Annotated in this window: 44 protein-coding genes, 1 tRNA gene, 1 other RNA gene and 1 pseudogene (1 of these 47 only partly in view); 22 read left to right on the forward strand and 25 right to left on the reverse strand. The window is 63.3% G+C overall.

The annotated features are described in order from the left end of the window. Positions 1 to 114: 114 nt before the first annotated feature. A complete protein-coding gene (locus tag ACQREB_RS00005) occupies positions 115 to 1,584 on the forward strand; it encodes a rhamnulokinase (protein WP_427763763.1) in 1,470 nt (489 codons plus the stop codon). A 58-nt stretch (positions 1,585 to 1,642) separates the two neighbouring features. Further along, positions 1,643 to 2,683, forward strand: a complete 1,041-nt coding sequence (gene lpxD, locus ACQREB_RS00010; protein ID WP_427763766.1) for a UDP-3-O-(3-hydroxymyristoyl)glucosamine N-acyltransferase — start codon at positions 1,643 to 1,645, stop codon at positions 2,681 to 2,683. A 29-nt stretch (positions 2,684 to 2,712) separates the two neighbouring features. Here the strand turns inward: lpxD and ACQREB_RS00015 are convergent, their stop codons facing one another. From ACQREB_RS00015 to rho (ACQREB_RS00025), 3 genes are read right to left on the reverse strand one after another with little or no spacing between them, the layout of a single operon-like run. Further along, positions 2,713 to 3,117 carry a hypothetical protein gene (locus tag ACQREB_RS00015; RefSeq protein WP_427763767.1) on the reverse strand — a complete coding sequence of 135 codons (405 nt, stop codon included), beginning with the start codon at positions 3,115 to 3,117 and terminating at the stop codon, positions 2,713 to 2,715. Between the two features lie 56 nt (positions 3,118 to 3,173). Next, on the reverse strand, positions 3,174 to 4,952 hold the full coding sequence (locus tag ACQREB_RS00020; protein ID WP_427763768.1) for a hypothetical protein: 1,779 nt from the start codon (positions 4,950 to 4,952) through the stop codon (positions 3,174 to 3,176). A 42-nt stretch (positions 4,953 to 4,994) separates the two neighbouring features. Next, positions 4,995 to 6,176: a transcription termination factor Rho gene (rho, locus tag ACQREB_RS00025; RefSeq protein ID WP_427763771.1), complete on the reverse strand. Its 1,182-nt coding sequence runs from the start codon at positions 6,174 to 6,176 to the stop codon at positions 4,995 to 4,997. A 335-nt stretch (positions 6,177 to 6,511) separates the two neighbouring features. Here rho (ACQREB_RS00025) and mnmA point away from each other — a divergent pair, with 335 nt between their 5' ends. Together mnmA and smc are read left to right on the forward strand one after the other, a co-directional pair. Further along, complete coding sequence (mnmA, locus tag ACQREB_RS00030) at positions 6,512 to 7,591, forward strand: tRNA 2-thiouridine(34) synthase MnmA (protein ID WP_427763774.1); 1,080 nt, start codon at positions 6,512 to 6,514, stop codon at positions 7,589 to 7,591. Between the two features lie 76 nt (positions 7,592 to 7,667). Beyond that, positions 7,668 to 11,444 (forward strand): chromosome segregation protein SMC, encoded by a 3,777-nt coding sequence (smc, locus tag ACQREB_RS00035; RefSeq protein WP_427763776.1) that lies wholly within the window; start codon positions 7,668 to 7,670, stop codon positions 11,442 to 11,444. Positions 11,445 to 11,459: 15 nt separating this feature from the next. Here the strand turns inward: smc and ACQREB_RS00040 are convergent, their stop codons facing one another. From ACQREB_RS00040 to ACQREB_RS00050, 3 genes and pseudogenes are all read right to left on the reverse strand, one after another. Then, positions 11,460 to 14,921 carry an AAA family ATPase gene (locus ACQREB_RS00040; protein ID WP_427763779.1) on the reverse strand — a complete coding sequence of 1,154 codons (3,462 nt, stop codon included), beginning with the start codon at positions 14,919 to 14,921 and terminating at the stop codon, positions 11,460 to 11,462. 21 nt (positions 14,922 to 14,942) lie between these two features. After that, entirely contained in the window at positions 14,943 to 16,268 is a 1,326-nt protein-coding gene (locus tag ACQREB_RS00045) for a metallophosphoesterase family protein (RefSeq protein ID WP_427763781.1), read from the reverse strand. Positions 16,269 to 16,608: 340 nt separating this feature from the next. After that, positions 16,609 to 17,103: pseudogene (locus tag ACQREB_RS00050) on the reverse strand (autotransporter domain-containing protein); the annotation flags it as partial. A 38-nt stretch (positions 17,104 to 17,141) separates the two neighbouring features. Here ACQREB_RS00050 and ACQREB_RS00055 point away from each other — a divergent pair. Continuing rightward, positions 17,142 to 17,369 (forward strand): hypothetical protein, encoded by a 228-nt coding sequence (locus tag ACQREB_RS00055; protein WP_427763783.1) that lies wholly within the window; start codon positions 17,142 to 17,144, stop codon positions 17,367 to 17,369. On the opposite strand, the gene ACQREB_RS00060 is transcribed toward ACQREB_RS00055, so the two are convergent. The 10 genes from ACQREB_RS00060 to coaE all read right to left on the reverse strand — a co-directional run bounded on the left by ACQREB_RS00060 (position 17,329) and on the right by coaE (position 29,288). Next, positions 17,329 to 17,544 (reverse strand): hypothetical protein, encoded by a 216-nt coding sequence (locus ACQREB_RS00060; RefSeq protein ID WP_427763785.1) that lies wholly within the window; start codon positions 17,542 to 17,544, stop codon positions 17,329 to 17,331. The genes ACQREB_RS00055 and ACQREB_RS00060 overlap by 41 nt on opposite strands. Positions 17,545 to 17,671: 127 nt before the next feature. Next, positions 17,672 to 18,094: a Fur family transcriptional regulator gene (locus ACQREB_RS00065; RefSeq protein WP_427763788.1), complete on the reverse strand. Its 423-nt coding sequence runs from the start codon at positions 18,092 to 18,094 to the stop codon at positions 17,672 to 17,674. Positions 18,095 to 18,183: 89 nt separating this feature from the next. Further along, positions 18,184 to 18,738 carry an NADH peroxidase gene (locus tag ACQREB_RS00070; protein WP_427763789.1) on the reverse strand — a complete coding sequence of 185 codons (555 nt, stop codon included), beginning with the start codon at positions 18,736 to 18,738 and terminating at the stop codon, positions 18,184 to 18,186. Between the two features lie 109 nt (positions 18,739 to 18,847). Further along, positions 18,848 to 18,922: transfer RNA gene (locus ACQREB_RS00075), tRNA-Arg, on the reverse strand. Between the two features lie 60 nt (positions 18,923 to 18,982). Then, the gene (ettA, locus tag ACQREB_RS00080) at positions 18,983 to 20,659 is read right to left on the reverse strand and encodes an energy-dependent translational throttle protein EttA (protein WP_427763792.1); all 1,677 of its coding nucleotides are present in this window, start codon (positions 20,657 to 20,659) and stop codon (positions 18,983 to 18,985) included. 116 nt (positions 20,660 to 20,775) lie between these two features. Then, positions 20,776 to 21,723, reverse strand: a complete 948-nt coding sequence (gene argB / locus ACQREB_RS00085) for an acetylglutamate kinase (RefSeq protein WP_427763795.1) — start codon at positions 21,721 to 21,723, stop codon at positions 20,776 to 20,778. A 167-nt stretch (positions 21,724 to 21,890) separates the two neighbouring features. Further along, positions 21,891 to 23,231, reverse strand: a complete 1,341-nt coding sequence (locus ACQREB_RS00090; RefSeq protein ID WP_427763797.1) for an acyltransferase — start codon at positions 23,229 to 23,231, stop codon at positions 21,891 to 21,893. A gap of 212 nt (positions 23,232 to 23,443) precedes the next feature. Then, complete coding sequence (locus tag ACQREB_RS00095; protein ID WP_427763799.1) at positions 23,444 to 26,080, reverse strand: DNA topoisomerase 3; 2,637 nt, start codon at positions 26,078 to 26,080, stop codon at positions 23,444 to 23,446. A gap of 201 nt (positions 26,081 to 26,281) precedes the next feature. Then, complete coding sequence (gene rho, locus ACQREB_RS00100) at positions 26,282 to 28,708, reverse strand: transcription termination factor Rho (RefSeq protein ID WP_427763801.1); 2,427 nt, start codon at positions 28,706 to 28,708, stop codon at positions 26,282 to 26,284. A gap of 1 nt (position 28,709) precedes the next feature. Next, positions 28,710 to 29,288, reverse strand: coding sequence for a dephospho-CoA kinase (gene coaE, locus ACQREB_RS00105; protein WP_427763804.1), 579 nt, complete (start codon positions 29,286 to 29,288; stop codon positions 28,710 to 28,712). Between the two features lie 197 nt (positions 29,289 to 29,485). On the opposite strand from coaE, the gene ACQREB_RS00110 reads away from it, so the two are divergent. The 4 genes from ACQREB_RS00110 to ACQREB_RS00125 all read left to right on the forward strand — a co-directional run bounded on the left by ACQREB_RS00110 (position 29,486) and on the right by ACQREB_RS00125 (position 32,897). Continuing rightward, positions 29,486 to 30,640, forward strand: coding sequence for a M24 family metallopeptidase (locus ACQREB_RS00110; RefSeq protein ID WP_427763807.1), 1,155 nt, complete (start codon positions 29,486 to 29,488; stop codon positions 30,638 to 30,640). A 60-nt stretch (positions 30,641 to 30,700) separates the two neighbouring features. Beyond that, the gene (locus ACQREB_RS00115; protein ID WP_427763809.1) at positions 30,701 to 30,985 is read left to right on the forward strand and encodes a hypothetical protein; all 285 of its coding nucleotides are present in this window, start codon (positions 30,701 to 30,703) and stop codon (positions 30,983 to 30,985) included. A gap of 106 nt (positions 30,986 to 31,091) precedes the next feature. Continuing rightward, positions 31,092 to 31,994 carry a homoserine kinase gene (gene thrB / locus ACQREB_RS00120; RefSeq protein WP_427763811.1) on the forward strand — a complete coding sequence of 301 codons (903 nt, stop codon included), beginning with the start codon at positions 31,092 to 31,094 and terminating at the stop codon, positions 31,992 to 31,994. Positions 31,995 to 32,063: 69 nt separating this feature from the next. Further along, positions 32,064 to 32,897 carry a helix-turn-helix domain-containing protein gene (locus ACQREB_RS00125; RefSeq protein ID WP_427763813.1) on the forward strand — a complete coding sequence of 278 codons (834 nt, stop codon included), beginning with the start codon at positions 32,064 to 32,066 and terminating at the stop codon, positions 32,895 to 32,897. Between the two features lie 111 nt (positions 32,898 to 33,008). Here ACQREB_RS00125 and ACQREB_RS00130 read toward each other — a convergent pair whose 3' ends face one another. The 4 genes from ACQREB_RS00130 to ACQREB_RS00145 form a co-directional block, all read right to left on the reverse strand. Next, complete coding sequence (locus ACQREB_RS00130) at positions 33,009 to 33,701, reverse strand: LutC/YkgG family protein (RefSeq protein WP_427763816.1); 693 nt, start codon at positions 33,699 to 33,701, stop codon at positions 33,009 to 33,011. A 29-nt stretch (positions 33,702 to 33,730) separates the two neighbouring features. Further along, positions 33,731 to 35,131 (reverse strand): lactate utilization protein B, encoded by a 1,401-nt coding sequence (locus ACQREB_RS00135; protein ID WP_427763818.1) that lies wholly within the window; start codon positions 35,129 to 35,131, stop codon positions 33,731 to 33,733. A 66-nt stretch (positions 35,132 to 35,197) separates the two neighbouring features. Beyond that, positions 35,198 to 35,599 (reverse strand): four helix bundle protein, encoded by a 402-nt coding sequence (locus tag ACQREB_RS00140; RefSeq protein WP_427763821.1) that lies wholly within the window; start codon positions 35,597 to 35,599, stop codon positions 35,198 to 35,200. A 43-nt stretch (positions 35,600 to 35,642) separates the two neighbouring features. Then, positions 35,643 to 36,359: a (Fe-S)-binding protein gene (locus ACQREB_RS00145; RefSeq protein ID WP_427763824.1), complete on the reverse strand. Its 717-nt coding sequence runs from the start codon at positions 36,357 to 36,359 to the stop codon at positions 35,643 to 35,645. 145 nt (positions 36,360 to 36,504) lie between these two features. Here ACQREB_RS00145 and ssrA point away from each other — a divergent pair. Both ssrA and ACQREB_RS00155 read left to right on the forward strand, forming a co-directional pair. Next, positions 36,505 to 36,887, forward strand: a transfer-messenger RNA (tmRNA) gene (gene ssrA, locus ACQREB_RS00150). Positions 36,888 to 37,056: 169 nt separating this feature from the next. Next, entirely contained in the window at positions 37,057 to 38,847 is a 1,791-nt protein-coding gene (locus ACQREB_RS00155; RefSeq protein WP_427763826.1) for a hypothetical protein, read from the forward strand. A 67-nt stretch (positions 38,848 to 38,914) separates the two neighbouring features. Here the strand turns inward: ACQREB_RS00155 and ACQREB_RS00160 are convergent, their stop codons facing one another. Together ACQREB_RS00160 and ACQREB_RS00165 are read right to left on the reverse strand one after the other, a co-directional pair. After that, positions 38,915 to 39,922: an endonuclease/exonuclease/phosphatase family protein gene (locus ACQREB_RS00160; RefSeq protein WP_427763828.1), complete on the reverse strand. Its 1,008-nt coding sequence runs from the start codon at positions 39,920 to 39,922 to the stop codon at positions 38,915 to 38,917. Positions 39,923 to 40,026: 104 nt separating this feature from the next. Next, positions 40,027 to 41,667, reverse strand: coding sequence for a fumarate hydratase (locus tag ACQREB_RS00165; RefSeq protein ID WP_427763831.1), 1,641 nt, complete (start codon positions 41,665 to 41,667; stop codon positions 40,027 to 40,029). 97 nt (positions 41,668 to 41,764) lie between these two features. On the opposite strand from ACQREB_RS00165, the gene rlmN reads away from it, so the two are divergent. From rlmN to ACQREB_RS00180, 3 genes are all read left to right on the forward strand, one after another. Continuing rightward, the gene (rlmN, locus tag ACQREB_RS00170) at positions 41,765 to 42,865 is read left to right on the forward strand and encodes a 23S rRNA (adenine(2503)-C(2))-methyltransferase RlmN (protein WP_427763833.1); all 1,101 of its coding nucleotides are present in this window, start codon (positions 41,765 to 41,767) and stop codon (positions 42,863 to 42,865) included. A gap of 141 nt (positions 42,866 to 43,006) precedes the next feature. After that, positions 43,007 to 43,678: an HAD family hydrolase gene (locus ACQREB_RS00175; RefSeq protein WP_427763835.1), complete on the forward strand. Its 672-nt coding sequence runs from the start codon at positions 43,007 to 43,009 to the stop codon at positions 43,676 to 43,678. Positions 43,679 to 43,758: 80 nt separating this feature from the next. Then, entirely contained in the window at positions 43,759 to 44,655 is an 897-nt protein-coding gene (locus tag ACQREB_RS00180; protein WP_427763837.1) for a hypothetical protein, read from the forward strand. Positions 44,656 to 44,743: 88 nt separating this feature from the next. Here the strand turns inward: ACQREB_RS00180 and ACQREB_RS00185 are convergent, their stop codons facing one another. Continuing rightward, complete coding sequence (locus ACQREB_RS00185) at positions 44,744 to 46,540, reverse strand: MFS transporter (protein WP_427763839.1); 1,797 nt, start codon at positions 46,538 to 46,540, stop codon at positions 44,744 to 44,746. 201 nt (positions 46,541 to 46,741) lie between these two features. On the opposite strand from ACQREB_RS00185, the gene ACQREB_RS00190 reads away from it, so the two are divergent. From ACQREB_RS00190 to ACQREB_RS00225, 8 genes are all read left to right on the forward strand, one after another. After that, positions 46,742 to 48,043 carry a glucose-1-phosphate adenylyltransferase gene (locus ACQREB_RS00190; RefSeq protein WP_427763841.1) on the forward strand — a complete coding sequence of 434 codons (1,302 nt, stop codon included), beginning with the start codon at positions 46,742 to 46,744 and terminating at the stop codon, positions 48,041 to 48,043. 36 nt (positions 48,044 to 48,079) lie between these two features. Beyond that, positions 48,080 to 48,757 (forward strand): JAB domain-containing protein, encoded by a 678-nt coding sequence (locus ACQREB_RS00195; RefSeq protein WP_427763844.1) that lies wholly within the window; start codon positions 48,080 to 48,082, stop codon positions 48,755 to 48,757. A gap of 130 nt (positions 48,758 to 48,887) precedes the next feature. Next, on the forward strand, positions 48,888 to 50,126 hold the full coding sequence (locus ACQREB_RS00200; protein WP_427763846.1) for a beta-ketoacyl-[acyl-carrier-protein] synthase family protein: 1,239 nt from the start codon (positions 48,888 to 48,890) through the stop codon (positions 50,124 to 50,126). Positions 50,127 to 50,163: 37 nt separating this feature from the next. Then, positions 50,164 to 50,421, forward strand: coding sequence for an acyl carrier protein (locus ACQREB_RS00205; RefSeq protein WP_427763848.1), 258 nt, complete (start codon positions 50,164 to 50,166; stop codon positions 50,419 to 50,421). 180 nt (positions 50,422 to 50,601) lie between these two features. Further along, positions 50,602 to 50,976, forward strand: a complete 375-nt coding sequence (locus ACQREB_RS00210; protein WP_427763850.1) for a hypothetical protein — start codon at positions 50,602 to 50,604, stop codon at positions 50,974 to 50,976. A 14-nt stretch (positions 50,977 to 50,990) separates the two neighbouring features. Continuing rightward, positions 50,991 to 52,985: a hypothetical protein gene (locus tag ACQREB_RS00215; RefSeq protein ID WP_427763852.1), complete on the forward strand. Its 1,995-nt coding sequence runs from the start codon at positions 50,991 to 50,993 to the stop codon at positions 52,983 to 52,985. An 82-nt stretch (positions 52,986 to 53,067) separates the two neighbouring features. Then, positions 53,068 to 53,634: a hypothetical protein gene (locus tag ACQREB_RS00220; RefSeq protein ID WP_427763854.1), complete on the forward strand. Its 567-nt coding sequence runs from the start codon at positions 53,068 to 53,070 to the stop codon at positions 53,632 to 53,634. 60 nt (positions 53,635 to 53,694) lie between these two features. Then, positions 53,695 to 56,019, forward strand: a complete 2,325-nt coding sequence (locus tag ACQREB_RS00225) for an AMP-binding protein (RefSeq protein WP_427763857.1) — start codon at positions 53,695 to 53,697, stop codon at positions 56,017 to 56,019. 475 nt (positions 56,020 to 56,494) lie between these two features. Here the strand turns inward: ACQREB_RS00225 and ACQREB_RS00230 are convergent, their stop codons facing one another. Continuing rightward, positions 56,495 to 56,983 (reverse strand): hypothetical protein, encoded by a 489-nt coding sequence (locus tag ACQREB_RS00230; RefSeq protein ID WP_427763859.1) that lies wholly within the window; start codon positions 56,981 to 56,983, stop codon positions 56,495 to 56,497. A gap of 230 nt (positions 56,984 to 57,213) precedes the next feature. Continuing rightward, positions 57,214 to 57,333, reverse strand: the 3' portion of a protein-coding gene (locus ACQREB_RS00235) for a hypothetical protein (RefSeq protein WP_427763861.1). 33 nt of this gene lie beyond the right edge of the window; 120 of the gene's 153 nt are visible here — the last part of the coding sequence; the start codon falls outside the window, past its right edge — the gene reads right to left on this strand; its stop codon occupies positions 57,214 to 57,216.

The following is a 57,333-nucleotide window of genomic DNA, read 5'->3' on the forward strand; positions in this document are numbered from 1 at the left end:
ATCTTTTGCCTTCGGTGCACTTTTTTATTGAGGCATCGCGGCGGCGCCGAAATGCTCAAAAATTGCTCGCCGCGGGAACGCAAATGCGTTTCAATGAGGCAGAAAATTTTGCTTATGAATTACCTTTCACTCGATTTGGGCGCGGACAGCGGCCGCGTCATTCTCGGAACCCTCGAAAACGGAAAAATTTCGCTCGAAGAAATCCACCGTTTCTACAACAAGGCCGTTCCCGTCAACGGTTCCCTGCGCTGGGACGTCGTCCGGCTCTTCGACGAGCTCAAGGCGGGGCTGAAGAAAGTCGCCGACCGCGGCATCGCCGTCAAAAGCCTTTCGACGGATTCGTGGGGCGTGGACTACGTGCTGCTGAAGGGCGCGGAGCCAATGCTCACGGCGCCGTATCAGTACCGCGACGGGCGCACGGACGGCTCCGTCGAGCGCGTCCGCGAGATTATTCCCGACGAAAAGCTTTTCGCCGAATCGGGCATCATGTTCATGGGCATCAACACGCTGTACCAGCTTTTCGAGGACACGCGTTCCCGCCCGGAAATCCTCGCGCTCGCGGACGGATTTCTCAACATCGGCGACTATTTCAACTGGCTGTTTTCGGGCGTTCCCGCGGCGGAGATCTCGCTCGCGAGCACGACGCAGCTCTACAATCCGCGCACGAAGGCGTGGTCGCTCGAGACGGCGGACGCGCTGGGCATTCCGCGGAAGATCTTCCCGAAAATCGTCGCCTCGGGCACGACGCTCGGCAGGATTCTTCCCGCGATCGCCGCGGAGACCGGGCTCGCGCCGGAGACGGAGGTCGTCGCCTCGTGCTCGCACGACACCGGCGCCGCCGTCGCCGCCATTCCCGCGGATTCCGCGACGAACTGGGCGTTCCTTTCCTGCGGCACCTGGTCGCTGATCGGCGTCGAATCGCCGAAGCCGTTCATCAGCGAAACCGTCCGCCGCGCCAACTACACGAACGAAGTCGGCTTCGGGCACACGACGCGCTTTCTCAAGAACATCGTCGGCATGTGGATACAGCAGGAGTCGATGCGCTACTGGAAGGCGCACGGGAACGACACGCCCGCGCCCGAGCTCGACAAGCTCGCCGCGCTCGAACCCGCGCTGCGCTCGCACATCAATCCCGACGACGCGCGCTTCCTCAAGCCCAACGAAATGCCGCAGAAGATCGCCGATTTCTGCGCCGAGACCGGGCAGCCCGTTCCCGAAAACGTCGGGCAGACGATGCGCTGCATTCTCGAAAGCCTCGCCCTCGCCTACCGCAAGGCGCTCGACGACATTTCCGCGCTCGCCGAAAAGCCGATCGACACGCTTCACGTCGTCGGCGGCGGCTCGCGCTCCAAGCTTTTCATGCAGTTCATCGCGAACGCGACCGGACGGACGGTCGTCGCCGGACCCGTCGAAGGCACCAGCTGCGGGAACTTGCTGATCCAGGCGGTCGCCGCCGGAGAGCTCTCCGGGCTCGACGAAATCCGCAAAGTCGTCCGCGCGTCCTTCGACGTGAAGACCTACGTTCCCGCCGCGGACGAACGCGCCGCGTGGGAAGCCGCCTACGAAAAATTCAGGACGCTCTGAGACGTTCCCGCTCTTTCCGCAAAACTTCATCAACCTTAATTCTTCCCCCAAAAAAAACATGGCTCTCGCGTTTTCCCTTGAACAGCTCTGCAACGTCGTCGACCCGATCCGCGTCGAAGGCTCGACGACGGTTCCGCTCTCGAACATCGGCGCCCTCGATTCCGCCAAGCCGGGCGACCTCGCCTTTCTCGGCAACGACAAATACCACGCGCAGGTCGCGACCTGCGAGGCGTCCGCGATTCTCGTTCCCGCGGACTACGTCGGCTCCTCTCCGAAGGAAAATCAGGCCTACATCTTCGTCGAAAAGCCCTCCTACACGCTCGCGCTGATCTGCGGGCAGATCGAGGCGGCGCTCTGGCCGAAACCCGCCGCGGGAACGCACCCAAGCGCGGTCGTCGCGCCTTCCGCGCAGATCGGCAAGGGCGTGCACGTCGGCGCGTTCTGCGTCGTCGGCGAAAACGCGAAGATCGGCGACGGCGTCGTGCTCGAAGCGCACACGACCGTCGGCAACGCCGTCGTGATCGGCGAAAATTCCCGCATCGAAAGCGGCGCGCGCATCGGCGCCTACACGCAGATCGGCGCGCGCGTCCACGTTCTGCCCAACGCCGTCATCGGCGCGGACGGATTCGGCTTCATTCCCGTGGACGGAAAAATCGAGAAGATTCCGCAGATCGGCAACGTCGTCATCGAGGACGACGTCGAAATCGGCGCGGGAACGTGCATCGACCGCGCGCGCTTTTCCTCGACGCGCGTCGGCAAGGGCACGAAGATCGACAATCTCGTCCAGATCGGACACAACTGCGTCATCGGAAAATACTGCTTCGTCTGCGGCCAGGCGGGCATGGCGGGCTCGACGACGGTCGGCGACTACGTCACGCTCGCCGGGCAGGTCGGCCTCGCCGGGCACATCAAGATCGGCGACAAGGCGACGATCGGCGCGCAGTGCGGCGTGCTCGGCGACGTCGAGCCGGGCGCGACGATGCTCGATTCGCCCGCGATCCCGATTGGCCTCGCGAAAAAGCTCATGGTGCTGAAGATGCGCCTGCCGGACATGTTCTCGCGCATCAAGGCGATCGAAAAGCAGCTCGCCGACAAATAAGAAGCGGCGCCCCGCTTGCTTTTGAATTTTCAAACGCAAAGAACGCGAAGAAAAATTTTTAGGGGGAGAAGCGACATTCCTGTCGCTTTTTTGAAATCCTTCCCAAACAAATTTTTCCCGCAGATCTCGCGGATTTCCGCAGATTTTTGAAACCGCGAATTGCTCGAAAAGGAGGGTAAGCGTCCCGCTTGCCCTCTTTTTTCAACAGGGATTGCGGGGATTTTGAGGGATTTCTTTTTTGGGAGCGGGTTTTCTCGAAGGCTTTTCTCTCCGCATGAAATGCGGAACAAAAATAACCCCATGCGGCGCGACGCCGCTTGGGGACGAGGTCGAAAAAACACGCGCCTGAAAGGCGCAACTTCCCGCGGATTTCCGCAATTTTTTTGAGTCCTCGAATTGCCCTCTTTTTTCTCTTCCGCGACTTTCCGGTTCAAATAAAAAACGCGCGGGAAGGTTCCCGCGCGTTTTCGCGTGTCGCCGCCGGAGCGGATCAGCCGATGGTCGCCACGTCCGGCTCGAAGGCGATTTCGATGCGGTACTGCTGGCCCGGGCGCAGGTTCAGCGGGTGGTTGCGGATGAAGGTCTGATAGTAATAGACCTTGCCGCAGCGCGTGCGCTGGGTCGGATCCTGCGAGACGTCCTCGTAGTTGAGCCATTCGCCCTGGAAGTCGTCCTTCGGAATCGTGCAGCCGAGGCTTTTTTCGCCGAGACGGAAGGAGGCGCCGAGGTGGTAGCGGCTGTGGCACGCCGCGAGCGGCATCACCATGCGCATCTGCGAAAGCGTCGCGGGCTGCTTGACGGAAAGCGTGTAGCGGGCGAGGATTCTGCCTTCGAGGAATTCCCATTCGACGCGCATGGAGCCCACGCCGGGAACGATCTTTTCGTCCTTGGTGATGAGATCCGGCTGCTCGTAGGAGACCGTGAAGGCGTTCTTCATGCCGATGCGCGTTGCGACGTTCTTCGCGTAGAACGAGGGCGTGAAGGTCTCTTCGCCGATGACGAACTCGGGGATGAACGCGGGAACGTACTGCCCGACGGGAACGTCGAAAATGCCCGGCATGTGCGGGAACGCGAGCGAATCCGAGCCGCCCTTGGCGCCGCCGGAGACGATCGGAATCTGCACGTGCAGGCGGGTCTTCGGGTTCTGATAGACGATGAGCGCCTGCTCCTTGCGTCCGCACTTGTCGAAGGAGATCGTGCGGCAGGTCGCGCGCGTCGCGGGCGCGGGAACGGCGTCGCCGAGCGAACCGCCGACGGTCTTCGCGAGGCGCGACCACTGGCAGAGATAACGCGCCGCGTCGAAATTCGCGATGCGCGTCGTGTGCACGTCGTCCGTGTCGCGTTCGCCGTCGCGGATGACGAGGAAGCCCTGCTCCTGGTCGAGATACGTGACGAAGAAATACAGGAAGAGGCGGCGCAGAACGTCCTTGTAGAGCGGCATCTTGTCCGCCGGAATCCAGCCGTCGCGCATCGACTGCAGGATGATGCTGATGAGGTGCATCTGCCCGTAGGCGCCCGTTCCCGCGCCGAAGCACCAGCCGAGCCCGTCCTGGCGGACGAGGTCGGGGATGAGCTTCAGGTATTTTTCCGCGTAGGTGCGCAGCGTCGGCAGCTTGCGTTCGCGCAGGTGGATGTTCGCGTGGAGCTGGAGCGACTGGCGGATGAAGACGTACTGCAGCACGCCGTAGACGTCGTAGCAGCCGCCGAGCGCGGCGGGCGCCTCGGGCCCGCGCGGAGCGTCGTCGCAGAATCCGCCGGAGGAATTGGCCTTGACGCGTTCGATGAAGCGTTCGATCAGGCGCCCCGTCTCGTCCTTCTTGGAAAGGCCTAGCGAAAAGCGCGTGACCGCCTTGCCGACGTTGAACGCCTGGCGGTGGTCGTTGTAGTCCGTGCGGACGAGAAGGCGCTTGTCGAGCAGCTCCTGCGCGGCGGCGTCGAGCTTCGACCACGGCGCGTTGCGGTCCTTGGAAGGTCCGAAGGAAAGCAGGCCGAGCGCCGCGTAGGCGAGCCCGTTCTCGGACTCGGTCTCCTGGTTGAGCTGCGCGGCGACGCAGCGGGCGACGAGATCGGCGACGTCCGCCTTGCCGATTTTCGTCTCGTGCGTCGCGCGGTAGAATTCGCCGAGCGCGAGCGCGGCGTGCCCGGATTCGTCCGAGCGGGGATTTTCCCCGGGAACGGGAGCGATGGTCCCGTCAGCGTTAACGGCTTCGATGTTATGGCTCAGAATCGCGCGAGCCATGTCCATGCATTGTTCTGCAAAATTATGCATCTGCGGTGTCTTACTGGTTTTTAAGGTATCGTTCGATTTTTGTCATCCCGCGCGAATAAGTCGAATAAAATCTGCGTTCGTCTTCGTCTTCGCGAGGCGGTCCGTCATCGCTTCGGCGACGTCCTCCGGCTTGCCCGCGACGACGGCGCGGCGCAGGAAGGACGCGGCCTCGAGCGCGGCGGGAGCGAGAATCTGCTCCTCCTTGCGCGTTCCCGAGGCGGCGAGATTGATCGCCGGCCAGATGCGCAGCTCCGCGATCTTGCGGTCGAGCACGATCTCCATGTTTCCCGTGCCCTTGAATTCCTCGAAGATCAGGTCGTCCATGCGCGAGCCCGTCTGCACCAGCGCCGACGCGACGATCGTCAGCGTTCCCGCCTCTTCGGTCGCGCGCGCCGAGGAGAAGATCTGGCGCGGCTTTTCGAGCGCCTTGGAGCTGATGCCGCCCGTCATCGTGTTTCCGCGCGGCGCGACGTTGTTGTAGGCGCGCGTCAGGCGCGTCAGCGAATCGATGAGCAGCACGACGTCCCTGCCGACTTCGACCTGGCGGCGCGCGCGCTCGATGCAGATTTCGGCGATGCCGATGTGCGTCTTCGCGGATTCGTCATTGGAAGACGCATACAACTCCGCCTCGGGCAGATCGCGCGCGAAGTCCGTGACCTCCTCCGGCCGCTCGTCCACGAGCAGCACCATGATCTTCACGTCGGGATAATTTTCGCGGACGCCGATCGCGATGTCCTTCAGCAGCGTCGTCTTGCCAGTGCGCGGCGGCGCGGCGATGAGCCCGCGCTGGCCCTTGCCGATCGGGCAGAAAAGATCGACGACGCGGTTCGTCATGCGCCCGTCCTTCGTCTCCAGCACGAGCTGGCGGTTCGAGCTGAGCGGCGTCAGCGTCTGGAACTGCGGGCGCCGATGGCGCTCGTTCGGGTTGACGCCGTCGATCGAATCGACGTAGCTCACTTTCGCGTTCGCGTGCCCTTTTTTCTGCTGCGCCTTGGCGACGACCCAGCTGCCGGTCTTCATCTTGAAGCGCTTGGCGATTTCCTTGGGCACGAAAGGATCCGACGGGAACGCCTTGCCGCGGCGCTTCGGGGAGCGCAGCGAGCCGTTGCCCTTCGCATCGAGCACGAAAACGCCCTCGACGACGATTTCCTCCGGGGCGGGAACGCCCGCCGGCGCGACGCTCCGCGCGTCTCCGCTGTTCTTCTGCGAATCTGTTTCGCTCATGATGGTCTTCTGTCCTGTAAGTGTTCTGTAAATATTCTGTACATGCGCTTTCCGCAACGCGCGGCGCGGGAACGCGGCGAGGCGCGGCCGTGACGGGAGATTGCGGCGTTCCCGCGTCGTTCGGGGAACGAAAGACTTCCGGCGGAGAAACTTGAGAACGCTCCGTGGTTCCGAAAATCAACACGGGCAGTGTTTCACAGCGCCCGCCTCCGCGCAAGCGCAAAATGCGCGGAAAACCGCCCGCGCGGCGCGCGTCCTAAAATCGACTCCGCGGCCCCGTCGCCTGAAAATGTGCTTTCGTCGCGGGAGCGGCGAGGATAGGCTTAGGCGCAGTTATGGCAAAAGTTCTGGTGGCTCTTTCCGGAGGCGTGGACAGCGCCGTCGCCGCGCTCCTTCTCAAGCGCGAGGGACACGACGTCCACGCCGCCTACATGCGCACGTGGATGAACGAGGAAGGCGGAAAATTCCTCGGCGAATGCCCGTGGGAAGACGACGTCGCCAACGCGCGCGCCGTGGCGGAAACGCTCGGCATCCCCTTCAAGATCGTCGATCTGATCAAGGACTACCGCGAGCACGTCGTCGCGTATCTGGTGGACGGATACCGAAGCGGGCTCACGCCGAATCCGGACGTGCTCTGCAACCGCGAGATGAAGTTCGGCGTCTTCGCGCGCAAGGCCTTCGCCGACGGCTTCGATTTCGTCGCGACCGGACACTACGCGCGCCGACGCGACAACGCCGACGGCACGACGGACATCCTCTGCGGGAACGACCCGAACAAGGACCAGACGTATTTTCTCGCCCTGCTCCGCCAGGAACAGGCGCGCCGCGCGCTCTTTCCCGTGGGGCATCTGCTCAAGCCGCAGCTGCGCGAGCTCGCCGCCCGGGCGGGACTGCCGAACGCGAAGCGCAAGGACAGCCAAGGCATCTGCTTCATCGGCAAAATCCGCATCAACGATTTTCTCGAGCAGTACATCCCGCAGAAACCGGGGAAAATCGTGAACACGGCGGGCAAGGTGCTCGGCGAGCACAAGGGGCTTTTTCACTACACGATCGGCCAGCGCCGCGGCATCAACGTGCCGTCCAACGCCGACAACGAATACTACGTCGTCGTCGCCAAGCGCTTCGAGGAAAACGAGCTCGTCGTCGCCTTCGACCATCCGGAGACGGCGGGAACGCTCTACACGTCCGAATCGCGCGTGCACAATCTTTCGTGGCTGAACCGCCCGCTGACGGAAAAGTGCGAAACGCTCGTCCGCGTGCGCTACCGCGACGCCTCGACGCCCGTCGTCTTCACGCCCGACGGGAACGGCGGCGCGCATCTTGCCTACAGGCACGTGCAGCGCGGCATCGCGCCCGGCCAGATCTGCGCTTTCTACGACGGCGACGTCCTGCTCGGCGGCGGCGTCTTCGCGTGAAGACGCGTTGAAATCCGCGGCGCTTTGCTTTAGGCTCGATTCTTTTCAACCGCAAAGAAATTTCAAGTTCGCAACGATGTATCTGAAACAGCTCGTCATCAACGGATTCAAAAGCTTCGCCGACCGCACGCGCGTGGAGCTCCGCCCCGGAATCACGGCGATCGTCGGACCGAACGGCTGCGGAAAATCCAACATCGTGGACGCGATCCGCTGGGTGCTCGGCGAACAGAGCGCCAAGGCGCTGCGCGGCGGCTCGATGCACGACGTCATCTTCTCGGGAACGGACAAGCGCAAGCCGCTCCAGTACTGCGAAGTCGAACTCGTCTTCGCGGAATGCGAAAAGGAGCTCGGCACCGCGTTCAACGAAGTCTCCATCGTCCGCCGCGTGACGCGCGACGACTCGTCGGACTATTTTCTCAACGGCAAGGCGTGCCGCCTGCGCGACATTCAGCGGCTCTTCATGGACACGGGCGTCGGGCGCGTCTCGTATTCGTTCATGGTGCAGGGGCAGATCGACCAGATTCTTTCCGCGAATCCCTCGGAGCGCCGCACGCTCTTCGAGGAGGCGGCGGGCATCACGCGCTACAAGACGCAACGCAAGGAGGCGCTGGGCAAGCTCGCGCTCGTCGACCAGAACCTCGCGCGCGTCACCGACCGCCTCGACGAGCTTTCCCGCCAGATCGCCTCGCTGAAGCGCCAGGCCTCCAAGGCGCTGCGCTGGAAACGCCTCAGGCACCGGCTGACGCATCTCGATCTCGCGAGCCAGGCGTTTCAGTTCTGCGGGCACCGCGAAGCCGTCCGCGAGACGGAGGCCGCCGCGGGAACGCTCCGCGAAACGGTCGCCGCGCAGCGCGCGGATCTTTCGGAGCGCGAGAACATGCTCGCCTCGTCCAAGGTGCAGCGCAGCGTGCTCCGCGAAAAAATCGAAAACGCGCAGCAGATGATCTTCGCGCTGCGCTCGGAAAAGGAAAACGCGGAGGCGCAGATCAAATTTTCGGAAGTGCGCTCTCAGGACCTGCGGGAACGCATCGCGGGCATCGAGCAGGAAATCGCCGCCATCGCGCTCCGCCGCGACGAGCTGGAGACGCGCATTCAGGGCGGAGGCGACTCCAAGCTGCGCAGCGCGGGCGACGTCTCCGCCGCCGACGAAGCCTTCCGCGTGCGCCAGCGCGAGCTCGACGAGACGCTCGCGCGCCTTTCCGCGCTCGAACGCGAAATCGCCGTCGCGCGGCAGGATCTGCTGATGCGCGAAAACGAGATCACGCGTTCCCGCTCCACCGTGACGAACATCGAAGTCGATCTGCGCACCTCCGAAATCCGCCACGCCGAGATCGGCAACGCGCTCGCGCAGCTCCGCGAGGCCCGGCACGCGCTCGACGCGCGCGTCGAAGAAGCGCGGACGCTCGCCGAAGCCCGCCGCGCCGACCACGCGCGCGCGCAGCAGGCGGTGGAGGAGTCCCGCGAAAAAAGCAAGGCGCTCGCGACGCGTTTCCGCGAGCAGCAGCAGATCATTTCCGGACTCGACCGCCAGGTCGCGCGCACGTCCGCGCAGCTCTCGATGCTCGAACAGCTGCAGGCGAAGTTCGAAGGCTTTTCCTCCGGCGCGAAGGCGATTCTCAAAGGTGAGCTCGCCGAAGTCGTTCCCGCGGGAACGGCGAAGCCGCTCAACGCGCTGATTTCCGTGCGCGAGAACGTTTACGCGCCCGCGGTCGAGCTGCTGCTCGGCTCCGCCGCGGAAGCGCTTTTTCTGGACGAAGACTCCCGCGTCGCCGCGCTGCTGCGGGAGCTCGGCGAGCGCAATCTCGGCGGCGCCGTGCTCGCGCTCCCGCCGCACGAGGCGCCCCGCTCCGCGCCCGCCGGACTGCCGGAATTTCTCCGCCCCGCGGGAACGCTCGTCGAAGCGAAGATTCCCGAATTCGCGCCGCGCCTCGCCGCCCTTTTCGAACGCTGCTTCGTCTGCGACGACGCCGCGCAGTTCCTCGACTTCTGGACGACGCGCCCGGACTTCGACTTTCTCCTCGTCGCGACGCTCGACGGCGAGCTCGTGGACTGCCGCGGGCTGCTGCGCACGCGCGCGGGCGGCGAAAAGACTTCGTCCGCCTTCCGCCGCGAAAGCGAGATTCGTGAGCTGCGGGAACGCCTCGCCGCGGAAAACGACGCGCTGACCGAAGCCAACCAGCGCACGCTCGAAATCCAGTCGGAAATGGACGCGACCGAAGCCGAGACCGAAGAGCTCCGCGTCTCCGCCGCCGCGCTCGCGCAGGAAGTTTCCGCCATCGCCGCGGACGAGCGCGCTGCCGAACGCGCGCTCGGCGAAAACGAACAGGCGCTCGCGCGGCAGGAAAATCTCCTCGCCGAATTCGAGCGTTCCCGCGACGCCGCCGTCGCCAAGATGGAGGCGGCGAAGCACGTTCTCGAAACCGGAGAAAGCGCGATCGCCGCCGCGAAGGAGGACATCGCGCGGCGCGAATCCGAAATCGCCTCGCTCCGCGCGGAGGCGGACGAGCGCCGCGAAGCCGTCAACGAAGTCCGCTTCGACCTCGCGCAGAAGAAGCAGCAGCTCGAAATGATCGAGCGAGAAGTCGCCGAAGTGCGCCGCCAGCTCGCCGATCTGCAGAGCCGGATCGACGTGCGCGAAGGCGAAAAGCGCAACGCCGAGGCGCAGATCGCCGCCTTCGCGGAACAGGCCGCGAACGCCGCGGCGCGCGTCGCCCAGCTCGCGGAAACGCTCGAAAGTTCCGGCGGCGCGCTCGAGACGCTCCGCGCCGAATCGCAGAGCGTCGAGGCGCGCATCGAGGAGCTCGACGCGTCGATGACCAGCGACCGCAACGCGCTCCGCGAAAACGAGACGCGGCTAGGCGCGCTCGAAGTCCGGCTCACCGAAGAAACTTCGCAGTGCACGTTCATCGCGGAAAAAGTCTCCACCGAATACCAGCTCGACGTCGCGGGCGTGGACTGGAAGCGCAGTCTCTGGAACGCCGACGAGGAGCTCGAGACCAAGGTGCGCTTCGACGAGCTCGAAGAGGACGACGAGAACGGCGCCGCCGCCGAACGCCCGAAGCCCGCGCGGCGGGAACGCGGCGAGCCGACGGAGGAAGACCTCGCCGCGATGGACGACACGGACTGGGCGCCGCTGCGCCGCGAAGTCGCCGACCTGCGGGAACGCCTGCTCTCCATGGGCGCCGTCAACCACACCGCCATCGACGAATACGCCGACCTGCGGGAACGCTACACCTTCCTCAAGACGCAGGCGGACGACCTGTGGAGCTCCAAGAACGAGCTCGTCAAGGCGATCGACGAAATCAACGCGACCTCGCAGAAGCTCTTTTCCGACACCTTCGAGCAGATCCGCAAGAACTTCAAGTTCACGTTCGACCGCCTCTTCCACGGCGGCGAGAGCGACCTGCAGCTCGTGCAGGCGGAAGACGTGCTCGACAGCGGCATCGAGATCATCGCGCGCCCGCCGGGAACGAAGCTGCGCAGCATTTCGCTGCTCTCCGGCGGCCAGCGCACGATGACCGCCGTCGCCCTGCTCTTCGCGATCTACATGGTGAAGCCGTCGCCGTTCTGCGTGCTCGACGAGCTCGACGCGCCGCTGGACGACGCGAACGTCGGCCGCTTCACGGACATCGTGCGCGAGTTCACGCGCTACTCGCAGTTCCTCGTCGTCACGCACAACAAGCGCACCGTCTCCGCCGCGGGAACAATCTACGGCGTGACGATGCAGGAACGCGGCGTGACGCAGCTGCTCTCGATGCGCTTCAACCGCGAAAGCGGCGACACGGAAACGACGGGCACTGTCACGGAATCGCCGACGCTCGGCAAAGGCGGCGCCTTCTCCATGGCGCGCTGAAGCCCGCGTTCCCGCTTACGCTTTTTCGACGCGGACGACGCTGCCGCTCTCGCCTTCGCGGCGGACGGCGAGGCGCACCGGAATGCGCTCCTTCAGCTCCTCCCGGTGCGAGATGACGCCGACGCGCCGACGGCTCTCGCCCGCGATTTCGCCCAGACGCTCGAGCGCGTTCAGCACGTCCACGAGGCTCTTCTGGTCGAGCGTGCCGAAGCCCTCGTCGATGAAGAGAACGTCCGTGTTCAGGTCGGCTCGGTTGAGCGAAGAAAGCGCGAGCGAGAGCGCCAGCGAAATCTTGAAGCGCTCGCCGCCGGAAAGCACCGTCGAGCTGCGCACGCAGTTTTTGTTGAGCCGGTCGCGCACGAAGACGGAGAGCTGCTCGTTCTCGTCGACGCAGGTCAGCTCGTAGCGCTCGTCGATGCGGCTCAGGTAAATGTTGGCGTTCGCGAGCAGCGGGCGAAGAATGCAGGACTGCACGAGCGTGCGGAAACGCGTTCCGCCGAAACATTTGTCCAGTTTTTCCCACTTGGCGAAACGCGTTTTCGCCGCTTCGAGGCGCGTTTCGATTTCCTTCAGGCGTTCCCGATTGCCGGCGTCCGCCTCCAGCTCCTTCCCGATTTCGCCGAGACGCGTCGCGAGCGCGGCGAGGCGCTCGTCGAGAGCCGCTTTTTCCGCCGCGAGCGGCGCCTCCGCGGGAACGTCCGCCTCCGTCGCGACGCCGAGGTTTTCCAGGATTCCGGCGATCTCGAAGCGCGCTCTTTCGGCGTTTTCCGCGGCGGTTTTGCGTGCGGCGCGGACGTCCGCGATTTCGCTTCGCGCGGCGGAGACTTCGCGTTCCCGCGCGGCGAGCTTCGCGAGCTCCGTTTCCGTCGTGCCGTTCTTTTCATAAAACGCGGCGAGCGCGGTTTCGTTCTCGCGGATTTCGCCTTCGCGGGAACGCAGATTCAGCGCCTGCGCGCGCACGTCGCCGGCGAGCGTGTTCCACGCGCCGGCTGCGTCGCCGAAGAACGCGGCGGGAACGCGCGGCGCGTCCTTCCATTCGGCGTGATTTTCGAGCACGCCCGCGCGCACGGCGTCGAAGCGCGCCGCCGTCTCCTCGGCGGATTTCAGGTCGCGCGTCGCCGCCTCGCACGCGTCCTTTTCTTCGGCGTAGGCGCGCGCGTCCGCGGCGAGACGTTCCCGCGTCCCGGCGCAATCGCTTTCCCATTCGGGGGAAAACGCGGCGAGGCGAGGCGCGAGTTCGTCTCGAAGTTCTTCGATTTTTTTCGCGGCGGCGTCCGCGGCGCGTTTCCGCGCGGCGATTTCCGAATCGTTTTTCGCGAGCGCTTCCCGCGCGGCGGCGAACGCCTTGTCCGCCTTCGCCTTCTCGGCGTCAAGCGGTTTTTTCTCGCTGTTGAGCTTCGCGATTTCCTCCGAAATCTTTTCGGCGGCGCGCTGTTTTTCGCTCAGCCCCGCCAGCTCTTCTTCGAGCGCGGCGAGCGCCCCGGTGATCTGCTCCGCGAGCGGCGCCCCGACGTCGAGCCCGAGCGTTCCCGCCTCTTCGAGCAGCTCGTCCAAAATTTTCGCGGTCGTCTTTTCCGTTTCCGAGAGACGCTCGCGCTTGGCGGCGATCACGCCTTTTTCGGTGTTGAATTTTTCCTCCGCTTTGCGGCTCGAGCCCTCGGCGGCGTCCCGCTCCTTCTTCGCCGCGTCGCGTTCCCGTTCGAGCGGAGAAAGAATCGCGCGGAACTCCTCTTCGTCGCAATGCATTTCGAGAATCTTCTGACCGCAGAGCGGGCAGACTTCCGCGTGCTCGTCGCGCAGACGTTTCCGCAGGTCCGTCAGCACCTCTTTCGTGCTCGTCTCCATCAGCCCGAAGCGTTCCCGCGCGGCTTCAAATTTTCTCTTCGCGTCCGCGAACGCTTTTTCGGCAGCGATTTTTTCCGCCTCGAGTCCGCTCAAAGTCTTTTCCCGCTCGGCGATCGCTTCCGCGAGTTTTTTCGTTTCTTCGACGGCGTCGGCGTGGCGCCTGCGCTCGTTTTCCAGATTTTCCAACGCGCCTTTGCGTTCGTGCGCCTCGCTGATTGCGCGATTCGTCTCCTCGGGCTCGAGCTCCGCGCGCGCTTCCGTCCGCGCGTCGATTTCGCTCTGCTTCGCCGTGACCGACGCCGCCGTCTCTTCCGCCGTTTTCCGCGCGGCGTCGAGCTTCGCGTCGAGCTCCGTTTTCTTCGCTTCGAGTTCGCCGCGCTCCCGCGTCGCCGTCGCTTCGCGTCCGCGTTCCTCGTCGAAGCGCTTGATTTTTTCGCAGAGCGTTCCCGCGTCCGCGTAAAGCGGCGCGCGCGGAGCCTGCGCGTCGAGGCGTTCCCGCCGTCCGCGCAAGGTTTCCGCGAGCGTTTTCGCCGCCTCGCGCCGTGCGAGCAGATCCGCCGAAAGCGCGTCGAAGCGGGCGCGGAGCGAGGGCGTTTCCGCGAACAGCTTTTCGCGTTCCCGCCGCGCCTTCGTCAGCGCGTCGAGCGATTTCCGAGCATCCGCGCTCGCGTCCCACGTTTCGACGAGCGCGACTTTCGCACGGAAATCTTCGCCGGCGATCGTTTCGCCGAGTCGCGCGGCTTCCGCGTCGGCGCGGTCCCGCAGCTCCTTCCGCGTCGCGAAATCGCGCAAGGTTTTCAGCTTCCCTTCAAGCTCGACAAGCGCGGCTTTGCAGTTTTCGCGCTCGCCGGATTTTTCGTCACGTTCCCGCGCCAGCGCGTCGAGTTTCTCCTGCGGGAGCGCGCCCTTCGCCGCCTCGTCGAACTGAGCGTTGACGATGTCCACGTCGCCTTTCGCCCGTTTTTTGAGATTGGAAATCGCCGTGCCGTAATGCGAAAAATGCTCCGTGTTCGTCAGGCGTTCCAGAATCGTTTCGCGTTCTTCCTTCCCGCCGACGAGAAACGCCGCGAACTGCCCTTGCGCGAGCATCGACATGCGCGAAAACTGCTCGAACGAGAGCCCGACGACGGAAAGGATTTCTTTGCCCGTTTCCTTTCCGGAAACTTCCGTTCCGTCCTCCTTGCAGCGTAGCGTCCATTTTGGGACTTTGAAATTCATGGTGCGCGCGCGCCCCAATTCCAGTTTCGCGCGATAAGTCTTCCCGTCGTTTCCTTCGAAGACGAGTTCGCTGTAACATTCATCTTTCGAGGAAATGCCCAAACGCGTGTACTGTTCGACGGCGTTTATGTAGATTTCCTTTCCGGAAAAATCTTCGACGAAAACATTTTTTGAGCGAATCAATCTTCCGTTTTTTGGGGATTTTACGTTCATGCTCTCGACGCGCGGCGTCGTCTTGTAGAGCGCGAGCGAAATCGCGTCGAGAATCGCGGTCTTGCCCGAGCCGGTTTCGCCCGTGATGAGAAACATCTGAGCGGGCGCGCCGGTCGCGGCGTCCGTGAGATCTTTTTCGAAATCGACGTCCGCCTCGCGGATCGAGGCGATGTTGCGGATATGGAGTCGTTTGAATTTCATGGCGTTCGAGATTTGAAATTTTCAGGCGTTTTCTTCGTCGGCGTCTTCGTCGTCGTTTTCCGCCGTTCCCGCGGACTTCTTTTTTCGCGCGGCTTCTTCGGCCTTCTTCGCCGCTTCGTCGTCGAGGCGCCGCGCCTCCTCGCGCACTTCTTCGAAAAGCCCGCGGACTTCGTCGATCTCCAATCCGGGATAATCCGCGATCGTCTTTTCGATGAACTCGAGCGGATCCGCCATCTGCTGCAGATCGGCGACGGCGAACACGGGCTTCTCCGCCGACGCCTCGGACGGCGCGGGAGCGCCTTCGACGACGTGCTTCGGATTGAAGCGGATTTCGCCGCCGAAGGGCGCGATCGCTTCGTAGATTCTCTGCGAAAAATCGGCGGGAAGATCCGCGTCGTGGCGCACGCGCAGGCGGAAATAGCCGCTCTTCTTTTCCTCCGCGAAACGCTTCACGGCGGCGACCGCCTTCTTCGCGTCCGCGAACGCCTCTCCGCTTTCGGGCAGCACGTGAAAATGGCGCAGTTCGTCGATGCGCAGCGGCGTGACGCGGACCGAGCCGCCGTGCCGGTCGATTTCGACGAGGCTGACGCTGTGCGGGAACGTCTCGTCGCAGCTCACGTGCAGCGCGCTGCCGGAATAGCGGCGCACGGGCGCGGGCAGCTCGACGCTTTCGCCGGGAACGTCGGGCTTCTCGCCGAGCGTCTGCGGACGGTGAATGTGCCCGAGCGCGAGATAGTCGTAGCCCTCGCCGAGCACCGTCGCGGGAACGGTCGCGATGCCGCCGATCTGGTCGTGCCCGGTCGTGTCCGAGTCCGCGAGCGCGAGGTGCGCCGTCATCACGACGGGCTTGCCGTCCGCGTTCTCCGCCGCGATTTTTTCGAGAATGCTCTGAATCTGCGCCGTGCGCGTGCCGTTCATGTGCGGGAGCGCGACGACGTAGCCCTTCGCCAGGCGCACGATGAAGCGTTCCCGCCAGTACTCCGCGTCGCCCTCGACGACGTCCGCGAACGGCGGCGGCGTTCCCGCGACGTGCGCGTCCGCGAGTTCCCAGAGTTCGCGGTCCGCTTCGAGACGAGACGCCGAATCATGATTGCCCGCCGTGACGACGATGCGCATTTCGGGACACCGCGCGTGCAGGCGCACGAAATGCGCGTTGAAGGCCTTTTTCACGGCGGCGGACGGCTGCGGCACGTCGAAGACGTCGCCGCTCACGACGAGGGCGTCGGGCTTTTCGTCGACGCACCATTTTTCGAGCTGCGCGAAGAAATGCGCGTGCTCGTCGGCGCGCTCGTAGTTCTGGTAAATGGTCTGTCCGAGATGCAGGTCAGCAGTATGGATAATCTTCATGGCGCATTTCCATGCAAAAAAAATGCCAACGCGCGGCACGAGGTTATTTTTGTTCCGCGCTTCAAACGGGAACGGGAAACGGATAATGGATAACGGATAATGGATAATGGATAACGGATAGTGAATAATGAATAATGGATAATGAATAGTGAATAGTGAATAGTGAATAGTGGATGGCGCAGGTCCCGGCGAGGCGGCTGTTGCTCAGCGTTCCCGCGGCTTTTTGGGGAAGCGACTTTCCAGTCGCTTGTTGAAGTTTTTTTTTAAGGAAATTTTCTTTGAAGGATTCCGAAAAGCGACAAGAATGTCGCTTCTCCAAAAGCGCGCGAACGCGTGCGCTTCACCATGCGAAGCGCACGCCGACGTTCGCGTTCAGGTTCGTCTCGTCTTCGCGCAGTTCCGTCGAGACGCCGCCGAAGAGCGACGTGTTCCCGCTCAGCGGGAGCGACGCCGTCACGCCCAGCTGAAGCGCATAGCGCGAAGGATCGTCGTAGCGCGCCGTGAAGCCCGCGCCCGTGTCCGCGAACTCGGCATCGACGCCGCAGCTGCGCTCGCCGAACTCCGCCGTGAACAGCGCGTACGCGCCCGCGCGCGCCTTCGCCGCGTCCGAGAACGGACTCGCGAACTCGAAGTCCGCGCGACCGCCCACGCCCGCGAGCCACGTGAGCGCGTCCTGGTCGCCGCAGCGCAGCGATGCGTCCGCGCCGCTTTCCGTCCACCCCTCGATCGTGTTCCACGCGACGCTCAGACTCGCCACCGGCGAAAGCTTCGCCCAGTCCGCGACCGCGAACGCGTACGACGCCTCGTAGCTCAGCGCCGCCGTGAACCCGAGCGTGTCCCCGCGCGTCCGCGCCCAGGCCTACCGACGCCGTCGTGCCGTCCGGACTCAGCGCGAAATTCGCCAGAGCGAGCGTTCCCGCGGCGGAATCCGTCGCTTTGAGCGCGGCGGCGTCGCCGAGCGGCTGCGTCTGCGCGGAAAGGTCGATCGTCACGTTCGCGCCGGAGAGCGTGACGATCGCCGAGCCCGTTCCCACCGCGTCCATGATCGCGCCGGAAACCGTCAGGTCGCCCGTCGCAGAGATTTCGCCGCGCCCATTTTGACGTCGCCGAGCGCGAGCGCGCCGCCGAGCGTCAGCGCGCCGCCGACGGTTTGAGCGCCCGCGCCCGAGAAGGAGACGCCCCTGGTCGCGAAAATCGCGCCGCCGTCGCCGGTGGAAGCTGTGTTCCCCTCGAAGGTCACCGTGGAACCGTCGCCCGAGAAGACGATGGTCCCCACTCATGCGAAGCGAAAAGCCTTCGAGAAAACCAGCTCCCAAAAGAAATCCCTCAAAATCCCCGCAATCCCTGTTGAAAAAAAAGAGGGCAAGCGGGACGCACTGCCCTCCCGTGAGCGGGAAAAGGCGTCAGCAGGCCTTTTGCGGGTTTTCGGCTCGGCAGCGCGCGCAGGTGCCGCGCACGTAAAAGTGGAATTCCTCCGCGGCGTCGCCCGCCGGGAGCTGTCTGCGGACGGCGGCTTCGTCGATCGGGAAATCCTCGATGCAGCCGCAGCGGACGCACTTGAAATGCCCGTGAATCGTGGTCAGCGAATCGAAGCGCATTTCCTTTTCTTCGATCGTGATGAGCTTCGCGGCGCCCTTTTCCGCGAAGAGGCGCAGCGTGTTGTAGACGGTCGCGCGCGAAAGCGTCGCGAATTCGGGAGCGAGCGCGAGGTAGATTTCCTCGGCGGTGGGGTGCGTCATGTGGTCGCGCAGATAGGCGTACACCGCCGTGCGCTGCACGGAGGGGCGAATGCCGCGTTCCTGCAAAAACTCTGCCGCTGACTGCATCGTCGTTCCCGCAATAAAATTCTCGAAAGAAAAACCGCGACCGCGGGAACGTCTCGTGCTCCCGCGGCCGAGGCCGAAATCCGGAAAAATTATTTTCCGAAGTAACGGTTCAGCAGGCCTTCGAAAGCCGCGCCGTGACGGGCTTCGTCCTTGCACATTTCGTGAACCGTGTCGTGGATCGCGTCGAGGCCGAGTTCCTTCGCGCGCTTGGCGAGCATGAGCTTGCCTTCGCAGGCGCCCTGTTCGGCGTCCACGCGCATCTGGAGATTCGTCTTCGTGCAGGGCTTGACGACGTCGCCGAGGAGTTCGGCGAACTTCGCCGCGTGTTCGGCTTCTTCGAAAGCGATGCGCTTGTAGGCTTCGGCGACTTCCGGGTAGCCTTCGCGGTCGGCCTGGCGGCTCATCGCGAGGTACATGCCGACTTCCGTGCATTCGCCCATGAAGTTCATGTTGAGACCGTCGACGATTTCCTTGTCGACGCCCTGAGCGACGCCGATGCGGTGTTCGTCCGCCCAGACTTTCTTTCCGGAGGTTTCGACGACTTCCTGGAACTTGGAAGCCGGAGCTTTACATTGCGGGCACTGCGCCGGGGGCTGATCGCCTTCGTGCACATAACCGCAGATCGTGCATACGTATTTTGCCATATCTTTGTTCTTTCCTTGTTGGGATTGGAATGAAGTGATTTTTGGAATTATTCCATGAAGCGGCGCCGCGGCAAGATTTTTTTTGGAACGATTTTCGCGGCGAAAAAAATGGCGCTCCCGTCGGGACTCGAACCCGAATCGCCGGCTTCGGAGGCCAGAATTCTATCCATTGAAATACGGGAACGCGAATAAAGTGCCTAAGGAAACGCGGGAACGCCGCGCGCGTCAACGCAGAAATCGTCCGTCAGCGCGCGAAGCGGCGGTATTTGATGCGGTGCGGGCGGTCGGCGTCGCGGCCGAGGCGCTTGCGCAGCTCGGCCTCGTAGGACGAATAGTTGCCCTCGTGCCAGTAGATCTGCGAATCGCCCTCGAAGGCGAGAATGTGCGTCGCGACGCGGTCGAGGAACCAGCGGTCGTGCGTGATGACGACGGCGCAGCCCGCGAACGCGTTGAGCGCGTCTTCGAGCGCGCGGATCGTGTTCACGTCGAGGTCGTTCGTCGGCTCGTCGAGCAGCAGCACGTTCGCGCCGCTCTTGAGCATGCGCGCGAGGTGCACGCGGTTGCGCTCGCCGCCCGAGAGCGAGCCGACGAGCTTCTGCTGCTCCGCGCCCGTGAAGCCGAAGCGCGCCGCATACTGCCGCGCGGGAACGCGCGCGCGCCCGAGTTCGACGATTTCGTTCCCGTCGGAGATCACTTCCCAGAGCGGCTTCGCGTCGTCGAGCGCGTCGCGCGACTGATCGACGTAGGCGAGCTTCACCGTCTCGCCGAGCGTGAGCGTTCCCGCGTCGGGCTTTTCCGCGCCCGTGATCATCTTGAAGAGCGTCGTCTTGCCCGCGCCGTTCGGCCCGATGACGCCGACGATGCCGCCCGCCGGGAGCGTGAAGTTCACGCGGTCGAGCAGCAGGCGGTCGCCGAAGCCCTTGGTCAGATCCTTCGCGACGAGCACTTTTTCGCCGAGGCGCGGCCCCGCGGGAATGAAGATTTCCATCGTCTTTTCCTGCTCGCGTTCGTCCTGCGCGAGCATCGTCTCGTAGGCGCGCAGACGCGCCTTGTTCTTCGCGAGACGGCCGCTCGGCGACGTCGCCGCCCACTGGCGCTCGCGCTCCATCGTCTTGCGGCGCGCGGAGGCGACCTTCTCCTCGGCGGCGAGGCGTTTTTCCTTCTGTTCGAGCCACGAGGAGTAATTGCCCTTCCACGGAATGCCGTAGCCGCGGTCGATTTCGAGAATCCAGCCCGCGACGTTGTCGAGAAAATAGCGGTCGTGCGTGATCGCGATGACGGTGCCCTTGTATTGGTGCAGGTGGCGTTCGAGCCAGTCGATCGTCTCGGCGTCGAGGTGGTTCGTCGGCTCGTCGAGCAGCAGAATGTCGGGCTCGCGCAGGAGCAGCCGGCAGAGCGCGACGCGGCGCTTTTCGCCGCCGGAAAGCGTTCCCGCGAGCGCGTTTTCGTCGGGGCAGCGCAGCGCGTCCATCGCCATTTCGATGCGCGAATCGAGCTCCCACGCGCCGGAGGCGTCGAGCTTCTCCTGAATTTCGCCCTGGCGGGCGAGGATTTTTTCCTGCTCGGCGGCGTCTTCGGTCTCGCCGAGCGCGACGAAGGTCTCGTCGTATTCGTCGAGCAGCGCGCGCGTCTCCGCGACGCCTTCCTCGACGCATTCGCGCACGGTCTTCGCGGGATCGAGCTTCGGTTCCTGTTCGAGGTAGCCGATCGAGTAGCCGGGCACGCAGGAGACGTCGCCCTCGAACTGCTTGTCCACGCCCGCCATGATCTTGAGCAGCGTGGATTTGCCGGAGCCGTTCAGCCCGAGCACGCCGATTTTCGCGCCGTAGAAATACGACAGCGAAATGTCCTTCAGAATCGGCTTTTTCTCGAATCCCTTCGAGAGCCGCGACATCGTGTAAATGATTTTTTCTTCAGCCATGCCCTCAATCATTCCGTTCCCGCGGATTTTTTCGAGCCGAAAAAAAAACGCGTTTCCCCGGCTTCGAGGAAACGCGTCGCGAGAAAAAGCGAAGCCCGCCGCGGCGGGAACGCGCCTCAGGGCTGTTCCGCGGGAGCGCCGGGAAGCACGACGTCCGGGTGGATGATTTCCGTGCCGACGCCCTTGTCCGTGAAGATTTCCAGAAGCAGCGAGTGCGGCGTGCGCCCGTCGATGAAGTGCACGCGGCGGACGCCGCTCTGCAGCGCACGCACGGCGGAATCCACCTTCGGGATCATTCCCGCGGAAATCACGCCGGTGCGCTTCAGTTCCGGCACTTCGTGCACGCGCAGGGTCGAAATCAGAGTGCTCGGATCCTTCGGATTCGCGAGCAGCCCGGGAACGTCGGACATGAACACGAGACGGCGCGCCTTGAGCGCGCTCGCCACGGCGCTCGCCGCCGCGTCCGCGTTCGTGTTGTAGGGGCGGTCGTTCTCGTCGAGCGCGATCGGCGAAATGACGGGAATCTTCCCCTCCGCGAGCGCCTTTTTGATGAGCTTGGTCTTCACCGACTTGATTTCGCCGACGAACCCGAGATCGACGGCGTTCCCGTCGTCGTCGCGCGCGCTCATCTTTTCACAGAGATTGACGAGATTGCCCGGCATGCCGAGCGCGTCCCCGTTGCGCCGCGCGATCATCGCGCAGATGTCGGCGTTGATTTCGTTGTTCAGCGTGGACTCGACGATGCGGATGGTCTTTTCGTCCGTCACGCGGATGCCGTTGCGCCACTGCGGCACGATGCCGGAGCGTTCCATGGCGCGGGAAATCGCCTTGCCGCCGCCGTGCACGACGACGACCTTGATGCCGACGCTGTTGAGAAAAACGATGTCCGCCGCGACGCGCTCCCGCACCTCGGGATCGTCCGAATCCATGAAGCTTCCGCCGTACTTGACGACGAAGATCGAGTCGTGGAAACGCTGAATGTAAGGAAGCGCCTCCAGCAGGACGCGCGCTTTCGCGATGAGTTCGGATTCGTTGACCATGATGTTCTGAAAAGCGGAAAGCATAGGCTTTCGGGAAAAAACTACAATTTAAAACATGCGCGCGGAACGGGCGCGGGAGGAGGTTATGAGGTGACGAGGTTATGGAGGTTGATTGCGTTTCGCTTCGCCGAAAAGATTTTCGAAAAATTTCGCGAGGCGCAATTCATGACTCCATAAGCGCCGCCGCGTCCTCAGCCGAGGAAGATTTTCGGCTTGGGCAGGACCGCGTAGAGCGCGCGCACGACGACGTAGGTCGCCGCGAACGCGAACGCCGCCGAGACCGGAATCTGCGCTTCGAGCGGCACGCCGAGCTTCGTCGCGAGCACGTAGCTCGGCCCGACGAAGAAATAGTGCGCGCAATAGACGCCGAAGCCGAGCCTGCCCAGCGTCGCGAGGAAATCCGCGAAGCGCCCCGGCGCGAGACGGATTTTCGAAATCAGCAGGAAGAGCGCCGCGCTCGAGATCACGACGTTCAGCGAGCAGTAGGTCCAGAAAAGCTCCACCATCGGCTCCGCCTGAAACGCCTTCGCGGTCGCGACGATTGCCTCGGGCGACGTTCCCGCGACGCCCGTCGCGAGCGCGGCGATTTTTTCCGAGAGGACGCCGCCTTCGCGCAGCGCGGAAAAGACTTCCGGATTGTCGAGACTTCCCGCCAGGCGCACCCAGAAGAAGCCGACGAACGTCAGCAGCGTTCCCGCCGCGAGCGCGGGCAGCGCGACGGCGAGCGCCTTCTTCACGGGGATTTCGAGCGAGAGGCGCGCGAGCACGTGCCCGAGCAGCAAGTAGCCGTTGAAGCCCGCGAACGCGTAGAACAGCCCGAAGGCGTTCCACGAGCACGTGCCGAAAAGATAGCCGGCGCCGAAGGGCAGATGCGGCGTCAGAAAAACGTCCGCGTAGGGCAGCACGAGCGTCGCGCCCCAGACGCCGAGGAACGCGAGCTTCGAGCGCATCGACGCCTTTTCGACCCACGCCGAGAAAATCGGCAGGTAGAGGTAGAGCCCGAAAAGCATGTACACGTACCACAGGTGCACGGAAAAATAGTTGAACGAGAACGGCACGGTCGCGAGCGTCGCCAGCGCGGAGCCGAGCGTCGTTTCCGGGCCGGCGCCGTCGTTCATGAAGCCCGAATACGGGAAGAACGTCGTCGTGAGCTCGCGCGCGGCCTCGGGCGTGTCCGTGACGAGGCCCGCGAACCACGGGAACAGCGTGTAGAGCGCGGACCAGATCAGGGACGGAAAGAGCACGCGCGGAATGCGCTTTTTGTAGAATCCGCCGAGACCCGGCTCGCGCACGGGCAGAAGCAGCGCGCCCGTGATCATCACGAACAGCGGCACGCACGGGCGCAGCATCGAGCCCCAGATCGCGCCCCAGCGGACGAACTCCGGATTGCTCAGCGATTCTGGAGAGCAGTTGAACGGGTCGCACGCGTGGCACGCGACGACGAGAAACATGGCGATCCAGCGCGCGCAGTCGATCCACGCGATGTGCGGGCGCGCTCCCGCGCCGGAAACGGAAATGTCGTTCGTTTTCATGCCGGAGACTCTATCCGCGGACGTTCCCGCGCCTCAACGCTTTTTCGCGCGCGCGCGAAAGGTGATGAAGTGATGGAGTTATGAGGTTATGGAGGTTCTTTGCGCTCGGCTTCGCCGAAAGGATTTCAGAAAAACTCTTTCGCGAAGCGAAACGCAATCAACTTCATAACCTCATAACCTCCATAACCTCGTCACCTTCATCACCTTTTCCATCAGGAAACCTGGATGTCCGCGTCGTCGTTGGGGCGGATGCCGGAGCCGGACGCCGGCTTCTTGATCAGACGGCGGCGGGCGGGAGTCTTCTTTTCCGTCTTTTCGGTCTTCGGCTTGGCTTCGCGCGGCGGGAACTCGAAGCGCACCTTCGAGGAATTTTTCCCGAGGCACAGAAACGCGTCGAAGGGCCGTTTCGTGCGGTTGGAGACGAAGCCTTTGATGAGATCCGTCTTGCCCTCGCTCAGCAGCTTGCTCACCTGCTCCGCCGTGATTTCGGCGCCGAGCATTTTCTTCGCCATCGAGAACGGCGCGATTTTGAGCGTCTTGGTCACGTCCGCCGGATTCGGGCGATAGCCGAACGGCGTGTCGTAGATCTTGAGCTTCGTCGCGGGGCATTCGCCGACGACGGGCGCGCCCGCGTAGTCGAACGCCGCGGCATCCGCGTCGCCCTCGCGTTCCGGGAACACGAAGACCGAGCGCAACAGTCCGCTCTCGTTTTTCTCGAGCTTGAGCTTGGCGGTGAACGGCTTGCCGAAGCGCGACTTGAAGTCGGAAATCGGTCCGATCTCGCCGTCGGCAATCAGGGCGCGCACTTCGTCGAGCGTTAGGTTGTGGCCGCTGGCGTTCTTGTAGACGACGAGCGCCGGGAACGCGCGGTTGTTCGCGCTCGCGACGGTGTCCTGAGAGCGGTAAAGGCGGTAGTTTTCCAGAATCGGCTTGCCGTCGGTCGGAGAGACGATGTCCGTCTCCGTCCACTGGTCGTCCCCGCCGTCGGCGCCGACCTTTTCGACGATCTGCGTCGCGAGCGCGACGATGCCCTTCATGAAGTCCTTGCGGGAACGCTTGCCCTCGGCGACTTCCTGCAGCTGGAATTCCCACTCGCCCGTCAGCACGGGACTCGTGAGAATCTCCACGCCCGCGACCTTGAGGAACGCCATGAGCTGCTCCGCCTTGATGGTCGGTACGAGGTCGCGCCCGGCGCGCTCGACGTATTTCGTCTTGATGAGGTGGTCGATGATGCCCGCGCGCGTCGCCGGCGTGCCGAGACCGCGCTCCTTCATCGCGAGGGCGAGCTCTTCGTCCTCGACGAATTTTCCGGCGCTTTCCATGGCGGCGAGCAGCGTCGCTTCCGTGTAGCGCGGCGGCGGTTTCGTGGCTTCCTCCTGACACTGGATTTCGTTGACCTTCGCGGTCGCGGGAACGCCGTCGGCGTCGGTCACGGGCGGCAGGTTGTCCTCGGGCTTGCCCTCGTCCCTGCCGTAAACTTCCTTCCAGCCGGGAACGACGAGCACCTTGCCTTCGGTCTTGAAGTCGTGCCCGGCGACGTTCGTCATGCGCGTCGTCACGTCGAATTCCGCCGGCGGGAAGAACACGGCGACGAAGCGGCGGACGACCATGTCGTAGATTTTCTCCTCGTCGGGAGCGAGCGCGCCCTTCGGCGGCTGGTCGGTCGGAATGATCGCGAAGTGATCGGAAATTTCCTTGTTGTTGAAGATGCGGCGGTTCGGACGCACCCAGCCGTTTTCGACGACGCGCGCGGCGAATCCGCCGACGTTCCCGCGGACTTCGAGAGCCTCGAGCGTGCGGCGGCAGGTGCCGAGATAATCCTCCGGAAGCGCGCGCGAATCCGTGCGCGGGTACGTCGTCGCCTTGTGCTTTTCGTAAAGCGCCTGGGCGATCTGGAGCGTCTTCGTCGCGGGGAAGCCGAAGCGCTTGTTCGCCTCGCGCTGCAGCGTCGTCAGGTCGTAGAGGCGCGGGCAGGCTTCCGTCGTGTGCTTCTTTTCTTCGGAGACCGTTCCCGTCCCGGCGGCGCGGCAGGCGGCGTACACGGCTTCCGCCTGGGACTTGTTCCAGACGCGGTCCGCCTTGTCGCCGCTTTCGGATTCGGGCGCGTTCTTGTCGGGCTTCCGGAAGTCCGGACGCTGATAGACGCCTTCGTACGTTCCCGCGGCGAGCTGAAATTCGCCGACGATGCGCCAATAGCCCTTGGGCGTGAAATTGCGGATGTCGAGCTCGCGCTGAACGATGAGCGAAAGCGTCGGCGTCTGCACGCGCCCGACGGTGGCGACCTGCCCCTTGCCCGCCGGCGAGGTGCGCAGCGTGACGGCGCGCGTGCCGTTCATGCCGATGAGCCAGTCCGATTCCGCGCGGCAGCGCGCCGCCTCGCAGAGGTCGAACTTGTCCTCGCCCGCGAGAAGATGCTCGAAGCCGTCGCGGACGGCGCTCGGCGTCATGCTCGTGAGCCAGAGGCGCTTCGTCGGCTTCGCGCATTTCGCGAGGTCGTAGATGTACGCGAAGATCAGCTCGCCCTCGCGCCCCGCGTCGCACGCGTTGACGACGCAGCCGACGTCCGCGCGCTCCATCAGGCGCTTGAGCTTGTTGAACTGCTCCTTCGCGCCGCGTTCCGCCGAGGGCTTGATCTTGAATTTCTCGGGAAGAATCGGGAGCGTCTTGCGCGACCAGCGTTTCAGCTTCGCGTCGTAATCGTCGGGATCGCACAGCGAAACCAGATGCCCGACGGCAGAGGAGATGACGTATTCGGCGTTCTCGAAAACGTCGCCTTTCGCGGGCACCTTCAGCACTTTCGCGATGTCCTTCGCGACCGACGGTTTTTCAGCGATGACCAAAGACTTCATGGCAAAATGAAAAATTGAATTTAAAGGGAAACCTTCGCCTAACGCCCCCGTCTTTGCAAGAGAAAAGAAAAAGGCGTTCCCGCGCCCCGCGGAAAGCGCCCGAGGGCGGACGCGGGAGCGAAAGCGGGACGAAGAAAGGCCGGAGAGCCCGAAAGCGGTCCGCTTCCGAACTCCCCGACCTTTCGGGCGCCCCGGCGTTCCTTAGCGGCCGGCAAGGGTCATGAGGAATTCCGCGTTCGTGCGCGTCTTCTTCATGCGGGAGATGAGCATCTCCATCGCCTCGACGGAAGGCATGCCCTTCATCGCGCGGCGCATCGAATACACGCACTGCATTTCCTGCGGGTGGTAGAGCAGCTCTTCCTTGCGCGTGCCCGAGCGCTCGAAGTTGATCGCCGGGAAGATGCGCTTGTTCGCGAGGTCGCGGTCGAGGTCGAGCTCCATGTTGCCCGTGCCCTTGAATTCCTCGAAGATGACTTCGTCCATCGTCGAGCCCGTGCCGATGAGCGCGGTGCCGAGGATCGTCAGCGACCCGCCGCCTTCGATGTTGCGCGCGGAGCCGAAGAAGCGCTTCGGCTTGGCGAGCGCGCCCGCCTCGATGCCGCCGGAGAGCAGCTTGCCGCCGCTCGGCTGAAGCGTGTTGTAGGCGCGGGCGAGGCGCGTGATCGAATCGAGCAGGATGATGACGTCCATGCCGAGCTCGACCATGCGGCGCGCGCGCTCGATCACCATCTCGGCGACGTGCGCGTGGTTCTCCGCGGATTCGTCAAAGGTGGACGCGATGATCTCCGCGCCGAGCGTGTTGCGTTTGAAGTCCGTCACTTCCTCCGGGCGTTCGTCCACGAGCAGCACGATGAGCTTCGCCTTCGGCTTGTTCTTGAGAATGGCGTTCGCCATCGTCTGCAGCAGGACGGTCTTGCCGACGCGCGGCGGCGCGACGATGAGCCCGCGCTGTCCCAGCCCGATCGGGCAGAGCAGATCGACGCAGCGCATCGACAGGTTGTTCGTCGCGTCCGGCTCCATTTCGAGCATGATGCGCTCGGTCGGATAATACGGCGTGAGTTCGGTGAACGGCGTCAGGTGCTTGATCTCCTCCGGATTTTCGCCCATGACGGAATTGACGGCGACGACGATCGGCGCCGTCTCGCCCGGCATCGGCGGGTGGACGATCGTGTTCAGCTCATGCCCGCGCTGCAGCGAGTACTTCTTGATGAGCGAGGCGGGAACGTAGGCGGAAAGCTCGCGCACGCAAAAATTGTCTTCCGCGTAGAGCAGCAGGCCGTTGCCGTTCGCGAGCAGTTCGAGCGTTCCCGTGAGGCGGATCGGGCGGTCCGCCTCGAACGCCGCGTTGAGAATCTTGCGGATGAGCGGGCGCCGCTGCGGATTGCGGAAGACCGGGATTTCGAGCTTGCCCGCGAACGCGACCAGCTCGCCGATCGGCAGGCCGTAAAGCGCGTTGAAGTCGAGCGGCTCGCCCGGCGTCGTCGGCACGCGCGTCTCGACGGTCTTCGCCGGCTGCGCGGGAACGCTGCCGTCCTCGGAGGCGGGAACGGCGGGCGTCGTCTCCTTCACCAGCCGGATCGTGTGGCGCGCGCGCGCCTCCAGGTCGGCGAGAAACGAGTCGTCCTTGAGCTTGTTGTAGTCGAAGGAATTGCCGATGTCGAGCGTGCCCACTTCGGACGAGTCCGAGTTCGCGAGCGTGCCCCAGGCGGGCTTCGGCGCGTTGGAGCGGTCCTTGAATTTTTCGAAACGTCCCTGCGCGTTGAATTTGCCGCCCTGGAATTTTTCCTTCTTCGGCGTCGGCTGGAAGCGCGGCTTGCCGTTCCCGCCGAATTCGCGGCGCGGCTGCTGAGGCGCCGCTCCCTGCGCGGACGGGGCCGCCGCCGCGGGCGCGCCTTCGGACGGAGTCTGCGCGGAAGCGCCGCCCGCGGCGGGAGCGCCGTAGCGGAACGCCCCGCTCTGCGGACGAGCGGCGCGGTCCTGCGGATTGAATTTGCTCGGCTGACGCTTTTCCCAGCGGTCGCCGCGCCCGAAAAATCCGGGGCGCGCGGCGTTCCCGCCTTCGGGCTTCGGCGCGGGCGCGGCGGTTCCGGCGTCGCCTTCGCTCGGATCCGTCGCCGCGGGCGCGTCGTCGTCTTCCGGCGAATACACGTTTTCGGTGACGCGGTCGATCGGGCGCTCCGGAGAAAGGCGCGGGCGCGCGTCCTCCGGATTCACGGAGACGGGAACGCTCGGCGCGGCGGGCCTGACTTCGCTGAAGACGGGCGCGGCGCTTTCCGCGCGGGGTTTCGGCGCGGGAGCGGGAGAGTCGTCTTCGTCCGGGTCAAAGGAAAAGAGCGGCGTCGAAGAGCGCGGCGGGCGCGCGGAAGCGGCGGGCGGAGGGAGTTCCGGCTCGGCGGGAACGGAAGCCGCGGGCGCGGACGCCGACGCGGACGGCGCGGGGGCGGGAGCTTCCGCGGGCGCCTCGTTTTCCGGGAGCGGATTCTTGCGCGGACGGCCGCGCTTAGCGGGAACCTTCACCGCCGCCTCGCCTTCCGGGAGCGGATTCTTGCGCGGACGGCCGCGCTTCGCGGGCGCCGGCTTCGCGTTTTCTTCAGAGGGATTCGGGGAGATGATGTTGTCTTCTTCCATTTCAGTTCAAAAAATTTTTTGCGAAGATTGCGATTTGTTTTTCAAGAAATTCGGGGGAGCCGTCGTTGAACAGACAGACGTCCGCGCGGCGCGCCTTTTCCTCGATCGGCAGCTGCGCCGCGATGCGGGCGAGCGCGCGTTCCCGCGGCAGGCCGCGCTTTTCAAGACGCTCCAGCTGCACCGCCTCGGAACAGACGAGACAGACCGTGCGGTCGAACGCGCCTTCGAGATTTTTTTCGAAAAGCAGCGGAATCTCGACGACGCAGTCTTCGCCCCGCTCTTCCGCGGCGCGGACGCGTTCCCGCCAGGCGGCTTCGATTTTGGGGTGGATGAAGTCCTCGAGCTCCTTCCGCGCGGCGGGATCGGCGAAGACGACGCGCGCGAGCCGTTCCCGGTCCACCGTTCCCGCGGGGGCGCACTCGGCGCCGAAGCGCGCGACAACGAAGGCCGCGGACGAAGATTCGGAAAGAATTTCGTGTCCGAGGGCGTCCGCGCTGACGGTCGCGCAATCGTGATTTCGGAAGGCTCGCAGTGCCGTGGATTTTCCGCAGCCGATGCCTCCCGTCAAAGCCGCTTTCATAGCAATCAATTAAAGGGAGTCGAATGAAAACCGAACGCATGAACGAAAAGGGGGCGAAGCCGCGCGTTCAGTGTCGCCCATCATGGACGAAGCGCCTCCCCTTGGCAAGCGCGAATCCGCTTTTCCCTTTTCCGAAAAAGGCATGGAAATTCGGCGGGAATCGTGTTTAAAATGCGCGCACCGAAACGTTTTTCCGAATGAGCAAGAAATCCAACAAAAAACCGGACGTGCTGCTGTACGCGTCCCCGAACAATTCCGCCGACATGCGCTGGTTCGCGCATTTCGCGTGCGGCGACGCCTTCATCGCCTTCACGGCGAAGGGCAAACGCATCGCCGCGATCACGATGCTCGAAATCGTGCGTTGCCGCAAGGAATCGAACTTCGACGTCGTGCTCGACATGGCGGAAGAGCTGGCGAAGCTGCGCGAGACGCAGCCCGACGCGGGAATGCCCGAGCTGATCGTCGATCTCGCGAAGCGCTACGGCGCGGAATCGTTCCGCGTGCCGCCGGATTTCCCGTCGGGGCTTTTCGTGACGCTGCACAAGCTCGGGCTCAAGCTCGAAGTGGGCGGCACGCCGTTCTTCCCGCAGCGCGTCGTCAAGACCGAAGAGGAGCTCGAATACATCCGCGCCGGCAACCGCGCTTCCTGCGCGGGCTTCAAAGCCGTCGAAAAAATCCTCAAGGCCGCGACGATCGACAAGAAGGGCTTCCTCAAATACGAAGGCAAGACGCTGACCTCGGAACGCCTCCGCATGGCGATCGAGCACGCCTGCCTCGACGCGGGCGGCATCAACGTCGAAGGCCTCATCGCCGCCTCCGGCGAACAGGGCGTGGACTGCCACTGCTCCGGCTTCGGCCCGATCCGCGCGAACTCGCTCATCGTCTGCGACATCTTCCCGCGCATCGCGGCGACCGGCTACTTCGGCGACATGACGCGCACGTATCTCAAAGGCAAGGCGTCGCCGGAACAGCGCAGACTCGTCGATTCCGTGAAGCAGGCGCACGACGCCGCGATCGCGCGGATCAAGGCGGGCGTGACGGGCGTGAGCGTGTACAGGGCGACCGTCGACTTCTTCGAAAAACTCGGCTACAAGGCGGGCTACGTGGACGGCGTTCCGACGGGATTCTTCCACGGGCTCGGACACGGCGTCGGGCTCAACGTGCACGAGGCTCCGAACATGGGCGGGCGCTCGCTCGCCTCGGAAAAGCTGCGCGAAAACATGGTCGTGACGGTCGAGCCGGGGCTCTACTATCCGGGCATCGGCGGCTGCCGCATCGAAGACGTCGTGGTCGTGCGCAAGGACGGCTGCGAGCTGCTTTCGAATCATCCCTACAAGTGGGAAATCGCGTGAAGGCCTGAGGCGGCGGCGCCCGCGCGGTTCCGCCGCCTCGCCGTCTCACCGCTTCCGTTCGTGCGCGCGGGAACGCATTCCACCGTCATCGAAGCCGCCGAGCCGCTGATTCGGCGGCTCGACCGCGTCGCGCGCGTCTCGCGCGGCGTCATACGCGCCAACGCGCGTTCCCGCGCGCGCACGATCAAGATCCTGCGCCTCAACGGCGGCTGGCGTCTCACGCTCGTCGCGAAGAACGCGAAGCAGGAATTTCATCTCTTCGACGTGACGCTCGAAACGCTCCGCGCCGTGCTCGCCGAAAGCGAGTTCGCGTCCTTCGAAAAAATCTTCCCTGCGGAAGAATGATTCCGCGCCCGCGGGAAGGCGGCTCGGTGCTTGAAACTCCGCGCGTTCTCGTGTTTAATCGGGCGGAAAAACAACTCCCGTACTCAATTTTCCGAAAACAAACATCATGAGATTCAAGATTTCCGTTCCCGCGACGAGCGCCAACGTCGGTCCGGGCTTCGACGTCATGGGCGTCGCGTTCGACATGTTCAACCGCTTCACGTTCGAGACCGGCGGCGAAGGGCTAACGATCACCGGCTGCGAACCCGCGTTTTCCACGGCGGAAACGAATCTCGTCTACACGACGCTCGTGAAGACCCTCACCAGCTACGGCCGCCAGGTGCCGCCGCTGAGCATTCATTTCGACACGGACCTGCCGCTGTGCAGCGGGCTCGGCTCGAGCTCGACCTGCATCGTCGCGGGCATCATGGCGGCGAATCAGATCGCCGGGCTGAACTTCGACAAGGCGGAGATTCTCCGCATCGCCTCCCTCATTGAAGGGCACCCGGACAACGTCGCGCCCGCGATTCTCGGCGGCTTCGTCGCGGCGATCATCGAAAACGACTTCGTCTATTGGCACGTCTATCCGATTTCCGAGGCGATCAGCTTCTACGCGCTGATGCCGGACGTCCGCGTCTCCACGGAAGAGGCGCGCGCGATTCTGCCGAAGTCCTACGGACTTTCGGACTGCATCTACAACATGTCGCGCATTCCGATTCTGCTCGAAGGGCTCGAAAAGGCGGACGAGAGGCTGATCCGCGCCGGCTGCAAGGACCGCATCCACCAGGGCTACCGCCTCAAGCTCGTTCCCGAGGGCGAAAAGGTGTTCAACTACATCCGCGAGTCCGACAACGCCGTCACCGCCTACGTTTCCGGCGCGGGTCCGACGATCGTCGCCGTGGTCAAGAACGACGACGACGGCTTCGGCAACGAGATCGCGGATTTCTGCGACACGCTCTCCATCCACTGGCGCGTGCGCAAGATGCACGTCAACAAACTCGGCGCGACCGTCAAGGTCATCGTGCCGTGAAGATTTTTCCAAAAAACGCTTGCGATAAAACCGCCGCGAATTTGAATTTTTAAGGCAGAAGAAAAAGCAATGAGCACCGCAGACAACATGATTTCCATCGGGCAGAAACTCAAAAGCGCCCGCGAAAAGCTCGCGTTGGACGAGCGCGGCGTTTCCGACCGCACGCACATCCGCCGCCATTACATCATCGCGATGGAAAACGACGATTTCGACTCCATCGACCTCGCGCCCGTCTACCGCATCGGCTTTCTGCGCATTTACGCCAAGCTCCTCAAGCTCGACGCCGACGCGCTCGTCGCCGAATACAAGGAGACGCTCGCGAAGTCTTCCGGCGCGCGCGGCGGCACGTTCCGTCTCGTCGGGCGCGCCGTTTCCTCCGGCGACGAAGCGGACGATTCGTCGTTTTCGGGCGGCGCTTCCGCCAAGCCCGCGCGCGCTGCGAAGGGTCTCGCGCTCGTCGCGGCGGGCGCGCTCGTCGTCGTCGCGGCCGGCGTTCTCGTCGCGGTGAAATCCTGTGCTCCGGCGGGCGATTCCGTCGCCGCGGGAACGGTCGCCGCGGAGGAAAACGGCGTCGCCTACGAAATCGAGCTCGTCTCCAACGCGAATCAGAAAATCACGATCCAGGAAAACTACAAAGGCTGGGACGCCGAAGCGAAGAAGGCCGTCGCGGGCGCCGTCGTTCTCGACGAATACGTTCCCGCCGGTCGCGGCAAGAAGCTCACCGTGCACGGGACGATCTTCATCCGCGAAGAGCAGCTCGGCGGCTGCGAAATCAAATATCCTTCCGACGCGGCGTTCAAGAACGCGCTTCCGGGCAAGACGGTCGTGATCGCGCCGAACGAAGACGCCCGCAAGCTCAAGGGCACGAAAAGCGCCTCCTGGATCATCAATCCGCAGAACTGAACGTTCCCGCGATTTTCTCCGCAAAAAAAACGCGCGACGCCTCGGACGTCGCGCGTTTTTTTGCGGTCCGGAAAAGCGCGCCCGCGCGTTCCCGCGACGGCTTCCCCGCTCTTACGCGTCGATGAGGAAGACGAAGAGCTCCTTCGGGCCGTGGGCGCCGAGGACGAGAATGCGCTCGATGTCGCCCGTGCGCGAGGGCCCCGTGATGAAGCCGAGGCAGTCCGGAAGATCGTCGCCGTATTTTTCGCGGACGAGCGCGTAGGCGTCCGTGAGGTCGCCGACGAGCTGCGACTTCTTCGCGAGCACGACGTGCACCGGCGGCAGAATCGAAAGAGCGCGGCCGCCGCTCGCGCGCGTGGAGAACATCACGCTGCCCGTCTGCGCGACGAGGCATTCACACTCGGAGACGCCGGCATCCATGGTCTCGAGCGCGTTTTTGTCGTAGCCGTCGTCGGTGAAGATCGTCACGGATTCCGCGGGAACGACCGCCCCGCAGAGCGGCGCGCGGTGCGCGGCGATTTTTTTCCAGCCGCGTTCGGCGCGGAGGGCGTCGAGCTTCGCGCGCGCGTCTTCGAGGCTCGCGCAGACGACGAGATTGCCTTTGAGCGCGTCGAGGTTCTTCGCGAAAATCTCTTCGCGCTCAGCGGGCGTCGTTCCCGCGGGCGGCATGGCGTCGCGGAAGTCGCGCGTATATTCGGGCGCGGGTTTCGGGTCGTGGCGCGAATAAATCTGCGCGGGCGTGGGCGCGGGAGCGCGAAGCGCCTCGCGGATGCGGGAAAGGATTTTTTCTTTGCTGTCGTTCATGGGACTTTAAATTTTTTTGACAGGAATCGTCAGTTCTTGCTCTCTTCTTTGAAGCGTTCGCGGAAGGAGCGTTTCGGCGGCGGCGGAAGGTCGCGCGTGCCCGTCCAGCCGTAGAGCAGCGTGCCCGGGATTTTTCCGGCGAGCTTCGCGAGCGGGCCCGACGCGCGCGCGAGCTTTCCCGCGAGCGCGTAGAGCTTCGGCCGCGAAAACACGAAATTGAAGCCGAAGAAGATGAGCCGCCAGAGCGGGCTCGGCGAAAGGCGCGTCGCGTTGCGGCGGTTTTCGAGCAGGTGCTCGTGAATGTCAATCTTGACCGGGCACGCCTGCGTGCACGCGCCGCACAGCGACGAGGAATACGACAGGTGCTGCCAGTTTTTCGTGCCGCGCAGGTGCGGCGTGATGAGAGAGCCGATCGGTCCCTGATACGTCGTGCCGTAGCTGAGCCCGCCGATGTTCTTGAAGACGGGGCAGACGTTCAGGCACGCGCCGCAGCGCATGCAGTGGAGCGCGTCGCGGTGTTCGGCGTCGGCGAGCAGCGCCGTACGGTTGTTGTCCAGCAGAACGACGTGGAACTGCTCCGGGCCGTCGGGATTCTCCGCCGTGCGCGGTCCCGCGTACTGCGTGTTGTAGCCGGTGAGCGGCTGACCCGCGCCCGCGGTCGCGAGCATCGGCAGAAAGAGCGCGAGGTCTTCGAGCCGCGGCACGACTTTTTCGATGCCGACGAGCACGAGATGAATCTTCGGCATCGCCGCGGAAAGGCGGGAATTGCCTTCGTTTTCGGTGACGGAAATCATGCCGTCGCGCGCGACGATGAAGTTCGCGCCCGTGATGCCCATGTCCGCCTCGAGATATTTGCGGCGCAGGTATTCGCGCGCGATCATCGTCAGCTCTTCCGGGTTGTTCGTGTCGCGGGAATGAATGTTTTCCTGAAAAAGCCGGTTGATCTCGTCGCGCTTCACGTGCATGCACGGGAAAACGAAGTGGAACGGCGGCTCCTTGCGCAGCTGCTGAATGAACTCGCCGAGGTCGCTTTCGACGACTTCCGTTCCCGCCTCGATCAGCGCCTCGTTGAGGTGGATTTCCTCCGAGGTCATGCACTTGGACTTGATGATTTTTTTGACGCCGTTGTCGCGCGCAACCTTCAGAATGTAGTTGCGTGCCTCGCTCGGCGTTCCCGCGAAGAAGACTTTGCCGCCGCGCGCCTCGATCTTCTTCGCGAAGATTTCGAGATTTTCGGCAAGATTGTTCAGCGCTTCGTACTTGGTCTGCGCGGCGCAGGTGCGCGCCTTCTGCCAGTCGCGGAAGGCGCCCTTGTTGCGGTCGCGCGCGGCGTAGTAGCCGCCGAGCGCCTTGTAGATGAAGTCGCGCCGTGCGCCGTTCCGCGCGGCTTCGCCGCTGGCGTGCTTGAAAATGGTCTGAGGTGTGGACATGGGAAATTGTTTAACAGGGATTTTTAGGATTTTAAGGAAGAGATTACAGGTTAAAAGGTTAAGAGGTTAAGGATCAAAACGCTCGGCGGCGGAGTTTCTCGAAGAAACTAAAAGCGACTTACGCAACCCCGTCATCGCGGCGGCGATTTCGCGAATCCGCGGCTTCAGCGCTGCGAGCTCGGTTTCCGCAAGATAACCGAAATCACACGCGAGCTGAAGCTGGCAATAGACTTCGAGCAGAGAACCGTAGGCGATTTCCACGAAACGGACATGTTCGACGACGGAACGCCGTGAACTGCCTTCCGCGAGATTCGAAGGCACGGAAACGACGGCGCGACGAAGCTGCTGCGTAAGCGCGAACAGCTCGCTCTGCGGAAATTTTTTCGTCAGCTCGTAAACGTCTTTCGTGAACATCCTCGCCTTTTGCCAAACCTGCAGGCGCTCGAAAGAAAACAGCGTCGTCTTCATGCCTGTCTGTAACCTCCTAACCTGCTAACCTTTAACCTCTTATTCAGAAGTTCGCGAGGATTTCGGCGACGTGAATCGTCTTGAAGGGCAGACGGTTGCGCGAGGCGTAGCCGCCGATGTTCATCAGGCAGGAGGCGTCCAGCGAAGTCACGTACTCCGCGCCGGTCTCGACGATCGACGCCGCCTTCTTCTCGACCATCGCCGTGGAGATTTTCGGGAATTTCACGGAAAAGGTCCCACCGAAGCCGCAGCACGATTCCGCCTCGCCCATCTCGACGAGCTCGAGCCCGCGGACTTTCTCCAGCAGCGCGCGCGGCTCGCGCTTCGCGCCGAGCATGCGCAGGCCGTGGCAACCGTCGTGAAACGTCACCTTGTGCGGGAACGACGCGCCCAGATCCGTGACGCCGAGCACGTTCACCAGAAACTGCGTGAACTCGAACGTCTTCGCAGCGAGCGCCCGCGCGCGCGCCTCGTCGGCGGTGCCCTTGAAGAGATCGCCGTAGCCGTCCTTCATCATCGCGATGCACGAGCCCGACGGTCCGACGACGACCTCGGCGCTTTCGAAGACGTCCAGCGCGCGCTTCGCCGCTTCCCGCGCCTCCTTCCAGAAGCCGGTGTTGAACGGCGGCTGTCCGCAGCAGGTCTGCCGCTCCGGAAAAAGGACTTCGTGGCCGAGTTTTTTCAGGATCTTCACGCACGCCATCCCGGCGTCCGGAAAATATTGATCGACGAAACAGGGGATAAAAAGGCTGACTTTCATTGCCGAAAATTAAACACCTTCCCGCGCGAAAGTGAAGCATGGAGTTGCGCGCGCTTGACACGAGAACGCGCCGCGGGCAGAATTCCGCGAATCTTTCGTTCTTTGTCAGGGTTCCGGCGCGACCTGTTCCCTGCTCCGTTTTTTTGGGGATGTTCCGGATTCGATTTCGGCAAATAGGTTGCGGCTGCACGCGGAGGATGATGCTCGGCCTCCTAAATCATGCATCGCCACGTCAAATGGCAAAAACAACACCATCGCGTTCGAACGCAGCAATGCGTTCGCGCTTGCCGCCTGAAGTTGCGGCACGGTTACGCGCGCCCACGCCTGCCTAAGCGCGCGAGCCGTCAAAAAAGCAGGTAAAACTTCGGACTTGTCCGCATTCCCGCGAAGCGAAAAACGGGAACGCGGATAGGCTCTCCCGGGCGCCGCCGCCCCAAGGAAGGCCGAATTCCAAACGTACGGCTAAGCGTGTAGACGTCGCCTCCGAAAGGCCGAAAGACAGGGGTTCGACTCCCCTCATCTCCACCACTTTCCTTCCCAAATCGCCCGCAATCCCGCATAAACAAAGGGATTGCGGGCTTTTTCGCGCCCGCCCTTCCGCGGCGCGCGCGCCTCACTTTTCTAATTGCGCGTTCCCGCGCGGAAGTTTCTAATGAAAAGCAATCCGACCAAATCTTAAAATCCAGACGTTTTTCCTATGAACGACACGAACGAAACGCCCGATTCCGAAAACGCGGAAATCGACCTGAGCTCGCTTTCCTCGCTTGATTTCAATCCGGACTGGGCCGCCGACGACGCGAAAAAAATCTCCGTGGAACGCTCGAGCCGCCCGGAATTCCGCGGCAGACCGCGCCGCGACTTCGACCGCGCCGACGCGCCGCGGGAACGCCGTGAAACCCGCGATCGCCGCGGACCGCGTCCGCCGCGCCGCGAAGAAAGCCGCTCCGAGAGCGAAGCGCCGCGCGCGCCCCGTTTCGCGGACTCCGACGCGCCGCGTTCCCGCGAAGGAGGCAAGCCGCCGCGCCGCGGAAACGACCGTCGCCGCCCGCCTTCCCGCGACGGCAACCCGCCGCCGATGCGCGTCGCCGACGTGATGATCTACCCGGAAGACAAGCCCTTCACCGTGCTCGCGAAGGCAATCAAGAATTCCGCGCGTACCTACGTGCTCTTCGAAATCGCGAAAATCATCCTCGAAAAGCCGGAGCGCTTCGCGGTCGTCGTCACGCCGCTTCAGAAAAAGGATAAGGCCGGCAAGCCGATTCCGAGCGACAAACCGCTCCCGCCCTTCTACGTCAGCGTTCCCGACGGCATGCCGTTCCGCAACGAGCAGGACGCGTTCGCGCACGTCTTCAAGAATCACCTCGACAAATTCTTCGACGTCGAGGAAGTCGAAATCGAGGCGCCCAAGGGCAACTTCACGATGATCGCCAAATGCGGCTTCACGAGCGAGCTGCTCGCGCCGCCGAACTACCACGCCTATCAGCAGATTCTCCGCGACTGGCACGCGGCGAACTTCCCGAAGATGCCGTTCGAGAAATTCATGTCGCGAGTCGAGACCGTCAAGGATCCCGAAGCCATCGCCGCGTGGTCCGAAAAGATGAAGAAGCGCACGCGCTTCGTTCTCAAAAGCCGCAAGGACGGCGAGCCCGAATCCTTCGACGACGCCGGCGCCGCCAAGGCGTTCGTCGTCGCCTCGCGCAAGAACGAGGCGGTGCGCGAGACGAAGCAGGTCCGCATCTCCGGCACGCTCGTCGAAAAAATGCCGCTCGGCCCGCTGAAGGCGAACATCGAGCGGGAAATCGAATTCCAACGCAAGTTCCCGCTCAACACCGCCAACGGCTTCCGCGGGCGCCTGCGCCATCTCGGATTCTTCCTTTACAAAAAAGGTCCCAAGGGCATCACCCTCGTCTGCGGCGTGAAGCGCAAATTCCGCACGCCGAGCTCCGTCTTCTCGGACACGATTCAGCGCGTCTTCGATTTCCTCGAAAAGAATCCCGGCACCGCGATTTCCGAGCTGCCGAAGAAGATGCTCGGCATCGGCGCCGAAACGGAAGCGAAGCCCGAAGCCGCGCCCGCCGAAACCGAGACGCCCGCGCCGACTGAAAACGCCGCGCCCGCGCCGTCCGCCGACGAGGAAGCGCTCGCGAAGGAGCTGGTCGGCACCGTCCGCTGGCTCGTCACCGAGGGTTACGTCGCCGAAATGTCCGACGGCAAGCTCTACGCGCATCCGGTCATGACGGAAGCGCAGGCGAAAGCGGCGGAAAAGGCGGAACAGCCTCTCGAACGTCCGGAAATTCCCAGCGTGGAATGCCCCGGCGACGACATCGGCGGCGCCGTTCCCGAAGCGCCGGAACCGCTCATCAAGGTCATCGGCTCGCTTTCCGCGGAAGCGGCGGAAGGTGTCTCCGCGGAAACGCCGGCGACGGAAGAAGCGGCGCCCGCGCCCGAAGAAAAATCCGAGCCGCCCGCTTCCGAACCGGAAGCCTGAGCGCGCTTTCGCGACGAAAAAAGGGCGTTCCCGCACCGCGCGGGAACGCCTTTTTCACGTCCTGACTTCACGGGGACGGCGGCGTTTCCGCGTCCGCGAACGCGACGTCGCAGAAGATCATGCGGTGATCGCTCGCGGAAACAACGCCGCCGATCGGCGAGCGGACGCGCGAAAGCGCCTCGTCCGCGACGCGCCCTTCCCCACTCAGCGCCGGCGAAAGAAAGACGTGATCGAAGACCGAACGGTATCCGTATCTGGAATTTGAATACGTCCAGCGCGCGCCCGCGGAATCGCGGGAATCGAGCCGCCGCAGAAATCCGCCTTCCGAGAAGACGCGCACGGGAGCGCTCTCGGGCTCGTCGTTGAAGTCTCCGAGCAGCACGCACGCGTTCCCGCCGATGCGGAGCAGCACGGCGCGCGCGCGGCGTGCCTCCGCGAGCCGTTCCGCCGCGCATTCGGGATCGCTCTCGTCGCGCGTGATCTTGCTCTTCAGGTGCAGCGTGAAGACGCGGACCGGAGCCGTCCCCGGCGCGGCGACCTCCGCGCCGAGCAGCCCGCGCGACATGGCGTCCTTTTCCGGAAAGCGGAAAATTTCGCGGAACGGCAGACGCGAGAGCAGCGCGACGCGGCGATGCGTGTCGCGGCCGCTCAGCACGACGCGGTGCGGGAACGCGGCGCCGACGCCCGCGCCTTCGAGATCCAGCGCGAGTTGGTCGAGCTGCTTGGCGCCGCCGATCTCCTGCACGGCGAACACGTCGGGATTCACCGCGAGAATGAGCCGGCGCAGCGCCTCGCGCTCGCTCCGCGGCTTCGCCCAATGGCGCTTGTAGACGCCGTCGTCGGTGCGGCGGTTCGTGCTGAGATAGTTGAACGAATTGATCGAGGCGACGCGGAGCGTTCCCGCGCGCTTTTCGGGAACGGGCTCGACGGTTTCGCGCGCGGGAAGCCCGGCGGCGGGAAGCGCCCCGAAGCCGCCGCCGTCTCTGAGCGCGTCGCAGCGCGCGAGCGCGCAGAAAACGCCCGCTCCCGTCAGAAACGCGGCAGCGAACGCCGCGATCTTACGCCAACTCGCCATGCCGACAAGAGAACGCCGAAAAGCTCCGAAGTCAAAAAAAACTTGAGGAGCCGAGAAGCGATCACTTCCCGGCTCCCCGAGTTTTTAAAGCTCTCGACCCGCTTTTACGCCTTCGGGCAGACGGGCTTGATCTGCTTGAAGAAGTCGTTGCCCTTGTCGTCCACGAGAATGAACGCCGGGAAGTTTTCGACTTCGATCTTCCAGATCGCCTCCATGCCCAGTTCGGGATACTCGACGCATTCGATGGACTTGATGTTGTTCTGCGCGAGAATCGCCGCGGGACCGCCGATCGAGCCGAGGTAGAAGCCGCCGTGCGCCTTGCACGCGTCCGTCACCTGCTGGCTGCGGTTGCCCTTCGCGAGCATGATGAGCGAGCCGCCGTGCGCCTGGAAAAGGTCGACGTAGGAGTCCATGCGCCCCGCGGTCGTCGGTCCCATCGATCCGCACGCCATGCCTTCCGGCGTCTTCGCCGGACCCGCGTAGTAGATCGGGTGGTCCTTGACGTATTGCGGGAGCTCTTCGCCGCGGTCGAGGCGTTCCTTCAGCTTCGCGTGAGCGATGTCGCGCCCGACGATGATAGTGCCGTTGAGCGAGAGGCGCGTCGCGACGGGATACTTGGAAAGTTCCTTGAGGATTTCCGGCATCGGGCGGTTGAGGTCGATGCGGACCGCGTCGCCTTCTCCCGCGCGGCGGAGCTCCTCGGGAATGAGCGAGCCGGGATTGTCGTCGAGCTTTTCGATCCAGATGCCGTCCTTGTTGATCTTGCACTTGATGTTGCGGTCGGCGGAGCAGGAGACGCCCATGCCGACGGGGCAGCTCGCGCCGTGACGCGGAAGGCGGACGATGCGCACGTCGTGCGCGAGATATTTTCCGCCGAACTGCGCGCCGAGCCCGATGCGGTGCGCTTCGGCGAGCACCTGCTTTTCCAGCTCGACGTCGCGGAACGCGCGGCCGAACTCGTTCCCGCTGGTCGGGAGCTCGTCGTAGTAGTGCGTCGAGGCGAGCTTCACCGTGAGCAGATTCTTTTCCGCCGAGGTGCCGCCGATGCAGAACGCGACGTGGTAGGGCGGGCACGCGGCCGTGCCGAGCGTCTTCATCTTTTCGACGAGGAAGGGCACGAGCGTCTTCGGGTTCAGCAGCGCCTTCGTCTCCTGATAAAGATAAGTCTTGTTCGCGCTTCCGCCGCCCTTCGTGACGCAGAGGAACTTGTATTCCATGCCCTCCGTCGCCTCGAGGTCGATCTGCGCGGGCAGGTTACACTTCGTGTTCACTTCGTCGTACATCGTGAGCGGCGCGTTCTGCGAGTAGCGCAGATTTTCCTCGGTGTAGGTCTTGTAGACGCCGAGCGAGAGCGCTTCCTCGTCGCAAAAGCCGGTCCAGACCTGCTGGCCCTTTTCGCCGTGAATGATCGCCGTTCCCGTGTCCTGGCAGAGCGGGAGCTTGCCCTTGCAGGCGACTTCCGCGTTGCGCAGGAACGTGAGCGCGACGTATTTGTCGTTCTCGCTCGCGTCGGGGTCGCGGAGAATCTTCGCGACCTGCTCGTTGTGCGAGCGGCGCAGCATGAACGAGACGTCGCGGAACGCCGCGTTCGCCATCGCGGTGAGGCCTTCCTTGGCGATCTTGAGGACGGGAACGCCTTCGAACTCGCTCACGGAGACGTAATCCTTCGTGAGCAGATAATACTCGGTCTTGTCTTCGCCGAGCGGGAACGGGTGCTGATATTTGAAGGGAGGGATATTTGCCATAAGTGGGAAACAGCTTAACGCCTGGCGCCCGAAGATTAAAGAACAAAGCGCGCGGGAACGTTTGCGTTTCGGACGGGAACGCTTAGACTGCCGCGCCATGCAGAATTTTCGACCGCTCATTTTTTCGGAAACCAGGGAAACGCTCGCGGCGGCGCTCGAGGCGCGCGGCGAAAAGCCGTTCCGCGCGACGCAGATTCTCGAATGGATCTACAAGAAGCGCGTGCGCTCGTTCGACGCGATGACGAACGTTCCCGCGGGAACGCGCGCGTGGCTCGCGGAGACCTACGACTTCATGCCCGCCGAGCTCGTCGCGAAAAGCGAGCAGTCGGACGACGTCACGGAGAAGTTTCTGCTCCGCATGCGCGACGGCGCGCTCGTCGAATGCGTGATTCTGCGCGCGCCGCAGGAAGTCGCCGGCGAGGAGCGTTCCCGCAAGACGGTGTGCATCTCCACGCAGGTGGGCTGCGCGCAGGGTTGCAGGTTCTGCGCGAGCGGGCTCGCGGGCTGGAAGCGCAATCTGGACGCGGGCGAAATCGTCGCGCAGCTCATGTTCGTGTGCTGGGAGGGCGGCGACAAGGGCACGCGCGAAACGGGCTTCACGGATTTCGACAACATCGTCGTCATGGGCATGGGCGAGCCGCTGCTGAATCTCGACGCAGTGATGCGCGCGCTGCGCGTCGCGAACGCGCCGTGGGGGCTCGGCGTCGGCGCGCGCAGAATCACGATCTCCACGAGCGGCGTCGTGCCGAAGATCCGCGAGCTCGCGGACGACCCGATGCAGTTCCGCCTCGCGATCAGCCTGCACGGCGCGACGGACGAAGTGCGTTCCCGCATCATGCCCGTGAACCGCAAATGGCCGCTCGCGCAGCTCGTTCCCGCGGCGAAGGAATTTTCCGAAAAGCACGGCCGCATGATCACGCTCGAGTTCATTCTGATCGAGGACGTGAACGACTCGAACGAGCAGGCGCGCCGGCTCGCCGAAATCGCGCGCGAGCTCCACGCGCACGTGAACCTGATTCCCTACAACACCGTCGAGGGGCTGCCCTGGAAACGTCCCTCGGGCAACCGCCAGATGCAGTTTCTGAAAACGCTCCAGGAACGCCGCGTTCCCGCGACGCTGCGCCGCGAAAAAGGCCACGACATCGACGCCGCCTGCGGCCAGCTCCGCCTCCGCCACCTCGACAAGGAAGGCGCGTAGCGAGGCTTCCCGCCGAGTTCTCGGGCGCCCGGCCTTCGCCGCGCGGGCTTCCGCGCGAAGTTTCTGTTCGACTTTCGGCGGCGATTGCGCAAGACTGAAGGCACATTACTTCTTCGGTCAAACCCCTACCCCATTTACCCCATGAAGACAGGCGTCATTTTTGCTTGGGACGGCGTCGTCCTGAACTCCGCGGACTACCACAAACGCAGCTGGGAAGCGCTCGCGGAAGAGCACGGCTTCGTGCTGCCGTCGGGCTACCTGCGCAAGACTTTCGGGCGCGACAACTGCGCCGTCATCATGTCCGTGCTGAACTGGACCTCGAATCCCCGCCGGGCGGAAGAGCTCGCGGAACGCAAGGAGGCGCTGATGAGGCAGATTTTCGCGGAAGAGACGCCGGAGCCGCTCCCGGGAATCCGCACGCTGCTCAACGCGCTCAAGGAACGCGAAATTCCCTGCGCCGTCGCCTGCCCCGTCTTCCGCGAAGAAGTCGATTTCGTCCTGGAAATCCTCGGGCTGACGGGAGCGTTTTCCGCCGTCATCGCCCACGGGAACGTGCAGACGAGCGTCGGCTCTTCGGAAGCCTTTCAGCTCGCGGCGAAAGCCGTGGACCGCGCGCCGCGGGACTGCATCGCCGTGCTGAGCACGATTTCCGGCGTCGAGGCCGCGCGCGCCGCCGGCATGACGACCGTCGCCGTCGCCACCGTCAACCCGCGGGAGCTGCTCGAACGCGCCGGCGCCGACGCCGTCCTCGACAGCATGCGCGAGCTCGATGCCAGCACGATTTCCGCGCTGAGCATCCTCCGCCGCAGCTGACGCGTTCCCGCGTTTTTTGAAAAACAAGACGAATTCCGGCGCGGACGACGCTCTTTGAGACTGAATCACAACAAAAAATCATGAAAAAGAAATTCGCGCTCTTCCCCTTCATCTTCGCCGCCGCGGCGTTTCTTCCCGCCTGCGCCGCGAATTCCGTGCTCTTCGACGGGCACCCCGAAAGCGTCGCCGAAGACGACGACGTCTTTTACGTCGCCTGCATCGGAAAGACGATGACGCCCACGGCGAAGGACGGCGACGGCTTCATCGCGACGATGAACGCGCGCGGGAAAATCCTCTCGCCGAACGCGTTCCCGAACGTCCGGCTCGACGCCCCGAAAGGCGCGCTCGTCGAAGACGGCGTGCTCTACGTCGCGGACGTCGACCGCGTCGTCGGCATCAGCGTCCGCGCGGGAATCGTCGTGCGCACCTTCGATTTTTCCAAGGAAAACACGAAGTTCCTGAACGACCTCGCGGAAAAGGACGGCTTCCTTTACGTCTCGGCGACGGACATCGGCAAGATCTTCCGCATCGACCTGCGCGGCGGCGCCTATTCCGAACTGAAGACGACGGAACCGCTCGACGCGCCCAACGGTCTCGCGATCGAAGACGGCGTGCTCTACGTCGCCGAATACGCGACGGGCGCCGACGGCGCTCCCGCCGGGAAGATCAAGGCGCTGCCGCTCGGCGGAGCCGCGGGAACACCCGTGCCCGTCTCCGTCGTCCGCGACGTGCCCGGGCTTTACGACGGAATCGCGGTCGAAGAGGAGGAAGATCTGTTCGGGCGCGAGAGCGACTGGCTGTATTTTTCCGACTGGGCGGCGAACGGCAGACCCGGCGCGGTCAAAAAGATGAATCTGCGCACGCACGAGGTGAAGGACGCCGTGAGCGTTCCCGTGAACGGTCCCGCGGACTTCATCGTCGAAGACGGGAAGATTTATCTCCCCGCAATGCTCGACAAGAAAGTCGTCGTCGAATAAAGCCCGCCGCCCTGCTCCGCGCCTTCCGCGCGCGCAAAAAAAAAGCGTTCCCGCGCGGGAACGCTTTTTTTGCGGATGCTCCGGAATCTCAGAGCTTCTTTTTGCCTTCGAAGTGCGCTTCGATTTCTTCGAGCGTGCGGCCCTTCGTTTCCGGCAGGAAGAACACGGCCGTGATCCAGTAGATCACCGTGCAGCCCGCGCAGAAGAAGAAGATCGTCGAATACCCGAAGTTGCCCACGACCGGCAGGAACGTTCCCGCGATGACCGTCGAGACGCCCTGGTTGATCAGCAGCGCGATCGACATGCCCATCGCGCGGATGCGGTTCGGCATGAGTTCGGAGAGCGCGAGCCAGACGCACACGCCCGGCCCGACCGCGTACGCCGCGATGAAGATCGCGAAGAACAGCGTCGCGAACCAGCCGTTCGCCTCGCTCGGAAGCGGACCGACTTCAAAGGACTTGACCTCGAAGGTTTGCCCTTCTTCGTACGGCACCTTGATTTCGAGCTCGTCCGCCGGGGTGTCCTCGCGGACGACGAGCGTCTTGACGTTCATGTCGCCGTTGACCGTGTACACGAACTTCACCTGCGCGGGAACGAACGTTTCCGTCTTCATCAGCGCCTGCGCCTGTTCCTTCGTCATCTGCGAATAATACGCGTACTTGACCACATGCGTCTTCTTCGCGCCGTTCTCGTCGACCTCCTCGAGGCCGGTCTTTTCGTTGACGATGACTTCCGTGCGCTCAAAACCTCGCGCCGCAGGATTGAGCGTGTCCGTGAAGTTCTGCATCTTGCTTTCCGCGTTGAGGAAGAGCGCGGCGACGCCGATCAGACCGACGATGATGCCGGTGGTGCCGACGGTGAGCAGGAACTTGCGGCCCTTGCGGTCCACGAGCACCATCGCGACGATCGTCATCACCATGTTGAGAATCTTGACGACGAGGTCGCCCTGGTTCGCGACGGATCCGTCGAGACCGGCCTGCTTCAGCACGTCGACGATGTAGGCGAGCACGGAATTGATGCCCGTCGCCTGGTTGCACGCGAGAATGATGACCGCGAGCACGAACGGCACGATGTATTTCTTCTGGAGAAGGGAATCCTTCGGGGCGTCCGCCTTCTTGTCGGCGGCGGCTTCCTCGGCGGAAGCGGAACCCATTTCGTCGAGCTCCTTCCGCGCTTCGGCTTCGCCGCGGGAACGCGCGAGCGCCTTCAGGGCGTCGGCGATGCGGTTTTTCTTGTAAAGCCAGCGGGCGGATTCGGAGATGAACAGCGCGCCGAACGAGAAGATCACGCCCGGAACCGCGCAGGCCCAGAAGATCGCGCGCCACGCGAAGTTCTTTTCGGCGAGAATCGCCGCGCCGCGCTCGGCGACCGAGGCGTATTCCGCGGAAGAGACCGCTTCGACCTGGCTTGCAAAGTAAAGACCGACCGCCGCCGCAAACACGAGGCCGACCGTCAGCATGAACTGGAACATGCCCGTGCCGAAGCCGCGCTTGTCCGCCGTGAGGCATTCCGCGAGATAGAGCGGAACGACGACGCCGATGAGGCCCGCCGCCGCGCCCTGCAGAATGCGGCCCGCGACCAGCCAATAGAAGCCTTCCGGCACGCAGATGACGGGAACGGAGAGCACGAAGCAGACGCCCGCCAGAATCATGATTTTCTTGCGCCCGAACAGGTCGGAAAGCGCTCCCGCGAACAGCGAGGAGAGCACCGAGCCGAGCAGCACCGCCGCGACCACCGTGGAGAGCTGGCCGGGCGTGTAGTTCGTCGTCGCCTGCAGATAAGGAAGCGCGCCGGCGATGACGCCGACGTCGATCCCGTACAGGAGACCGCCGAGACCTGCGATGAACAGCAGGTATTTGTTATAGATCGAGGTTGATTTGGACATAAGTTTTCTTGGGATGAATAAAGTCCGCGAGGATAGCGTTCCCGCCCCCGCACTTCAAGCACCAAAAGCCGCGAGGGCGATAAAAAACGCGCTTTCTCGAAATTTTTCTTGCGCGAAGCCCCGGAATCTCTATGCTGAAGCGGCGTTCGGACTTCGGTCCGTGCTCCATTTCAACCAAATTCCATTACTCCAAAACAAATCATGGCAACCTCAAAAGTAGTATGCGTCATCATGGGCGGCGGCCGCGGCACCCGTCTCTATCCTTTAACGGCAGCCCGCTGCAAACCGGCGGTCCCGCTCGCGGGCAAATATCGTCTCATCGACATCCCGATCAGCAACTGCCTCAACTCCGGCTACAACACGATCTGCGTGCTCACGCAGTTCAACACTGCCTCGCTGCACAGCCACATCCAGCGCACGTACAAGTTCGACGCTTTCGGCAAGGGCTACGTGGACATTCTCGCCGCGGAACAGAACATGGAGAGCGAAGCCTGGTACCAGGGCACGGCGGACGCGGTGCGCCACAACCTCCAGCACTTCAATCTGAAGGACGACGACTACGTCCTCATTCTCTCGGGCGACCAGCTTTTCCGCATGGACTTCCGTCCGATGATCCTCCAGCACATCCAGAGCCACGCGGACGTCACCATCGCCGCCAAGGCGATGCCGAAGGCGGAAGTCTCCGCGCTCGGCGTCATGCGCGTCAAGGAAGACTCCGAAATCACGGAATTCGTCGAAAAGCCGAAAGACCCGAAGGTCATCGACTCGCTCGTCATTCACGGGCCTCTGCGCGACGCCCTCTCCGACAAGTCGAACGCGGAATACTGCCTCGCCTCGATGGGCATCTACGTCTTCTCCGGCAAATTCCTCCGCGAAGCCCTCAACAACGACATGAAGGACTTCGGCAAGGAAGTCATCCCCGGCCTGCTCGGCAAGAAGAAGCTCGTCGCGCACGTCTTCGACAGCTATTGGGAAGACATCGGTACCGTCCGCGCCTTCTGGGAAACGAATCTTTCGCTCACGGATCCGGTTCCGCCGTTCGATTTCTTCGATGAAGTCGCGCCGATCTACACGCACGACCGTCTCCTGCCCGCCGCCAAGCTGAACGGCTGCACGCTCGAACGCGTCATCATGGGCGAAGGTGCCATCGTCACGCACGCGAAGCTGAACCGCTGCGTCATCGGCGTCCGCGCCGTCGTCGACGAAGGCTCCACGCTCGAAAACGTCGTCCACATGGGCGCGGACTATTACGAGACGCTGGAGGAAATCGCCGCCTGCCGCGCGGCGGGAACGCCCATCGTCGGCATCGGGCCGAACTGCATCATCCGCAACGCCATCATCGACAAGAACGCCCGCATCGGCGCGAACTGCAAGCTCACGCCCGAAGGCGTCGAAGACGGCTGGGAAACCGAACAGCTCTGCGTCCGCGACGGCGTGCTCATCGTCAAGAAGGACGCGGTCGTTCCCGCGGGAACGGTTCTCGGCAAATTCTCCGACAAATAAGGGACGATGTCCGCGGAAAACGGACAACCCTCTCCGATGCGCCCCCGCGAACGGCTCGACCGTCGCGGGGCGCGTTGTCTCGGGGACGCGGAAGTGCTCGCGGTCCTGCTCGAGGTCGGCGACTCCAAAACCCCTCCGCTCGAAGCGGCGCGCGCCCTGCTCGACCGCACGGACGGTTCGCTCTACCGGCTTTCCCGCTGGGCGGTTTCCGATTTCGTCGACGCGGGGCTCGGCTGGAAACGGGCCTGCAGCCTCGCCGCCGCCTTCGAGCTCGCGCGCCGCTTCGAAGACAGGCGCGAGTTCTCCGCGCCGATTTCGGGTTCCCGCGACGTCTTCGAATTCTTCGAAAAACGCGCGCTCCCGCTCGACCGGGAATCCTGCTGGATTCTCTCTCTCGACGTCAAGCTTCGGCCGCTGCGCTACGACGAAGTCTCGGCGGGCACCGCGAACGGCTCGCTCTTTCATCCGCGCGACTTTCTCCGCCCGGCGGTCCGCTGCAACGCGGAATGCGTCGTTCTCGTCCACAATCATCCGAGCGGCGACTCCACGCCCAGCTCGAGCGACGTGAGGATCACGAAAAAGCTCGCCGAGGCCGCCGCGACGCTGGACATCCGCCTGATCGACCACGTGATCATCGGCAGACGCAACATCCCGCCCCACCTCGAAGGCTACTTCTCCTTCGCGGACTCGGGTCTCCTCAAAACCGCTCCCTGACGCGCGCGCGGCGCCTCTTTTCCGAAAACCGCGGGACGGGGCGGATTTTCCCGTTTCGAACGGCTTCCCCTTCCCGGATTGACAAGACGGAGCGGTTTTTGATTTATTGGCTGTTCATACATTTTTCGGCATGGACAACCTCCCTCGCATCGTCATCACCGGCGTCGGTCTCACCGCGCCAAACGGGAACTCGCTCGCGGAATTCCGGGCGAACCTGCTCGCCGGACGCGCGCGCATCCGGGAAATAGACGTCCGCTACATGGGCAAGCAGCCCGCCGGAATCTGCGATTTCGACGCGACGCGCCACCAGAAGCGCCGCGAACTGCGCACCTCCACCCGCGCCGGCTCCATCGCCATCTACTGCGCGCACGAAGCGGTCTTCGACGCGAACATCGACTTCGCGAACGTGGACAAGTCTCGCGTCGGCGTCTACGTCGGCATCACCGAACACGGGAACGTCGAGACCGAAAACGAAGTCTACAACATTTCGCTTTTCAACAACGACACCAAGTACTGGACGCACCACCACAATCCGCGCACCGTCGCGAACAATCCCGCGGGCGAAGTCACCATCAACATGGGCATCACCGGACCGCACTACACGATCGGCGCGGCGTGCGCGGCGGGCAACGCGGGGCTGATCCAGGCGGCGCAGATGCTCCAGCTCGGCGAAGTCGATCTCGCGATCGCGGGCGGCGTCTCCGAATCGCCGCACACTTTCGGCATCTTCGCAGGCTTCAAGAATCAGACCGCCCTCGCCCACCACGCCGATTCGAACAAGGCCTCGCGCCCCTTCGACAAGGCGCGCAACGGCATCGTCATTTCCGAAGGCGGCTGCCTTTACACGCTCGAACGCCTCGACGACGCCCGCCGCCGCGGCGCGCGCATCCTCGCGGAAATCGTCGGCTGGCACATGAACTCCGACGCGGGCGACACCGTGCTGCCCGATCCCGTCCGCCAGGCGGAATGCATGCGCGCCGCCCTGAAGCGCGCGAAAATCGCCCCGCAGGACATCGACATCATCAGCACGCACGCCACGGGAACGGGCAAAGGCGACGTCCAGGAAATGATTTCCATGCGCGACGTCTTCCGCGACTGCCCGACGACCTACGTCAACAACACCAAGGGCTTCATCGGGCACTGCATGGGCGCCGCGGGAACGCTCGAACTCGCCGGCAACCTACCCGCGTTCGAGGACGGGCTCGTCCACCCCTGCGTCAACATCGACGAGCTCGATCCCGATTGCGCCATCGACGGCCTCGTCGTCGGCGAGCCCAGACGCGCGGAAAAAGTCGAATACATCCTCAACAATTCCTTCGGCATGCTCGGCATCAACTCCACGCTGATCGTGAAGAAATTTTCCGAGTGAATGAAAGACCTTTCAAACCTACACAACCCATAAAAAAATGACCGCAGAAGACATCAAAAAAATCGTTCTCGACATCGTCGCCGACATCGCGCCGGACGAAGACCTCTCCGCCGTGAAGCCGGACGTCAAGCTCCGCGACCAGCTCAGCCTCGATTCGATGGACTTCCTCGACATCGTCATGGAACTCCGCAAAAAACACGGCATCGAGGTGCCGGAGGCGGACTACCCGCGCCTCGCTTCGCTCGACAGCTGCGCGGAATACCTGGCGCCGAAATTCGCCGAAAAAGGACTCTGATTCCTTCTCCGCAGAAAAAGACGCGCGCGACCACCCGACGGCCGCGCGCGTTTTTTTGCGCCCGAAGCGTTCCCGCGCCGCGGGATTTCGCGGAAACTTTACTCTCGGCAAAGGGAGCGGAGGCGGTTAGAATCACGGCAGAAAATTTTTCATCGGCGTTTTCGCCTTTCAATCGTCCTCATGGCCTCCAAAAAAATCAGCCCCCTTTTCTTCGCCTTTCTGATTCCCGTGATCGTCGTCGCGGGCGCGGCGGCGCTCATCGCCGTGCGCCACAGCCGCGGCGAAGAGCTCTCGGCGCTGCCGGCGGACGCCTTCGAGCGCAGCCCGGAAACGCTGCGCGGGAACGTCTATTCGCTTTCCTGCGCGATCGACCGCCAGCTGGCGCAGAGCGACCGCGGGCGCGTGCTCGCGGTGAAGCGTCTCGAAGGCGGCGGGCGCGTCGCGGTCTACGTGCCGCCGAGTCTCGACCGGAACTTCGAAATCGGTCAGCGCTTCGTGATGACCGTCCGCGTGAAGGACAACGCGCTTCACGTCGAAGCCCTCAAAAAATTCTGAAAACCGTTCCCGCCATGCGCAGATTTTCCGCGATTCCGTTTCTGCTCATCCCCCTGCTCGTTCCCGCGACCGCCGCGGCGCAGGCCGTCATCAACAACAATTCCGCGCCGCAGGGCACGACCGCGGGCGACTACCGCAGCAGCACGGTTTCCGAGCAGTCGAACAAGATCTTCGACGCCGATTCCGACATGATCAACCCCGGCGAAGGCATGATGCGCTGGAAGGGAAAAATCTTCAGCATCGAGGATTCCAAGCTCTTCCGGGAACGCTTCGAGCGCTACCTCGCCGAGCCCGTTCCCGAGCAGCCGCGCGAAGACTACGAGAAAATCGTCAAGAAGATCCACCGGATGCTCAAGCAGGACAAGATCAGGCGCGAGAACGTAAACGCCGAGATGATCAAGGCGATGGATCTGCTGATGGAGCTCGCGGAATTCGAGGTGGACGCGAATCAGTCGCTCGCGCTCGCGAAGCAGGTGTACAAGGCGTGCCGCCAGCGCGCGGAACTTTCCGAACTTTACGCGTGGCAGACGGCGCTCAAGACCAAGAAGCAGGACCTGGAGCGCAAAATCGACAACCGCGACAAAATCCGCCGCCGCGACGAAGATTCCCTCAACTCCTCGAAGCGCAAGGACGCCAAGCCCCTCGTGCTCCCGCCCTCGCAGGAACAGGTCTTCCTGACGGCGGCGCTCGCGGAGACCAACGCCGCGATCAAGGCGAAGGGGCAGACGACGGACATGCTCGGCGCGCAGGCGAAGCTGGAATTTCAGAGCACGATGGTAACGTTTCTGACGGCGCGCCGCTACGTGCACGCGCTGATGGCGGCGGATTTCTACCGCGTGCTCTTCAAGGGCTCGCAGCAGGATCTGAAGGTCGGCGAAAAGGAATTCGACGAGCTGCTGCCGATTTCGAACTTCGTGCCCTCACTCGAATCCTTCGAGCAGGTCGCGCGGGAACTCCAGCGCGAGACGGCGAAAAGCGTGAAGGGCAGCGACGCGCTCTGGAAGAGCGGGCAGAAATACCACGCGTTCCGGCAGCTGCTTTCCGCCTACTTCATCGGCGAAAACGAGCCGCGCGTCGCCTACTACCCGGAAGAGCGCAAGACGGAATACCTCGCGATGTGGTTCGAGCTGCGCGAGCTCCTGCGGCAGAGCGAAAACAAGGACCTCGGCGCGATCGAGGACACGCTGACGCGCATCAAGGCGTTCGCGCCGGACTTCCCGGATTCCGAAATCCGCGGCAAGCTCAACGCCGCCAAACAGGCGAGCAACATGGCGGTGCTGCGCGCGCGCCAGACCGCGATGATGGCGGGAGCGCAGGGCACGCCCGAAGCGCTCTCCCAGGCGATGAACGACATCGAAGGCTATCTGAAGACCGCCGGCGAATACTGGCCGCAGAATCCGGAAATCCCGAAATTCATGAACGACGTGCTCGAGCGCACGAACGTGCTCTCGCAGCTCGCGCCCGAGTTCGACCGCCTCGTCGCCGCGAAAAAGACGCGCGAAATCTTCAACCGCCGCGCGGAATTCACCGCCGCGCTCATGCAGGACGCCGCGCGCCGCGGCCGCTTCGAGGAAATCGTCAACCACGTCGCGAAGATCGAGACCGCGCTCACGCAGGTGAACGCGCTCATCGCGCGCCACGACGACTACATCGCGTGGGACATGCTCCTCGCCGTGGAGGCGCTCGATCCGGAAGACGAAGTCGTCGTGCGCACGAAGGCGAAGCTCGCGACGCTCGTCTCGGACTATTCCCGCCTGCTCGAACGCGCCGCGCAGGACGAACGCGACGGCAGGCCCGCCGAAGCGCTGCACAAGTTCCTCGCCGCGCAGGACATCAACACCGCCTCCGAAATCTGCCGTCTCGGCATCGAACGCACGGCGCAGGCGCTGCTCGAGAGCGTTCCCGCGGAAGCGGGCGCGACGGGAACGCCCTCGCCCGCCGCCGACGACGCGGCTCCCGAGCCCGTTCCCGCCGCCGCGGACGACGCCGGCGACGAATGGGATTTCTGACGCGCGCGCGGAATTTTCTCAACCGGAACAGAAAAATTTTATGCAAGTACAGGCAAAAATCAGTCGAGAATGGCGAGACCGCATGATCATCGTCCTGATCCTCCTGCTGGGCTCCGCCGGATGGTTTTTTTACGACGGCGCCTTCGCCTATCCGAAATACAACGAGAAGGCGGACGCTTACGCCGACGTCAAACGCGTTTACGGCGCCGACGAGGCGCTCGTCAAAGAGAAATGGCGTGCGCTCGCGATCGAGCGCCACTGGAACGCGGACGACGTGCCGCTCAAGCGCAAGAACGAGGCGCAGCAGTTCCATTGGAGCTTCGGGCTGCTCGTCGTCGCGTGCGCGTTTCTGACGTGGATGGTGCGCGACATGCGCCGCGTCATCGCCGCCGACGACGAATGCTTCACCGGCGTAGACTGCGCGTTCCCGCCCTTCAATCCGCTGCGCAAGGTGCGCTTCGCCTCCGTCTTCGGCATCGACAAACGCCGTTGGGAAAAGAAGGGCATCGCGGTCGTCCATTACAAGGACGGAGCCGGAAAACGCCGCGCCGTCTATGTCGACGACTACAAATACGCCGGCAGCGAAAAGATTCTCGAACGCTGCGAGCAGACGCTCGAAGCCAAGAAAAAAGCCAAAACCGAAGCCTGATCGCGCGGGAACGTCGCGCGCCTTCAGCCTTTTCCCGAAAACCCAGATACTCCTCAGACCATGATTCCGCTTTACGTCCTCCTCGCCTTCCTTCTTTACGTCGTTCTCTTCGCGCTCGTCGTCAAATGCTCGAAACACGGGCGCGAGACGCCGTGGATCTACGCCGCCTTCCGCGGCGTGTTCACGCTGCTCGCCCTGCCGCTCTACCGCCTGCGCGCGGTGGACGCGAACGCCGTTCCCGAAAAGGGCGGCGTCCTGCTCTACGCCAATCACGCCGCCTACGTGGACGTGATTCTGCTCGGACTCGCGTGCCGGCGGCCGATCCGCTTCCTCTCCTGGGACGGATTCGAAAAAATGCCCGCGCTGCACTGGTTCATGCGTGTGATGCACACCATTCCCGTCTCGCCGACGAACGCGCGTTCCGCCGTCCGCGCCGCGCGGGAAGCGCTCGACGCCGGCGGAGTCGTCTGCATCTTCCCCGAAGGCGGAATGACGCGCAACGGCAGCCTGCAGCCCTTCCAGGGCGGCTTCCGCCTCATCGCCGAGCGCGCGGGCGTTCCCGTCGTTCCCGTCTGGATCGACGGCACGTGGCGCTCGATCTTCAGCTGGCGCCGCAAAAAACTTTTCTGGAAGCGCCCGAGCCTTTCCCGCCTCGAAATCAACGTCGTCTTCGGCGAAGCCTTCCGCATGGGCAAAAATCCGGGCGAGAAATCGCTTTCCGAAGCCCGTGAAATCCTGCTCGACCTGGGTGTGCGCGCCTTCGGCATGCGCGACCTGCTGACGCGCGGCCACGTCGCCGAAACCATCGTCGAGGCCGCCGCGGCGCATCCGTTCCGCATCGGCGTCGTCGATCATTCGCGCGAACGCATGGTGCTCAAGCGCGGGATTCTCGTCGCCGCCGCCTACTGCATCTCCAAGCGCATCCGCCGCCTCGTGCGGGAAGAGCGCGTCGGCGTCGTGCTGCCCGCGGGAACGCCCGGCATGCTCGCCAATTACGCGGTCGCCTTCGCGGGAAAAATCCCCGTCAACCTGAACTTCACGCTCGGCAGGGCGCAGGTCGAGGCCTGTCTCGCCAAGTCGGGCGTGCGCACGACGATCACCGTCGCGCCGATGAAGAAGCAGATCGACGAACGCCTGCCGGACTTCCCGTGGACGGAGCGCCGGATCGACATTCTCGACAGCCTCAAGCACATCAACCGCGCCGAAATCATCTTCGCGTTCCTCCAGCTCGTGCTGCTGCCGAGCCGCCTCACCAAGCGCCTCTGGAGAATTCCGACCGCCGGCGGCGACCGCGAGGCCGCCCTGCTCTTCACCAGCGGCAGCTCCGGCATGCCCAAGGCCGCCGTCATCACGCACCGCAACATTCTCGCCAACGTCTCGCAGATCGTCGATTACGACATTCTCCCGCCCGAAACGCGCCTGCTCTGCAACCTGCCGATCTTCCACTGCTTCGGCTTCACCGTGCTGCTGTGGTTCGCGCCGACGCAGGACGTCCGCGCCGTCACCACGCCCTCGCCACTGGACTACGCGAAAAACGTCTCCGTCATCGAAAAGGAAGGCGTCACCGCCGTCATCAGCACGCCCACGTTCCTGCGCGCCTACCTGAAGAAGGCGACGCCCGAGCAGCTCGACACGCTGCGCCTCGTCGTCGCCGGCGCGGAAAAGACGCCCGCCGGATTCGCCGAAGAATGGATGAAGAAATTCCCGAAATCCGCCTATCTCGAAGGCTACGGCATGACCGAGGCCTCGCCCGTCGTTTCCGTGAACAAGCCCGACGTTCCCGTGAACAACGGCGCGCCCGGCGAAGTCCACCGCGGCGTCAAGCCCGGATCCGTCGGCATTCTCTTCCCCGGTATGTCCGCGCGCGTCCGCGACACGGACGACGATTCGCCCTGCGGATTCGATCGCCCCGGAATGCTCTACCTGAAGGGCGCGAACGTCTTCCCCGGCTATCTCGACGATTCGGGAAAGCCCGTTCCCGCGACCGACGCCGACGGCTGGTACAAGACCGGCGACCTCGTCTCGATCGACGAAAGCGGCTTCATCACAATCCGCGGCCGCCTCTCGCGCTTCTCGAAGATCGGCGGCGAAATGGTGCCGCACGGCACCGTGGAGGAAGCGATCACGCGCGCGCTCGCGCTCGACGTCGAACAGCTGCCGCAGATCGCGGTCGCCGGGCGCCCCGATCCCGCGAAGGGCGAGCAGCTCGTGCTGCTCACCACGATTCCGGACCTCAACCTCGGCGAGCTCTGCAAAAAGCTTTCCGACGCCGGGCTCGCGAATCTCTGGCTCCCGCGCGAAATGAAGGTCGTCGAAAAAATCCCCGTCCTCGCGACCGGCAAGCTCGACATCAAAGGCTGCGCCGCCCTCGCCGCCGGCGAATGACCGCCACGAAGCCAAGGAAAGTCAAAAAAAGTTTTGGGGAAGCGACATTCCTGTCGCTTCTTTGAAATCTGTCTGCACAAACTTTTTTCCCGCGGATCTCGCGGATTTCCGCAGATTTTCAGAATCCACGAATTGCACGAATTGCACGAAAAGGAGGGTAAGCGTCCCGCTTGCCCGTGAAATCAGCGAACACAAACTTCTTTAACGCAAAGAACGCGAAGAAAACCGCAAAGTAAAAGGAAGTTAAAGAAAAGGTTTTAAGGGAGAGGCGACATTCCTGTCGCTTCATCGGAATCCGCCTGCACAAACTTCCCCTTTAAGCTTTAACCTTTAAGCTTTAACCTTTAAGCTTTAAGCTCTTCTTTTAACACAGAGGAACGAAGAAACGGAAAATACGCGTGAACGCAACGGAGGGTAAGCGTCCCGCTTGCCCGCCGAAATCCGTTTCCGCAAACTTCTCTTTAACCTTTAACCCTTAAGCTTTAAGCTTTAAGCCTTTTTTCAACAGGGATTGCGGGGATTTTGGAGGATTTCTTTTTCGGAGCGAGGTTTCGCGAAGCTTCTGCACTCCGCGTGAAACGCGAAACAAAAATAACCACATGCGGCGGAACGCCGCTTGGGGGCGGGCTCGAAAAAAAAACCACGCGACTGAAAGGCGCAACCGCCCGCCGAGCCGCAAAGATTCGTCGGAACCGTGAATTTCACGGGCGGGCAAGCGCCTCGCTTGCCCGCCCGTTTCCGCAAAGTCCTGAAAAAACACGGATGGACACGGATGCGCACGGATGCCTTTCCCACCCGGACGCGCGCATTCCGGAAACGCGCCACTCGGGAAAAGCTCGCCTACTGAAAGCATTCCCAAGAAAGCGCCCACATTCCCCACGCAAGCGTTTTCTTCGCGACAAAAATTTGCGCCGAGATTTCGAGGGCTGACGAATGCACCTCCGTCCTTCGGGAAAATCGACATGCCGAAAGGACGATTAATTGCAGGATTATGTATACACAATCGCGATACATAAAAAATCTTTCAAAAATACTTGACTTTGGGAAGGCAATTAAACACTGTATTTACCTAGTAGTTCGCATTAGCGTTCGACTCTTGATTTTCCATCCTTGATGGAACCATTAATAAATTTTTCATTATTCTAACCACCTAAGAGTTCTGCTCTTGAACCATCTCTTTGATTGTTAAAGAGCCTACAACTCTAAGACGAAGAACTGCAATCTTAAAAAACAGAAAGGATCTCTAAAAATGAAAAACTTACCTAGTAAAGCACCTGAAGCGACAAAGCTTCTTTTAACAATAGGAACGGCCTC

Origin of the sequence: Candidatus Spyradosoma sp. SGI.093, from assembly GCF_050314555.1 — a bacterium.
In the GTDB taxonomy this organism is placed as follows: domain Bacteria; phylum Verrucomicrobiota; class Verrucomicrobiia; order Opitutales; family UBA953; genus Spyradosoma.

Excerpts from the sequence above, each read along its gene's own strand:
- ACQREB_RS00110 (WP_427763807.1), top strand. The coding sequence starts at position 29,486 with ATGAGCAAGAAATCCAACAAAAAACCGGACGTGCTGCTGTACGCGTCC.
- ACQREB_RS00020 (WP_427763768.1), bottom strand. The coding sequence starts at position 4,952 with ATGCATAATTTTGCAGAACAATGCATGGACATGGCTCGCGCGATTCTG.
- ACQREB_RS00005 (WP_427763763.1), top strand. The coding sequence starts at position 115 with ATGAATTACCTTTCACTCGATTTGGGCGCGGACAGCGGCCGCGTCATT.
- ACQREB_RS00095 (WP_427763799.1), bottom strand. The coding sequence starts at position 26,080 with ATGAAGTCTTTGGTCATCGCTGAAAAACCGTCGGTCGCGAAGGACATC.
- rlmN (WP_427763833.1), top strand. The coding sequence starts at position 41,765 with ATGCAGAATTTTCGACCGCTCATTTTTTCGGAAACCAGGGAAACGCTC.
- ACQREB_RS00215 (WP_427763852.1), top strand. The coding sequence starts at position 50,991 with ATGCGCAGATTTTCCGCGATTCCGTTTCTGCTCATCCCCCTGCTCGTT.
- ACQREB_RS00125 (WP_427763813.1), top strand. The coding sequence starts at position 32,064 with ATGAGCACCGCAGACAACATGATTTCCATCGGGCAGAAACTCAAAAGC.
- ACQREB_RS00045 (WP_427763781.1), bottom strand. The coding sequence starts at position 16,268 with ATGAAGATTATCCATACTGCTGACCTGCATCTCGGACAGACCATTTAC.
- ACQREB_RS00040 (WP_427763779.1), bottom strand. The coding sequence starts at position 14,921 with ATGAAATTCAAACGACTCCATATCCGCAACATCGCCTCGATCCGCGAG.
- mnmA (WP_427763774.1), top strand. The coding sequence starts at position 6,512 with ATGGCAAAAGTTCTGGTGGCTCTTTCCGGAGGCGTGGACAGCGCCGTC.
- ACQREB_RS00140 (WP_427763821.1), bottom strand. The coding sequence starts at position 35,599 with ATGAAGACGACGCTGTTTTCTTTCGAGCGCCTGCAGGTTTGGCAAAAG.
- ACQREB_RS00165 (WP_427763831.1), bottom strand. The coding sequence starts at position 41,667 with ATGGCAAATATCCCTCCCTTCAAATATCAGCACCCGTTCCCGCTCGGC.
- ACQREB_RS00160 (WP_427763828.1), bottom strand. The coding sequence starts at position 39,922 with ATGGCGAGTTGGCGTAAGATCGCGGCGTTCGCTGCCGCGTTTCTGACG.
- ACQREB_RS00225 (WP_427763857.1), top strand. The coding sequence starts at position 53,695 with ATGATTCCGCTTTACGTCCTCCTCGCCTTCCTTCTTTACGTCGTTCTC.
- ACQREB_RS00195 (WP_427763844.1), top strand. The coding sequence starts at position 48,080 with ATGCGCCCCCGCGAACGGCTCGACCGTCGCGGGGCGCGTTGTCTCGGG.
- ACQREB_RS00205 (WP_427763848.1), top strand. The coding sequence starts at position 50,164 with ATGACCGCAGAAGACATCAAAAAAATCGTTCTCGACATCGTCGCCGAC.
- ACQREB_RS00230 (WP_427763859.1), bottom strand. The coding sequence starts at position 56,983 with ATGTCGATTTTCCCGAAGGACGGAGGTGCATTCGTCAGCCCTCGAAAT.
- smc (WP_427763776.1), top strand. The coding sequence starts at position 7,668 with ATGTATCTGAAACAGCTCGTCATCAACGGATTCAAAAGCTTCGCCGAC.
- ACQREB_RS00070 (WP_427763789.1), bottom strand. The coding sequence starts at position 18,738 with ATGGCAAAATACGTATGCACGATCTGCGGTTATGTGCACGAAGGCGAT.
- ACQREB_RS00190 (WP_427763841.1), top strand. The coding sequence starts at position 46,742 with ATGGCAACCTCAAAAGTAGTATGCGTCATCATGGGCGGCGGCCGCGGC.
- ACQREB_RS00090 (WP_427763797.1), bottom strand. The coding sequence starts at position 23,231 with ATGAAAACGAACGACATTTCCGTTTCCGGCGCGGGAGCGCGCCCGCAC.
- ACQREB_RS00180 (WP_427763837.1), top strand. The coding sequence starts at position 43,759 with ATGAAAAAGAAATTCGCGCTCTTCCCCTTCATCTTCGCCGCCGCGGCG.
- ettA (WP_427763792.1), bottom strand. The coding sequence starts at position 20,659 with ATGGCTGAAGAAAAAATCATTTACACGATGTCGCGGCTCTCGAAGGGA.
- argB (WP_427763795.1), bottom strand. The coding sequence starts at position 21,723 with ATGCTTTCCGCTTTTCAGAACATCATGGTCAACGAATCCGAACTCATC.
- lpxD (WP_427763766.1), top strand. The coding sequence starts at position 1,643 with ATGGCTCTCGCGTTTTCCCTTGAACAGCTCTGCAACGTCGTCGACCCG.
- thrB (WP_427763811.1), top strand. The coding sequence starts at position 31,092 with ATGAGATTCAAGATTTCCGTTCCCGCGACGAGCGCCAACGTCGGTCCG.
- coaE (WP_427763804.1), bottom strand. The coding sequence starts at position 29,288 with ATGAAAGCGGCTTTGACGGGAGGCATCGGCTGCGGAAAATCCACGGCA.
- rho (WP_427763771.1), bottom strand. The coding sequence starts at position 6,176 with ATGAGCGAAACAGATTCGCAGAAGAACAGCGGAGACGCGCGGAGCGTC.
- ACQREB_RS00155 (WP_427763826.1), top strand. The coding sequence starts at position 37,057 with ATGAACGACACGAACGAAACGCCCGATTCCGAAAACGCGGAAATCGAC.
- ACQREB_RS00185 (WP_427763839.1), bottom strand. The coding sequence starts at position 46,540 with ATGTCCAAATCAACCTCGATCTATAACAAATACCTGCTGTTCATCGCA.
- ACQREB_RS00220 (WP_427763854.1), top strand. The coding sequence starts at position 53,068 with ATGATCATCGTCCTGATCCTCCTGCTGGGCTCCGCCGGATGGTTTTTT.
- ACQREB_RS00130 (WP_427763816.1), bottom strand. The coding sequence starts at position 33,701 with ATGAACGACAGCAAAGAAAAAATCCTTTCCCGCATCCGCGAGGCGCTT.
- ACQREB_RS00175 (WP_427763835.1), top strand. The coding sequence starts at position 43,007 with ATGAAGACAGGCGTCATTTTTGCTTGGGACGGCGTCGTCCTGAACTCC.
- ACQREB_RS00200 (WP_427763846.1), top strand. The coding sequence starts at position 48,888 with ATGGACAACCTCCCTCGCATCGTCATCACCGGCGTCGGTCTCACCGCG.
- ACQREB_RS00135 (WP_427763818.1), bottom strand. The coding sequence starts at position 35,131 with ATGTCCACACCTCAGACCATTTTCAAGCACGCCAGCGGCGAAGCCGCG.
- ACQREB_RS00145 (WP_427763824.1), bottom strand. The coding sequence starts at position 36,359 with ATGAAAGTCAGCCTTTTTATCCCCTGTTTCGTCGATCAATATTTTCCG.
- rho (WP_427763801.1), bottom strand. The coding sequence starts at position 28,708 with ATGGAAGAAGACAACATCATCTCCCCGAATCCCTCTGAAGAAAACGCG.
- ACQREB_RS00065 (WP_427763788.1), bottom strand. The coding sequence starts at position 18,094 with ATGCAGTCAGCGGCAGAGTTTTTGCAGGAACGCGGCATTCGCCCCTCC.
- ACQREB_RS00210 (WP_427763850.1), top strand. The coding sequence starts at position 50,602 with ATGGCCTCCAAAAAAATCAGCCCCCTTTTCTTCGCCTTTCTGATTCCC.